50 protein-coding genes (2 of these 50 cut by a window edge) are annotated in these 57,671 nt (G+C 67.8%); 25 read left to right on the top strand and 25 right to left on the bottom strand.

Annotation, left to right across the window (positions count from 1 at the left end):
- The 3 genes from AB4089_RS04680 to AB4089_RS04670 form a co-directional block, all read left to right on the top strand.
- Window positions 1–680, top strand: partial view of a carbohydrate ABC transporter permease gene (locus AB4089_RS04680; RefSeq protein WP_441408132.1) — the 3' portion only. Its footprint begins 220 nt before the window's first position; the window shows 680 of its 900 coding nt (coding positions 221–900); its start codon lies beyond the left edge, outside the window; the stop codon is at window positions 678–680.
- Between the two features lie 10 nt (window positions 681–690).
- Window positions 691–945: a hypothetical protein gene (locus AB4089_RS04675; protein WP_243181375.1), complete on the top strand. Its 255-nt coding sequence runs from the start codon at window positions 691–693 to the stop codon at window positions 943–945.
- Window positions 946–1,048: 103 nt separating this feature from the next.
- On the top strand, window positions 1,049–2,116 hold the full coding sequence (locus tag AB4089_RS04670; RefSeq protein WP_441408131.1) for a LacI family DNA-binding transcriptional regulator: 1,068 nt from the start codon (window positions 1,049–1,051) through the stop codon (window positions 2,114–2,116).
- Between the two features lie 64 nt (window positions 2,117–2,180).
- On the opposite strand, the gene AB4089_RS04665 is transcribed toward AB4089_RS04670, so the two are convergent.
- Both AB4089_RS04665 and AB4089_RS04660 read right to left on the bottom strand, forming a co-directional pair.
- Window positions 2,181–3,095: a hypothetical protein gene (locus AB4089_RS04665; RefSeq protein WP_441408130.1), complete on the bottom strand. Its 915-nt coding sequence runs from the start codon at window positions 3,093–3,095 to the stop codon at window positions 2,181–2,183.
- Window positions 3,096–3,126: 31 nt separating this feature from the next.
- Window positions 3,127–3,933 carry an exodeoxyribonuclease III gene (locus tag AB4089_RS04660; protein WP_441408129.1) on the bottom strand — a complete coding sequence of 269 codons (807 nt, stop codon included), beginning with the start codon at window positions 3,931–3,933 and terminating at the stop codon, window positions 3,127–3,129.
- A gap of 131 nt (window positions 3,934–4,064) precedes the next feature.
- Between AB4089_RS04660 and AB4089_RS04655 the strand changes: the two genes are divergently transcribed.
- The 5 genes from AB4089_RS04655 (at window position 4,065) to AB4089_RS04635 (ending at window position 9,125) form a co-directional block, all read left to right on the top strand.
- On the top strand, window positions 4,065–5,564 hold the full coding sequence (locus tag AB4089_RS04655) for a CoA-acylating methylmalonate-semialdehyde dehydrogenase (protein WP_441408128.1): 1,500 nt from the start codon (window positions 4,065–4,067) through the stop codon (window positions 5,562–5,564).
- Complete coding sequence (locus tag AB4089_RS04650; protein ID WP_441408127.1) at window positions 5,564–6,688, top strand: enoyl-CoA hydratase/isomerase family protein; 1,125 nt, start codon at window positions 5,564–5,566, stop codon at window positions 6,686–6,688. The genes AB4089_RS04655 and AB4089_RS04650 overlap by 1 nt, the downstream gene beginning before the upstream one ends.
- Window positions 6,681–7,655 (top strand): 3-hydroxyisobutyrate dehydrogenase, encoded by a 975-nt coding sequence (mmsB, locus tag AB4089_RS04645; RefSeq protein ID WP_441408126.1) that lies wholly within the window; start codon window positions 6,681–6,683, stop codon window positions 7,653–7,655. Before AB4089_RS04650 ends, mmsB begins: the two co-directional genes overlap by 8 nt.
- 87 nt (window positions 7,656–7,742) lie before the next feature.
- Entirely contained in the window at window positions 7,743–8,522 is a 780-nt protein-coding gene (locus AB4089_RS04640) for an enoyl-CoA hydratase (protein ID WP_441408125.1), read from the top strand.
- A 54-nt stretch (window positions 8,523–8,576) separates the two neighbouring features.
- Entirely contained in the window at window positions 8,577–9,125 is a 549-nt protein-coding gene (locus tag AB4089_RS04635; protein WP_441408124.1) for a hypothetical protein, read from the top strand.
- A gap of 82 nt (window positions 9,126–9,207) precedes the next feature.
- Here the strand turns inward: AB4089_RS04635 and AB4089_RS04630 are convergent, their stop codons facing one another.
- Window positions 9,208–12,387, bottom strand: coding sequence for a bifunctional cytochrome P450/NADPH--P450 reductase (locus tag AB4089_RS04630; protein ID WP_441408123.1), 3,180 nt, complete (start codon window positions 12,385–12,387; stop codon window positions 9,208–9,210).
- 257 nt (window positions 12,388–12,644) lie between these two features.
- On the opposite strand from AB4089_RS04630, the gene AB4089_RS04625 reads away from it, so the two are divergent.
- Both AB4089_RS04625 and AB4089_RS04620 read left to right on the top strand, forming a co-directional pair.
- Window positions 12,645–14,039, top strand: a complete 1,395-nt coding sequence (locus AB4089_RS04625; protein WP_441408122.1) for a glycosyltransferase family 2 protein — start codon at window positions 12,645–12,647, stop codon at window positions 14,037–14,039.
- A complete protein-coding gene (locus tag AB4089_RS04620) occupies window positions 14,036–14,260 on the top strand; it encodes a hypothetical protein (protein WP_441408121.1) in 225 nt (74 codons plus the stop codon). Before AB4089_RS04625 ends, AB4089_RS04620 begins: the two co-directional genes overlap by 4 nt.
- Before the next feature lie 186 nt (window positions 14,261–14,446).
- On the opposite strand, the gene AB4089_RS04615 is transcribed toward AB4089_RS04620, so the two are convergent.
- From AB4089_RS04615 to AB4089_RS04605, 3 genes are all read right to left on the bottom strand, one after another.
- Window positions 14,447–14,827: a nuclear transport factor 2 family protein gene (locus AB4089_RS04615; RefSeq protein WP_441408120.1), complete on the bottom strand. Its 381-nt coding sequence runs from the start codon at window positions 14,825–14,827 to the stop codon at window positions 14,447–14,449.
- Between the two features lie 285 nt (window positions 14,828–15,112).
- Entirely contained in the window at window positions 15,113–15,619 is a 507-nt protein-coding gene (locus AB4089_RS04610; protein WP_441408363.1) for a MarR family winged helix-turn-helix transcriptional regulator, read from the bottom strand.
- 2 nt (window positions 15,620–15,621) lie between these two features.
- Window positions 15,622–17,370, bottom strand: a complete 1,749-nt coding sequence (locus AB4089_RS04605) for an AMP-binding protein (protein WP_441408119.1) — start codon at window positions 17,368–17,370, stop codon at window positions 15,622–15,624.
- Between the two features lie 317 nt (window positions 17,371–17,687).
- Here AB4089_RS04605 and AB4089_RS04600 point away from each other — a divergent pair, with 317 nt between their 5' ends.
- Complete coding sequence (locus AB4089_RS04600; RefSeq protein ID WP_441408362.1) at window positions 17,688–18,821, top strand: acyl-CoA dehydrogenase family protein; 1,134 nt, start codon at window positions 17,688–17,690, stop codon at window positions 18,819–18,821.
- On the opposite strand, the gene AB4089_RS04595 is transcribed toward AB4089_RS04600, so the two are convergent.
- From AB4089_RS04595 to AB4089_RS04565, 7 genes are all read right to left on the bottom strand, one after another.
- Window positions 18,818–20,644, bottom strand: a complete 1,827-nt coding sequence (locus AB4089_RS04595) for a sensor domain-containing diguanylate cyclase (protein ID WP_441408118.1) — start codon at window positions 20,642–20,644, stop codon at window positions 18,818–18,820. The genes AB4089_RS04600 and AB4089_RS04595 overlap by 4 nt on opposite strands.
- 65 nt (window positions 20,645–20,709) lie before the next feature.
- Entirely contained in the window at window positions 20,710–21,384 is a 675-nt protein-coding gene (locus AB4089_RS04590) for a response regulator (RefSeq protein WP_441408117.1), read from the bottom strand.
- Window positions 21,381–24,116, bottom strand: a complete 2,736-nt coding sequence (locus AB4089_RS04585) for a DUF4118 domain-containing protein (RefSeq protein ID WP_441408116.1) — start codon at window positions 24,114–24,116, stop codon at window positions 21,381–21,383. Before AB4089_RS04585 ends, AB4089_RS04590 begins: the two co-directional genes overlap by 4 nt.
- A 12-nt stretch (window positions 24,117–24,128) precedes the next feature.
- Window positions 24,129–24,749: a potassium-transporting ATPase subunit C gene (locus AB4089_RS04580; RefSeq protein WP_441408115.1), complete on the bottom strand. Its 621-nt coding sequence runs from the start codon at window positions 24,747–24,749 to the stop codon at window positions 24,129–24,131.
- Between the two features lie 9 nt (window positions 24,750–24,758).
- Window positions 24,759–26,879: a potassium-transporting ATPase subunit KdpB gene (gene kdpB / locus AB4089_RS04575; protein ID WP_441408114.1), complete on the bottom strand. Its 2,121-nt coding sequence runs from the start codon at window positions 26,877–26,879 to the stop codon at window positions 24,759–24,761.
- Window positions 26,876–28,543, bottom strand: a complete 1,668-nt coding sequence (gene kdpA, locus AB4089_RS04570; RefSeq protein ID WP_441408113.1) for a potassium-transporting ATPase subunit KdpA — start codon at window positions 28,541–28,543, stop codon at window positions 26,876–26,878. The genes kdpB and kdpA overlap by 4 nt, the downstream gene beginning before the upstream one ends.
- Before the next feature lie 7 nt (window positions 28,544–28,550).
- Entirely contained in the window at window positions 28,551–28,649 is a 99-nt protein-coding gene (locus AB4089_RS04565; RefSeq protein WP_441408112.1) for a potassium-transporting ATPase subunit F, read from the bottom strand.
- 419 nt (window positions 28,650–29,068) lie between these two features.
- On the opposite strand from AB4089_RS04565, the gene AB4089_RS04560 reads away from it, so the two are divergent.
- Window positions 29,069–31,045 (top strand): amino acid transporter, encoded by a 1,977-nt coding sequence (locus tag AB4089_RS04560; protein WP_441408111.1) that lies wholly within the window; start codon window positions 29,069–29,071, stop codon window positions 31,043–31,045.
- Between the two features lie 159 nt (window positions 31,046–31,204).
- Here AB4089_RS04560 and AB4089_RS04555 read toward each other — a convergent pair whose 3' ends face one another.
- From AB4089_RS04555 to AB4089_RS04525, 7 genes are all read right to left on the bottom strand, one after another.
- The gene (locus tag AB4089_RS04555) at window positions 31,205–31,408 is read right to left on the bottom strand and encodes a cold-shock protein (RefSeq protein ID WP_009357211.1); all 204 of its coding nucleotides are present in this window, start codon (window positions 31,406–31,408) and stop codon (window positions 31,205–31,207) included.
- 147 nt (window positions 31,409–31,555) lie between these two features.
- Window positions 31,556–32,509, bottom strand: a complete 954-nt coding sequence (locus AB4089_RS04550; protein ID WP_441408110.1) for an alpha/beta fold hydrolase — start codon at window positions 32,507–32,509, stop codon at window positions 31,556–31,558.
- A 26-nt stretch (window positions 32,510–32,535) separates the two neighbouring features.
- Complete coding sequence (locus AB4089_RS04545; protein ID WP_441408109.1) at window positions 32,536–35,313, bottom strand: PEP/pyruvate-binding domain-containing protein; 2,778 nt, start codon at window positions 35,311–35,313, stop codon at window positions 32,536–32,538.
- 176 nt (window positions 35,314–35,489) lie between these two features.
- Window positions 35,490–35,846, bottom strand: a complete 357-nt coding sequence (locus tag AB4089_RS04540) for a hypothetical protein (protein WP_441408108.1) — start codon at window positions 35,844–35,846, stop codon at window positions 35,490–35,492.
- Window positions 35,847–35,963: 117 nt separating this feature from the next.
- Complete coding sequence (locus tag AB4089_RS04535; protein ID WP_441408107.1) at window positions 35,964–37,019, bottom strand: zinc-dependent alcohol dehydrogenase family protein; 1,056 nt, start codon at window positions 37,017–37,019, stop codon at window positions 35,964–35,966.
- A gap of 102 nt (window positions 37,020–37,121) precedes the next feature.
- Window positions 37,122–37,748, bottom strand: a complete 627-nt coding sequence (locus AB4089_RS04530) for a response regulator (RefSeq protein ID WP_441408106.1) — start codon at window positions 37,746–37,748, stop codon at window positions 37,122–37,124.
- A complete protein-coding gene (locus AB4089_RS04525) occupies window positions 37,745–38,950 on the bottom strand; it encodes a sensor histidine kinase (RefSeq protein ID WP_441408105.1) in 1,206 nt (401 codons plus the stop codon). The genes AB4089_RS04530 and AB4089_RS04525 overlap by 4 nt, the downstream gene beginning before the upstream one ends.
- Window positions 38,951–39,163: 213 nt before the next feature.
- On the opposite strand from AB4089_RS04525, the gene AB4089_RS04520 reads away from it, so the two are divergent.
- Both AB4089_RS04520 and AB4089_RS04515 read left to right on the top strand, forming a co-directional pair.
- Window positions 39,164–39,766: a GlcG/HbpS family heme-binding protein gene (locus tag AB4089_RS04520; protein ID WP_441408104.1), complete on the top strand. Its 603-nt coding sequence runs from the start codon at window positions 39,164–39,166 to the stop codon at window positions 39,764–39,766.
- A gap of 11 nt (window positions 39,767–39,777) precedes the next feature.
- Entirely contained in the window at window positions 39,778–40,521 is a 744-nt protein-coding gene (locus tag AB4089_RS04515) for an ankyrin repeat domain-containing protein (protein ID WP_441408103.1), read from the top strand.
- Between the two features lie 112 nt (window positions 40,522–40,633).
- Here AB4089_RS04515 and AB4089_RS04510 read toward each other — a convergent pair whose 3' ends face one another.
- Genes AB4089_RS04510 through AB4089_RS04500 form a run of 3 tightly spaced genes read right to left on the bottom strand, consistent with a single transcriptional unit; the run spans window position 40,634 to window position 43,330 of the window.
- Window positions 40,634–41,839 (bottom strand): acetyl-CoA acetyltransferase, encoded by a 1,206-nt coding sequence (locus tag AB4089_RS04510; protein ID WP_441408102.1) that lies wholly within the window; start codon window positions 41,837–41,839, stop codon window positions 40,634–40,636.
- Window positions 41,836–42,537, bottom strand: a complete 702-nt coding sequence (locus AB4089_RS04505; protein ID WP_441408101.1) for a CoA transferase subunit B — start codon at window positions 42,535–42,537, stop codon at window positions 41,836–41,838. The genes AB4089_RS04510 and AB4089_RS04505 overlap by 4 nt, the downstream gene beginning before the upstream one ends.
- Window positions 42,538–42,583: 46 nt before the next feature.
- Window positions 42,584–43,330, bottom strand: a complete 747-nt coding sequence (locus tag AB4089_RS04500; protein WP_441408100.1) for a CoA transferase subunit A — start codon at window positions 43,328–43,330, stop codon at window positions 42,584–42,586.
- 224 nt (window positions 43,331–43,554) lie between these two features.
- Here AB4089_RS04500 and AB4089_RS04495 point away from each other — a divergent pair, with 224 nt between their 5' ends.
- The gene (locus AB4089_RS04495) at window positions 43,555–44,325 is read left to right on the top strand and encodes an IclR family transcriptional regulator (protein ID WP_441408099.1); all 771 of its coding nucleotides are present in this window, start codon (window positions 43,555–43,557) and stop codon (window positions 44,323–44,325) included.
- Window positions 44,326–44,451: 126 nt separating this feature from the next.
- Here the strand turns inward: AB4089_RS04495 and nadE are convergent, their stop codons facing one another.
- Complete coding sequence (gene nadE / locus AB4089_RS04490; RefSeq protein WP_441408098.1) at window positions 44,452–45,273, bottom strand: ammonia-dependent NAD(+) synthetase; 822 nt, start codon at window positions 45,271–45,273, stop codon at window positions 44,452–44,454.
- A gap of 195 nt (window positions 45,274–45,468) precedes the next feature.
- Window positions 45,469–46,497 carry a LacI family DNA-binding transcriptional regulator gene (locus tag AB4089_RS04485; protein ID WP_441408097.1) on the bottom strand — a complete coding sequence of 343 codons (1,029 nt, stop codon included), beginning with the start codon at window positions 46,495–46,497 and terminating at the stop codon, window positions 45,469–45,471.
- A 244-nt stretch (window positions 46,498–46,741) separates the two neighbouring features.
- On the opposite strand from AB4089_RS04485, the gene AB4089_RS04480 reads away from it, so the two are divergent.
- The 10 genes from AB4089_RS04480 to uxaC form a co-directional block, all read left to right on the top strand.
- A complete protein-coding gene (locus AB4089_RS04480; RefSeq protein WP_441408096.1) occupies window positions 46,742–47,587 on the top strand; it encodes a sugar phosphate isomerase/epimerase family protein in 846 nt (281 codons plus the stop codon).
- Complete coding sequence (locus tag AB4089_RS04475) at window positions 47,584–48,594, top strand: Gfo/Idh/MocA family protein (RefSeq protein ID WP_441408095.1); 1,011 nt, start codon at window positions 47,584–47,586, stop codon at window positions 48,592–48,594. Before AB4089_RS04480 ends, AB4089_RS04475 begins: the two co-directional genes overlap by 4 nt.
- A gap of 205 nt (window positions 48,595–48,799) precedes the next feature.
- Window positions 48,800–50,326 carry an ABC transporter substrate-binding protein gene (locus AB4089_RS04470; RefSeq protein ID WP_441408094.1) on the top strand — a complete coding sequence of 509 codons (1,527 nt, stop codon included), beginning with the start codon at window positions 48,800–48,802 and terminating at the stop codon, window positions 50,324–50,326.
- Between the two features lie 107 nt (window positions 50,327–50,433).
- Window positions 50,434–51,375, top strand: coding sequence for an ABC transporter permease (locus tag AB4089_RS04465; protein WP_441408093.1), 942 nt, complete (start codon window positions 50,434–50,436; stop codon window positions 51,373–51,375).
- Window positions 51,372–53,252: a dipeptide/oligopeptide/nickel ABC transporter permease/ATP-binding protein gene (locus AB4089_RS04460; protein WP_441408092.1), complete on the top strand. Its 1,881-nt coding sequence runs from the start codon at window positions 51,372–51,374 to the stop codon at window positions 53,250–53,252. The genes AB4089_RS04465 and AB4089_RS04460 overlap by 4 nt, the downstream gene beginning before the upstream one ends.
- Entirely contained in the window at window positions 53,249–54,124 is an 876-nt protein-coding gene (locus tag AB4089_RS04455; protein WP_441408091.1) for an ATP-binding cassette domain-containing protein, read from the top strand. Before AB4089_RS04460 ends, AB4089_RS04455 begins: the two co-directional genes overlap by 4 nt.
- A gap of 77 nt (window positions 54,125–54,201) precedes the next feature.
- Window positions 54,202–55,062 (top strand): sugar phosphate isomerase/epimerase family protein, encoded by an 861-nt coding sequence (locus AB4089_RS04450; RefSeq protein ID WP_441408090.1) that lies wholly within the window; start codon window positions 54,202–54,204, stop codon window positions 55,060–55,062.
- Window positions 55,063–55,093: 31 nt separating this feature from the next.
- Window positions 55,094–56,260 (top strand): Gfo/Idh/MocA family protein, encoded by a 1,167-nt coding sequence (locus tag AB4089_RS04445; RefSeq protein WP_441408089.1) that lies wholly within the window; start codon window positions 55,094–55,096, stop codon window positions 56,258–56,260.
- Between the two features lie 99 nt (window positions 56,261–56,359).
- Window positions 56,360–57,436: a LacI family DNA-binding transcriptional regulator gene (locus AB4089_RS04440; RefSeq protein ID WP_441408088.1), complete on the top strand. Its 1,077-nt coding sequence runs from the start codon at window positions 56,360–56,362 to the stop codon at window positions 57,434–57,436.
- Window positions 57,437–57,521: 85 nt separating this feature from the next.
- Window positions 57,522–57,671: the start of a glucuronate isomerase gene (gene uxaC / locus AB4089_RS04435; RefSeq protein WP_441408087.1), read on the top strand. The gene runs 1,257 nt beyond the window's last position; the window shows 150 of its 1,407 coding nt (coding positions 1–150); its start codon is at window positions 57,522–57,524; its stop codon lies beyond the right edge, outside the window.

The following is a 57,671-nucleotide window of genomic DNA, read 5'->3' as shown; positions in this document are numbered from 1 at the left end:
TGGACAACTTCAAGACGGCGTTCGACACCTCCTTCGGCAACCACTTCGGCCAGGCACTGCTCAACAGCCTCTTCATCGGTACCGTCGTCACCATCGTTTCGCTGGTGATCGGCGTGTTTGCCGCCTACGCCCTGGCCCGCCTGAACTTCAAGTTCAAGTACCTCGTGCTGGGCTTCATCCTGGGAGCGTCCATGTTCCCCGGCGTCGCCCTCATCACACCGCTGTTCCAGCTGTTCACGAACATCGGCTGGATGGGCACCTACCAGGCCCTGATCATCCCGAACATCTCGTTCGTGCTGCCGCTGACCGTCTACACCATGACCTCCTTCTTCCGGGAGATGCCCTGGGAGCTGGAAGAATCGGCGCGGGTCGACGGATGCACGCAGGGTCAGGCCTTCCGCAAGGTCATCATGCCGCTGGCCGCCCCGGCCATCTTCACGACGGCCATCCTGGCATTCATCTCCTCGTGGAATGAGTTCCTGATCGCCAGCCAGCTCTCCAGCGACGCAACGCAGCCGGTCACCGTGGCCATTGCCAGCTTCGCCGGTGCGCAGCCCAACCAGATCCCGTACACCGCCATCATGGCGGCGGGCACCATCGTGACCATTCCCTTGGTCATCCTGGTGCTCGTCTTCCAGCGTAAGATCGTCGCCGGTCTCACCGCCGGTGCGGTTAAATGACAGAGGCGACATGACGGACGAGCAGAACCAGGGCCACGTCCCGGCGACGCGCCGGAAGGTGCGTTCGGGCGAGGACTTCGACATCATCATCGGGTTCCTCGGCTTCTGGGCCGTCGTGCTGCTGGTGGTCACCGTCTGGATGGAGGTGACCGCCCAGCCGGCCCTCTTCTGGGCCCTGGGTCTGCTCGCCATGCTGCTGGCCCTCTACGGGATGATCCGGCTGCGCCGGCGCTTGCCGCGCCGGACGGCCAGCCGGCGCGGCTAGGCAGCCAAGAGCAGGGACTATCTAACTGCCGCGGGGCGGCAGGGCGCAGCACGTCTGCGGGCAGCCGCCAGGCTCCCGCGGACCGTCAATAAGGGGATAAAAGGTGGCACGGACAGAAAGGGCGCAGCGCGGCGGCCATTCCGGCGTCAGCATTGAGGATGTTGCCGCCGCTGCCGGCGTATCCACGGCCACCGTCTCCCGGGCCGTCCGCGGGCTGCCCCGCGTATCCCCGGCGACCCGGGAGAAGATCCTCGCCATTGCCGAGTCCCTGGGCTACGTCGCCTCGTCCTCGGCGTCCGGGCTGGCGACGGGGCGGACCAAAACGATCGGTGTGCTCGCCCCGTTCGTCAGCCGCTGGTTCTTCTCCAAGGCCATCGAGGGCGCAGACCGGGAACTGCACTCCCGCCAGTACAACCTCTCCCTCTTCAACCTCGGGGGCCACGGCAGCCACCGTGAGCGGCTGTTCAGCAAGACCATGGTCTACAAGCAGATCGACGCCCTGCTGGTCCTCTGTATGGCGCTTACCCATGAGGAAATCGATCATCTGCAGAAGATCGACATTCCGCTGGTGGTGGTCGGAGGCCACGTCGAGGAGTGCCCCTATATCGGCATTGACGACTACGCCGCGGCCGCCACCGCGGTCCGGCACCTGATCGGGCTGGGCCACACCGACATCGCGCTCCTGCACGGCGACGACGAAACCGACCTCAACTTCGACGTCCCCAGGGTACGGATCCAGGCCTTCCACGACATCATGCGCGAGGCCCGGCTGCCCATCCGGCCCGAATGGGATGTGTGGGGGGACTTCACCGTCCGCAGCGGCCAGGAGGCGTTCCGGCGCCTCTGGACCGCCGCCGGGTCCAAGCCCACGGCAATCTTCTGCGCCTCGGACGAGATGGCCATGGGCGTCATTTTCGAGGCCAACAAAGCCGGTGTGCGGGTGCCGCAGGATCTGTCGGTCATCGGGATCGATGACCACGACTTCGCCGAGGCCATGGGGCTGACCACAGTGGGGCAGCGTCCGGACCTGCAGGCTGAACTGGGCACCAAGATGCTGCTGGACGAGCTCGACGGCATTCCCGGGGCCGTGCAGTCCGCGGTGGCGCCGCACCAGCTAATCGTGCGGACCACGACGGCGCCGCCGCTGCGCCGGTCGGCCGGCGTGGCCTAGGGATCTGGCCCAAAGCACTGACCCAGGAAGCGGGCCCGGGAAGCGCGGCCCACGAAGCGCGGGTCTAGGAAGCGCGGGCCAGCTGCCGGATCGGCACCCAGCGCGAGGCCAGCCGGCGGTAGGCCGCGGCGGCGCCGGTCATGTCGCCCTCGGCCAGGCATTCGATGCCGAGCCGGACGTCCAGCGGCGAATCGTCCGGATAGACCTTGTCCGCCACCCCGCCATAGTCCAGTTCCACCGCCGAATCCGGGTGGAAAAGCTCAAGCCATTCCGTGAGCTGGGTGAGGTCCTCGAGCATGTCCAGATCCGGCGCCGCCAGGGCCAGGTGCGCCACCGCGTAGCTCACACGCTCCAGCGCCTTGCCGATGCCCGCGCGGATGCGGACGGTCACAATGTGGCCCTCGGATTCGACGACGTCGGTGGGATCCGATTCCTGGAAGAGGCAGAACCAGCTGAAGGGAATGCCCCACGTGGACGCCCGGGTGTGGACCCGGCTCAGGCCATCGTGGGCCCGGACCTCGTCGATGCGTTCCTGGTGTTTGTCCCGCTGTTCTTCCGGGATCAGGAGCTGCGCCAGGGGACCGTGGATGCCTTCCATCAGGGCATTGGCGGCCAGTCCGGCGCGCAGGACCAGTTGGCTGGGGCAGTACAGCAGCTTGTCGGCCTGTCGCGGGGCAGCCCCCGGGCCGGGCTCGGCACCGTCGCGCGCTGCGCCGGAGGACGCCTGCCGCGCCGGGGCCGGGACGATGCGCACGAGGTCGGTCCGCCCGGTGGGAAAAGGGTCCCCGTCGGAACGGGTGATGCGGCCCAGGGAGGCCAGGAGCTCGGCATTCTCCACGGCGGCGCGGGAGGCCTGGCCGGCGCCCGCGGCCCGCAGGGTGACCTGCTGCTGCTCGGGGAACGCCTCGAGGGGCTCGTAGATCCGGAGCGCGGAAGAGAACGGCAGACCGACCTGTCCGCGGTAGATGTTCCCGGTCATTGGATCACGACGCTTCCCTGGGCGGCAGCCACTAGTCCGCCAGTTCCGCAATCACCGGAGCATGGTCTGAGGCGCCTTTGCCCTTGCGCTCCTCGCGGTCGATCATCGCACCGGTGACCCGTGCCGCCAGGGCCGGGGAGCCGAGGATGAAGTCGATCCGCATGCCCTCCTTCTTCGGGAAGCGGAGCTGCGTGTAATCCCAGTAGGTGTAGACGCCAGGTCCCGGGGTGTGCGGGCGGACGACGTCCTGGAAGCCGGCCTCCTCAAAGGCGTGGAAGGCGGCGCGTTCGGGCTCGCTGACGTGGGTCATGGCGTTGGCGCGGAAGAAGTCGATGTCCCAGACGTCCTCGTCCTGCGGGGCGATATTGAAATCTCCCATCAGCGCGATCTGCGCCTGGGGATCTTCCTTCACCCAGGTCCCGGCGTGGGTTTTCAGGATGTCCAGCCAGTTGAGCTTGTAGGGCATGTGCTCGTCGTCGAGGGAGCGGCCGTTGGGGACGTAGAGGCTCCAGACCCGGACGCCGCCGCACGTGGCGCCGATCGCGCGGGCCTCCTGCACGGCGTCCTTGCCGTTCTTGCCGAACACGGGCTGGTCCAGGAAGGTGCGTTCGACGTCGTCGAGCCCCACCCGGGAGGCGATCGCGACGCCGTTCCACTGGCTCAGGCCAAAGTGCGCCACCTCGTAACCCATGCTCTCGAAAAGCTCCCACGGGAAGTTCTCGTCCTTGCACTTGGTTTCCTGGATAGCCAGGACGTCACAGTCCGTGCGCTGAAGCCAGGCCTCCACACGGTCGGCGCGGGCACGGAGGGAGTTCACATTCCAGGTAGCAATCTTCACAGTCCCTAACTTACCGAACTTGGCCCCCGGGCGAAGCAGCCGGCCGATTCTCTCCTCTGGAAATTAGTAGGAAGTCCGAGTATATTCGGCTTCAGAGATGATCTGGGTCACATGCAAAGGAGCAGTTGGTCATGGTTCGAGAGCTATCCCATTACATTGGCGGGCAGCGGGTGGAAGGCACCTCCGGCCGGTTCAGTGATGTGTACGATCCCTGTACGGGCGAGGTCCAGGCACGGTTGCCGCTGGCAAGCGCCGAGGAAGTGCGCAACGTGATTGCCAACGCGGAGAAGGGGCAGGTGGAATGGGCTGCGATGAATCCGCAGCGCCGCGGCCGGATCCTGCTCAAGTTCGTGGACCTGGTCAACGAGCACATGGATGAACTCGCCACCCTGCTCTCCTCCGAGCACGGCAAGACCTTCCTCGATGCCAAGGGCGACATCCAGCGCGGCATCGAAGTCGTCGAATTCTCCGCCGGCGCCCCGCACCTGCTCAAGGGCGAGTTCACCGACAGCGCCGGAACGGGCATCGATGTCCATTCGATGCGCCAGCCGCTGGGCGTCGTTGCCGGCATCACGCCGTTCAACTTCCCGGCCATGATCCCGCTTTGGAAGTCCGGACCGGCGCTCGCCGCAGGCAATTCCTTCATCCTCAAGCCCTCCGAACGGGACCCGTCTGTTCCGCTGCGCCTGGCCGAGCTCTTCACCGAGGCAGGCCTTCCCGACGGCGTCTTCAACGTGGTCAACGGGGACAAGGAAGCCGTGGATGCACTCCTGGAGGACCCGCGGGTCCAGGCCATCGGTTTCGTCGGCTCCACGCCCATTGCGCAGTACATCTACGCGACCGCCGCAGCCAACGGCAAACGCGCCCAGTGCTTCGGCGGCGCCAAAAACCACATGGTGATCATGCCGGACGCGGACCTGGACATGGCCGCGGACGCCTTGATCGGCGCCGGCTTCGGCTCGGCCGGAGAACGTTGCATGGCCATTTCGGTTGCAGTGCCCGTCGGCCGGAAAACCGCCGACGTGCTGGTGGAGAAGCTGCAGGAACGGATCGCGGACCTCAAGGTCGGCCACAGCCTGGCCAAGGACTCGGACTTCGGCCCGGTGGTGGCGGCTTCCGCGAAGGAACGGATCGAAGGCTACATCGCCTCCGGCGTCGAGGACGGCGCCAGCCTCGTGACCGATGGCCGCGGGCTGAAAGTCGAAGGCTACGACGGCGGCTTCTGGATCGGCCCCACGCTCTTCGACAACGTCACCAAGGACATGAAGATCTACAAGGAAGAAATCTTCGGCCCGGTCCTCAGCGTGCTCCGCGCCGAAGACTACGACGAAGCACTCCGGCTCTGCAGCGAACACGAGTTCGGCAACGGCGTGGCCATCTTCACCCGCGACGGCGACGCCGCCCGCGACTTCGCCAGCCGGGTCCAGGTGGGCATGGTGGGCATCAACGTGCCCATTCCGGTGCCGATCGCCTACTACACCTTCGGCGGCTGGAAGGCGTCGGGCTTCGGGGACCTCAACCAGCACGGCGCGGACGCCTTCCGGTTCTACACGAAGACCAAGACCGTCACCACCCGCTGGCCCTCGGGCGTGCGCAGCGGCGCCAGCTTCGTCATGCCGGAAGGCAGCTGATGGGGGCGGAAGTTGCGCGGGGAGTGGCCAGTGGAGCAGCGGCCGCCGAACGCGTGCCCGGAGAAGCAGAGGAAGTCCTGTTTGAGCGGCGCGGCAGCCTCGGCGTCGTGACCCTGAACCGGCCCGCGGCCGTCAACGCCCTGACGGCGGGGATGGCTGCCGCCATGCTGGAGCAGCTCGCGCTTTGGGCCGACGACGACGCCATCGCCGCGGTGCTGGTCCGCGGCGCCGGCGATCGGGGCCTCTGCGCCGGCGGCGACATCGTCGCCATCTACCGGGACATGCTCGACGGCGGGGATGCCACCGCGGACTTCTGGGCGGTCGAGTACCGGCTGAACCTGCTGATCTCTGAATACCCCAAGCCGTACGTGGCGTTCATGGACGGGCTGGTGCTGGGCGGCGGCGTGGGGATCTCGGCGCACGGCTCGGTGCGGATCGTCACCGAACGTACCCGCATGGGCATGCCCGAAACGACCATCGGCTTCGTGCCCGACGTCGGCGGCACCCTGCTGCTCGCCGGCTCGCCCGGAGAGACCGGCACGCATGCGGCCCTGACCGGCGCCCACTTGAGCGGCGCGGACGCGCTGTTCCTGGGCCTTGCCGACACCTTCGTGCCCTCCGAGCGGTTGCAGGAACTGGCGGCAGCGCTCGAAAACGAAGATGCGGTGGCCGCCGTCGCCCGCTTCGCCGAGCCGGCTCCTGCGTCAGTGCTCGCCGCACAGCGGGAATGGATCGACCCCTGCTACTCCAGCGACGATGCTGAGGAGATTCTGGGTCGGCTGCGCGCGGTAGGCGGAGAAGCCGCCGGGGCGGCCGACACGATCGAGGCGAAGTCGCCGACGGCGGTGAAGGTGGCGCTGGAGTCCCTGCGCCGCGTCCGCGGGCTGAGCCTGGCGCAGGCTCTCGAGCAGGAGTACCGCGTGGGCCTGCACTTCCTCGCCGGACCGGACTTCCGCGAGGGGATCCGCGCCCAGGTGGTGGACAAGGACCGTAACCCGCACTGGAAGCCCGCCGTCCTCGCGGAGGTCACCCCCGGCGACGTCGCTGCCTACTTCGCCCCGCTGGACGGGCGCGAACTGAAGCTTTCTCCGAAGGAGAAGAACAGGGAGAAGAACAATGTCTGACGCAGGAGCCCCTGGTACGGGGACCATCGCCTTCCTGGGCCTGGGGCACATGGGCGGGCCCATGGCCGTGAACCTGGTCAAGGCCGGCTACCGGGTGACCGGCTTCGACGTGGTTCCGGCGGCCCTGGATGCCGCCCGAGAGCATGGCATTCCCACCGTCGGGACCGCAGCTGAGGCCACCGCGGGCGCAGCCGTCGTGCTGACGATGTTGCCCAGTGGCAAGCACCTCCTGGACGCCTACCGCGGCACCGGCGGCGGGCCCGGCCTGCTTGAGGCCGCCGCCCCGGGCACCATGTTCCTGGACTGCTCCACCATCAACGTGGACGATGCCCGCGAGGCCGCGGAACTCGCCGTCGCGGCCGGGCACCGGGCAGTGGACGCGCCCGTCTCCGGAGGCGTTGTGGGGGCCGAGGCCGGCACACTGACGTTCATGGTCGGCGCCCTGCCCGAGGACTTCGAGGCCGTCAAACCGATGCTGGAAGTCATGGGCAAACGGGTGGTCCACTGCGGCGCGCACGGAGCGGGCCAGGCGGCCAAGATCTGCAACAACATGATCCTGGGCGTCTCGATGATCGCCGTCAGCGAGGCCTTTGTGCTGGGCGAAAAGCTCGGGCTGACCCACCAGGCGCTGTTCGACGTCGCTTCCGCCGCCTCCGGGCAGTGCTGGGCGCTGACCACCAATTGCCCGGTGCCGGGGCCGGTCCCGGCCAGCCCCGCCAACCGGGACTACCAGCCCGGCTTCGCCGGGGCGCTGATGGCCAAGGACCTGAACCTGGCCCTCAACGCGCTCCAGAGCACCGGCGTCGCGGCCCGGCTCGGCCCGCTCGCCGCCGAAATCTACGATACGTTTGCCGCGGAAGGCGGCGCCGGCCGGGACTTCTCCGGCATCATCACCGACATCCGTGAAAAGTCGGAAGCAGGCAAGTCCGAAGCAGGCGAACCGGGGTCCGGCACCGCCGGGCAGTAGCTCCCGGCGTCGCGGGCGGAAGCCCGCCACCGAGAACAGGGCCCGGCGCCGGGCCCGCAACCAGCACCACCGAAGGGGACCACTTTCATGACGGAACAGTACGCGAACATCCTGGTGGAGCGCCGCGGCCGGGTGGGCCTGGTGACACTCAACCGCCCCGAAGCCCTCAATGCCCTGAACCAGGCCACCATGGACGAGCTGGTGCGGGCCGTCACCGCGATGGATGCGGACCCGGGAGTCGGTGCCGTGGTGGTGACCGGTTCGGCGAAGGCGTTCGCCGCCGGCGCGGACATCAAGGAAATGCAGTCCAAGGGCTACATGGACATGTACGCGGCGGACTGGTTCCGCGGCTGGGAGGACTTTACCCGGCTCCGCATCCCGGTGGTGGCAGCCGTGTCCGGCTTTGCCCTGGGCGGCGGCTGCGAGCTGGCGATGATGTGCGACTTCATCATCGCGGGCGACAACGCCAAGTTCGGCCAGCCCGAAATCAACCTCGGCGTGCTCCCGGGCATGGGCGGCTCGCAGCGGCTGACCCGGGCGGTGGGCAAGTCCAAAGCCATGGACATGATCCTGACCGGACGCTTCATGGACGCCGAGGAAGCCGAACGCGCGGGCCTGGTCTCCCGCGTGGTCCCGGCCGCCGACGTCGTCGAGGAAGCGCTGAAGGCCGCCGAAGTGATCGCCTCCAAGTCCAAGCCCGTGGCGATGGTGGCCAAGGAAGCGGTGAACGCGGCCTTTGAGACCGGGCTGGCCCAGGGCGTGCTGTTTGAACGGCGGGTGTTCCACTCGCTGTTCGCCACCGAAGACCAGAAGGAAGGCATGGCCGCCTTCACCGAGAAGCGCCAGCCAGAGTTCAACCACCGCTAGCCCCACGGGCCCTTCGCTCCGGGGGGCCGCCGCGGGGCCGGCAGGAAGGCAGCCATGAACACCGGATTCCTGGGCGTCGCTGCGTCCCCGGCGGAGGTTAGCGCCTTAGTCCCGGGCGACGCGCTGGTCCCCGCCCCGGACGTGGTGATGGACCGCGGCTTCGACCTGCCCGGCCCGCCCGGCGCCGTCTGGCCCTGGATCATCCAGCTGGGCAAGGAGCGCTCCGGCTGGTACCTGCCCCGGTGGGTCGAAGCCCTGATCCCGGCCAGGCGCCGGGCCCTGCGGACCATTGACCCGGCACTCCAGGACCTCAGCGCGGGTGACGTCATTGCGGACTGGGGCGGGCCCGGAGCCACCTTCGAGATCGTGGCGGTCGACCCGCCGCGGGCACTGGTGCACCGCTCGCAGCGCGGCGCGATGGCCGTCAGCTGGGCGATCATGCTGCGGCCGGCGCCGGACGGGGTGACCGGAACCCGTGTTCACCTCCGGCTCCGGCTTGCCGGCGTCAAGCGCCGGCGCCTCGTGGAGCTCGGCGGCGGCCTGTTCGACCTCCTCACCATCGCCGGGCTCGCGGCCGGGCTGCGGGAGCGGCTGAGCCGCTAACCGGATACAACCGCTAGCCGGATACAACCGCTAGCCGGATACAACCGTGGGCGGGGCGGCGGCCCACAGGCCAAGGCGGCTGTCACGTGAAGATGTCTGCAACGTACCTGCCGTGCGTGCGTTCCACTTCGTCCATCCACGCCTCGGCGTCGGTCTTTGAGGCACCGGTCGCTTCCTGATAGATCAGGATGCACGTGTCCCGGACCTGCGGCGCCATGTGCTTGCCGTCGCCGCAGACGTAGACCGTGGCGCCCTGCCTGACCAGTTCGACGACGTCGGCGCGGTCCGCCCACAGCCGGTCCTGGACGTACTTCAGGCCGTCTTCGGGCGCTGTGGAGAAGACCGGCCGCAGATCGAGGCTGGCCTGCTCGGCCCACGACGCCAGTTCCCCGCGGTACAGGAAGTCGGTGTCCGGGGCCCGGCAGCCGAAAAACAGCAGGGCGGGCGCCGGCGTCGTGTCCTCCGCCTCGGCCCGCAGCGCCCGGTCCTGGACGAAGCCGCGGAACGGTGCCAGGCCGGTCCCCGCACAGACCATGATGAGCGGGACCTCCAGGGACGATGGCGGGTGGAAGGCCGCGTTCGAGGGACGGACCGTCACCGCGACCCGTGACCCCGGCCTGGCCTGGGCCAGATAGGTGGAGGAGGCTCCTTCGAAGACGCCGCGGCCAGACCAGGCCGGAGCCTGGATGACGGCAAAGGTCAAGGTGGCGTGGTCGGGGCTCCACAGCGGGGACGAGGAAATGGAGTAGCGCCGCGGGGTCAGCTGGGTCAGCAGTTGCAGGAACGAGGTAAACGACAGCTGGCAGGACGGATACGTTTCCAGCAGCTCCAGGAGTGAGACTCGTTTGTCGAGGATCTCCGCCGCGTACCGCCCGCGGTCCTGGGCCAGGACCTCAAGTTCGGCGCGGTGTGCCGGATCCGCCGCGACATCCGCCAGGTCCTCAAGCTGGATCCGGGTGGCAGGAATCGCGAGCTCGACGTAGCTGCTGAGCAGTTCGCCCACGGCCACGGGTGCACCGGTGGGCAGGAACGTGTCTCCCCGCTCCATGCTCAATTGGACGTGCGAGTCGTAGTCAAGGTTGAACCGGGCCAGGGCGCGCTGCACGAGGTCGCTGGGATTCAGCGGCAGCACGGCCAGGTAATCCCCGGTCCGGTAGCTCATCCCCTCGGGCAGGGCGATCTCGACATGCCGCTTGGACCGGGCGCCGGGTTTGGCCAGATCGACCAGTTCCCGGTTCGCCACGACGGTGCCCAGGGCCAGCCCGTTCTGGCGCAGCAGCGGGTCCCTGACGTTGCCGACGAACTGCAGTTCAAGCTGGGGCTGCGCGGTGGGGTTACTGGTCCTCTGCCCGAGGGCGGCGTCCACGGCCGGCCAGAATCCGGCATACCACTCTTCAAAATCGCCGAAGAAGTCCCCGCGGGCGTTGGCTTCGCCCCGGGCATAGATCCGCGCGGCGCCGGCCGCCTCGAGCCGGGCGTCGAGGGCTTTGGGCACCTCCTGGTACGTTCGCGCCCAGTCCTTGTTGCCGTTGCCGAAGACCGCATACCGCGCACCGGCGAGGCTGCCCGGCTGCAGGCCCTCGGTCCAAGCCACGAATTTCCGGGCGTTGTCCGGCGGCTGCCCCTCGTAGGAGGACGTCACGATGGCGACGAGCCCCTCTGACGGCAGCCCGCCGGCCGCCTCGTCGAGCGGACCGATGGTGGGGCTGTAGCCGCGCCGTCCGGCGTCGTTGGCGATGCGCTGGGCGAAGTCCTTGGACGTGCCTGCATTGGAACCGTAGAGCACGCGGATGGGAACGCCGTTGGGCGCTGCGTCCGCCGCTGCCGTTTCCGCCTGCGCGGCTTGTTCGACGGCGGCCTGCGGTCCGGCCGCGATGGTGATGTCCCGCCGGCGCACGTGGATGAACAGTCCTTCAGGCTTCATGGTCAGTGTGTGCTTGATGTGCAGTTCATAGCCCGGGTCCGCGGACGTGACCTCGAAGCGCTGCAGGAGTTTGGCCAGGAACAGCATGGCCTCCTGCAGCGCAAATCCCCGGCCGATGCAGGAGCGCTGCCCGTTGCCGAAGGGTTTCCAGGCGTTGGCGGGGATTTCCGCGGCCCGTTCCGGGGAGAACCGGTCCGGGTCGAACATCTCGGCGTCCTCTCCCCACGCCGCCTTGTCCCGGTGCAGCCGCGGAATCAGGACCAGGATGGGCTGGCCGGCCGGGAGGTCGTAGCGGCCGCCAAGCGTGGTGTCCTGGAACGGCGCGAGGTTGAACGCCGGGGCGGTGGGCCACAGCCGCAGCGTCTCCTTGAGGATCTGGTCCAGGTACCCAAGCCGGGGCAGGTGCTCGAACCGGGCGCTCTCGGTGCCGAGGACCTCGTCCACCTGGGCGCGTGCCTTGGCCAGGACGGCGGGATGGCGGAGCATTTCGTAGAGGGCAAAGGAGAGAAGGCCGCTGGTGGTCTCATGCCCGGCCACGAGGAACGTGACCATCTGGTAGCGGATGTTTTCCTCGTCCAGCCGCTCGCCGGTCACCGGATCCGCGGCGTTGAGCATGGTGTCCAGGATGTCTTCGCTGCCCGCCGGGCTGGGGTTGCGCCGGCGTTCGCTGATCATCTGGTCGGCGACCTCGAACATGAGCGCATGGTCTTCTTCGAGCTGGTGGCGCCTGCGCAGCATGATCTTGTTCTGGACCGGGAGCCTGCGCGCCCGGCTTCCGGATTCGACCAGGGACCGGACCATGGCCCCGACGAAGGGATGCAGCTCTTCGCGGTAGAGGCTGTTGAAGCGGTAGCTGAACGAACACAGGGCAATGGTGTCCAGGGTCAGCCGGGTGGTGTTGTCCGGGACGTCGATCCGGGCCGTGGGGCCGAGCCGCTCCCACTTCAGGAGCAGCTGCTCGGCGATGTCGTCCATGCCGCTGAACATCCGCTTCAGCGCCGCGGGCCCGAACGCCGGCATCAGGATCCGGTGCGCCTTTTGCCAGTTCGGTTCTTCTGTCCTGGCGGTAAACAGGCCGTCGCCGATGAAATCCCGCACTTCCCGAAGGGAGACGCCCAGCACCTTGCCGAAACGGGACTCGTCGCACACTTCGTTGACGAGCTCCTGGGAAGAGATGGCGATGACGCTGCGGTTGAAGAACTGGATGCGGACTATGGGACCGTACCGCTCGGCCACCTCGACTATTCCCAGGATCCCCTTGCTGGAGTCGATGTCCGGCAAGTTGCCGACCACCGGCTTCGGGGGAGGCTGCGGTATGGGGACGCTGGGCGAAGTCATGGCCCCTCCTAGGCTATTGCCAATCGACGCTCTGTGAGCACTAATTGCTGCCTGGCCGGACGGCACTGTCCGGCTCCGAACCACGATACTCCCGTCGGATTCAGGGCAACATAGGCTCCCGCCGCACTGTGATCCTGGCGGCAGCCGCAAGGTTGTGACGGATGATTTCCCTGTGACAGGTGATGCTCATGATTCCCTGCTAGCATCCGGTCGATGGGAGAGGACAACTTCACCGGACAGTAGGACTGGTCATCGCAGTGATCGCCGGCACGGCCGCGGCGCTCCTGTGGGCCGCCGTCGCCGCGGGCGGCCACGCCCAAGTGGAGGGGCCGCCGCACGACGTCGTCCTCGGTGTGTGGAGCGTGCTCTACAGCACGAACGCTCCCGAGGCCCGGATCCTTGGCGCGGCGGTTGCGCTGGCTGTGCTCCTGGCCGCCGGCGTCGCGCTGCTGGAGCGCCGGATCAGCACCCGGTCACGGAGGTCGGCGAATGTGCGGATCGCCCCGCTGGCCCCAAAGATCGTAATGGAGGCCACGCGCGGACTCTATGCCGGGCCGGTCACCGTCACGGTGCTCATCCCGGCCCACAACGAGGAAGTCTCGCTGCCTTCCACGATCGCCTCGCTGCGGGCGCAGTCCCACAGCCCCGAGCGGATCATCGTCGTGGCGGACAATTGCACCGACAGCACCGTGCAGATTGCCCGCGACGCCGGCGTCGAGCTCTATGAATCGGTCGGCAACACGAAGAAGAAGGCAGGCGCGCTCAACCAGGTGCTCACCCGGATTCTCCCCTCGCTCGGCGCCAATGACGTGGTGATGGTCATGGACGCCGACACCGCGCTCGACGACGGCTTCCTCGACGCCGCCGTGAGGCGCTTCGTGGACGACCGGGCCCTGATGGCGGTGGGCGGCCTGTTCTACGGCGAGGAGGGCCACGGTGTCCTCGGCCAGTTCCAGCGCAACGAATACCTCCGCTATGGCCGGGAGATCAAGCGCCGGCGGGGGAGGGTGTTCGTGCTGACCGGCACGGCGTCGCTCTTCCGGCCGGTGGCCCTCCGCACCATCGCGGAGCAGCGCGGCGAGTCGATTCCCGGGACGAAGGGCGACGTCTATGACACGGCGGCGCTGACCGAGGACAACGAGCTGACCATCGCGCTCAAGTCCCTCGGCGCCCTGATGATCTCCCCGACGGCGTGCACCGTGGTTACCGAACTCATGCCCACGTGGTCCACGCTGTGGTCCCAGCGGCTGCGGTGGCAGCGGGGGGCGCTGGAGAACATCGGCGCCTACGGCGTCACGGCCCAGACCACGCGCTATTGGGTGCAGCAGCTGGGAATCGGCTACGGCGTGATCGCCCTCAGCGCCTACCTGCTGCTGATCTTCCTCATGGTCTTCTCCCTGGACGTGTGGATCTGGTTCCCGTTTTGGCTGGGCGTTGGCGGGGTGTTCATGATCGAACGCGTTGCCACGGTCTGGAAGGGCGGCTGGCGGGCCCGGATCCTGGCCCTGACCCTCTTCCCCGAACTTTTCTTCGACATGTTCCTGAACATGGTCTACGTCAAGGGCATCATCGACATTTCACTGGGCCGGACCGCGAACTGGAAACACGTCACCCACACCCCTGCCGCCGAGACTGTCAAGGAGTCAGCATGAGCCTCACCGGCGTGCCCGTCCCCGCGGGCCTTCTCTTCCCGCAGACTCTCCTGAACACGGAATGGTTCGCCATCCTGGCGACCTTCGTCGCGATCAATACCGTCATGTACGCGGCCCTGGCCGCGGCCAAGGTGCTGCCGAAGATCCACCGCCCCAGCTGGCTGCGCTCCCGGCATGAGCGCGGCGAAACCCGCAGCATCCACCCCGACGCCCCGCGCTAACACACCGGCAACCCGGTGGTCCCCAGCCGGGCGGCTGTCGCAGTACGGGCCATTCGTTGGCCTCGACGAGGGCCAGCACGGGACGTTGTCCGGCCGGCCTGATACCTGCATGCGGCCTTGACGTTCCGCGGTGCCATGGCGGTCAGACGGCGGACAGACTCTGGGCACCGGACACGGATTTTCTGTCTAGGTTTTTTCAACCCATTGGGCACGCCACTCTGGTGCGTCGAATGCCTCGCTCCAGTAGGCCGTCTCCTTGGCTATTTTGCCCTCGCGAAATTCAAAGATGAACACCGTTTCGTACTGTGGGCCGCCGTAGTCCAACAACGCCTCGGCGACTACCAGCTCCCCGCCGCTGGTCAGCCGGCGCGGGGTGATGGTTGGCAGCTGTGGGAAGGCGTTGTAGATTCCCCTCCGATTCTCGGCGCCGCGCACGAGTTCTCCGGATTGTGGCCAGTGCATGACCGCGTCGTCATGAAACAACTCGTCCATGACCGCAACCTGACGGTCATTGATACATCTGATCAGCCGGTTGACTACCTTCTCGTTTGCATTCGTTTCATCCACAGTCTTGACCTGATTTCTGGGGGAGCATCAGTTTCTGCATTGGGCTCGTGTCATGGAGGGGCGGATGTGGCCCCTGTATGAATCCTGTCGTCTTCATGGTCGGAGGATCAGCCGATGGCGGCCAGTGCCCAAAGTCCCCCCGTCCCCGGACCTGCCGTGTCCAGGGGGCACTTCGGCGCCGGTGCCGTAGCTCCAGCCAGAGTCGAGGGCGGTAAATGCGAGCCCGTCGAGCTGCCCGGGCTCGAGCGCCCTCCGGACCTGAGGGCCGATTGTCTGGGGGCGGCCTCAGCCGCTGAAATCCCCGGCGTTCTGGCGGAACGTGCCCAGGATCCGGATCAGCTGGTCCACGTCCTGGTCGCAGAAGCCGGACTGGCCGAAGACCTCGGAGTTGAGTACCGCCGTCGCCCGCTTGGCCAGGGCGCGCCCGTCCGGCGTGAGCTCGATCAGGGTGGTTCGGCCGTCCGTGGGATGCGGCGAGCGGACCACCAGCCCGGCGTCCTGGAGCCGGTCTACGGCATTGGTGACCGAGGTGGGGTGGACCTGGAGCAGTGCGCTCGCCTTGTTCATGGGCAGCGCCCCGCTGCGGGCGAAGCTGAGCAATGCCAGCAGCTCGTACCGGGCAAAGGTCAGCCCAAAGGGCTTGAGGACGGCCTCGATCCGGCCCAGCAGTATCTGCTGGGTCCGCATGATGGCGGTGATGGCGGCCATCGGGGCGGCGACGTCGGACCAGCCGTGGCGCTCCCAGTTCAGCCGGGCGTCGGCGATCGGATCTCTTGGCAGCGGTGTTCCCATGCTCAACCCTGCGCCTTGAGCCCGGGGAAATCGGAGTCGGAGTACTCGACGCCGAAGCCCTCGGGAACGGGGCCGCCGCCGTGCCGCAGTTCCTCGCTGTGCCGCAGCTCCACGCGCCGGATCTTGCCGGAGATCGTCTTGGGAAGCTCGGCAAACTCCAGCCGGCGGATGCGCTTGAACGGTGCCAGGTGCTCCCGGCAGTACCGCAGGATGTCCTCGGCCAGCTCCGGGCCGGGCTGGTGCCCGGCCGCCAGGACCACAAAGGCCTTCGGCACTGACAGCTTCAGCGGGTCGGGGGAGGGGACGACGGCGGCCTCCGCCACCGCCGGGTGTTCAATCAGCACGCTCTCCAGTTCGAAGGGGGAGAGGCGGTAGTCGGAGGATTTGAAGACGTCGTCGCCGCGGCCCACATACGTGATGATGCCGCGCTCGTCCCGGCTCGCCATGTCCCCCGTGTGGTAATAGCCGTCGCGGAAAGCCTCCGCCGTCTTGTCCGGGTCGCCGTAGTACGCCTTCATGAGCCCTACGGGGCGGGGGTCCAGGCGCAGGCAGAGCTCGCCGTCGTCGGCCTCCTCGCCGGTGGCGGGATCCACGAGCACCACGTCGTAGCCGGGCAGCGGCTTGCCCATGGCGCCGATCTTGATCGGCTGGCCGGGGGTGTTGGCGATCTGCACGGTTGATTCGGTCTGGCCGAAGCCGTCGCGGATGGTCTGGCCCCAGGCGCGGTGGACCTGGTCGATCACCTCGGCGTTGAGCGGTTCGCCGGCGGACACCACCTTGGTGGGCGGGTTCAACAGCTGCGTGAGATCGGCCTGGATGAGCATCCGCCAGACCGTGGGCGGGGCGCAGAAGCTGGTCACGGATTCGCGGTCCATCTGTTCCATGAGCGCCCGTGCGTCGAAGCGTTCGTAGTTGTAGATGAACACGCAGGCCTCGGCGATCCAGGGCGTGAACACGTTGGACCAGGCGTGCTTGGCCCAGCCCGGCGAGGCCACGTTCAGGTGCACGTCGCCCGGTTCCATCCCGATCCAGAACATGGTGGAGAGGTGTCCCACCGGGTAGGAGGTGTGCGTGTGTTCCACGAGTTTGGCCTTGGACGTGGTGCCGGAGGTGAAGTAGAGCAGGAGGGTCTCATCGGCCAGGGTGGGGGCGTCCGGGGTGAAGTCCACGCCGGCGGCGGCAGCGTCCGCATACTGCAGCGCGTCCGGGGTCGCTGCGGGATTCCCGGCCGGATTAGCCGCGCCCGTGCCGATTTCAATCAGCCTGTAGTCACCCTCGACGTCGGCGAACTTTGCGATGTTGGCACTTCCGACGGCGGCCCAGGCCGCGCCGCCGCGTTCTACCCGGTCCTGAAGGTCGGCGGGGCCCATCAGGGTGGTGGTGGGGATCATGACGATGCCCAGCTTGATGCCGGCCAGCATGAGTTCCCAGAGCTCCACCTGGTTGCCGAGCATGATGATCATTCGGTCCCCGCGCCGCACGCCCTGGCTGCGCAGCCAGGTGGCCACCTGGGAGGAGCGCCGGGAGAGGTCCGCGAAGCTGCGCCGGGTGGCGGATCCGTCCTGCTCGACGATCACCAGCGCCGGCTTCTCCGCCTTGGCCGGGTCTGCCGCGAGCTGGTCGAACCAGTCCAGGGCAAAGTTGAATTCCTCGAAGCGCGGCCACTGGAACTCGCTGCGGGCGGCCTCGTAATCCCCGCGGAGGGCCAGCAGCCGGTCCCGCGCGGCCCGGAATTCTTCAGTCACGGTCATGGTGCACCTTTCGAAGTCCTCTGGCGCAGCCCTTCCGGAAAATCCGGCGCCGGCGCCGTTGCCTGGGATCCCGCCGGCCCGGCGGGCGCCTGCCTAGTGATCCCCGTCACTGTGCAATATACTAGGACATCCAAGGGTTTGGAAGAGCGGCGCTGCTCTGCGGACGGCGCATGAGGAAGGGATACGTGCCCGTGCAGCCACAAGGACGTGCCGGCGGAGCGCCAGTGCTAGCGGAATCAAACGCAGCCGCAGCAGACACCGCATCAGCCGCAACACCTGCGGACCCGGCGCCGCCGCCGTTTCCGGACGCCGACCTCATGTACATCGTGGACCTGCTGCCGCCGGAGGAACAGCTCCGCTACCAGGAGGTCCGGGAGTTCCTGCAGTCCCGGGTCCGGGCCGCTTCGATCGACTACTGGAACCGCGAGGAATTTCCCTTCGGCCTGCTCGCGGAACTCGGCAAGTACGGCCTGGGCGGGTTGCAGACGGACGGCACGTCCAAGCTCTTCAAGGGGCTCATGTACGTCGAGGTGGCCCGGGCCGACGTCTCCCTCTCGGCGCTCGTGGGCATCCACAACGAGCTGATTGTCGGCATGATCGACGAGCTGGGCTCCGAGGAGCAGAAGGCACGCTGGCTCCCCGGCCTCACCGCGTTCACCCAGCTCGGAGCATTCGCCTTAACTGAGCCGGACCATGGCTCGGACATCGCAGGCGGCCTGGAAACCACCGCCCGGCTGGAGGACGGCGAATGGGTCATCAACGGTGCAAAGCGGTGGATCGGTGCCGGCACCATCGCGGACTTTGCCCTCGTGTGGGCCCGGGACGTCGCCGACCAGCACATCAAGGGCTTCATCGTCGAGACCGACCGTCCCGGCTACACGGCAACGAAGATCGCCAATAAGATCGGCCTGCGCATCATGCAGAACGCCGACATTGTCCTCGACGAGGTCCGCATCCCGGCGGCCAACCTGCTGCCCGGCGCCACCGACTTCTCCAAGGCCAACGAGCTCCTGCGCGACTCGCGGGCCTGGGTGGGCTGGCAGGGCGCAGGCATCCAGCTGGCCGCGTTCGACGTCGCGCGCGCCTATTCGCTGCAGCGCCGCCAGTTCGGCAAGGAACTGGCACGCTTCCAGCTCATCCAGCAGCAGCTCGCCGAGATCCTGGGCAACGCGACCGCGTCCCTGGCCCTGATGGCCCAGCTTGCGAGAATCCAGGAGGACGGCAAGCTCGAGATGGTCCAGGCGGCCATGGCCAAATCCACTACCACACGGCTGGCGCGCGCCTCGGTGGCGATGGGCCGGTCCCTCATGGGCGGCAACGGCATCAGCAGCGACTACGAGATGGGCAAGCTCTTCGGCGACGCCGAAATCCTCTACACCTACGAGGGCAGCTACGAAATCAATTCACTGATCGTGGCCCGGGCCGTGACGGGAAAGTCCGCCTTCGTCTAGGCTCCCCGCGTGGTCTGGGCTTCCCGCGAGTCAGTGGCGCCGGGCGCCTGTTCCCGGGCGGCGGCGGTGGGGTGGCCGTACCGGGACGTGCGGTTGCGGCCGCCGTTTTTGGCCTCGTACAGGGCCCGGTCCGCACAGTCCAGGAGGGAGCCGGCCTCGGCGTCGCGCTGCTCGCAGACCCCGGCGGAGATCGTCAGGTAACCGACCTCGCCGAACGGCTCGGACGCGATGGCCTTCCGGGCGCGTTCGGCGGCGAGCAGGGCCTCGGCGCCGTCGGTCTCCGGGAGCAGCCACACGAACTCCTCGCCGCCAAACCGGGCCACGATCTCCTTCGTGCGGGCGACCGTCCGGAGCCGCGCGGCGACCTCCGCCAGGACGACGTCGCCCATCAGATGGCCGTGGGTGTCGTTGATCCGCTTGAAGTGGTCGATATCCAGGACGATCGCGCTCAGGTAAGTCCCGCGGCTACCGGCCAGCGCAATCTGTTCGGCGAGGTGCCGTTCCAGGGACCGCCGGTTGGGCAGGCCGCTCAGGGCATCGGTTGTGGCCTGCTGCTCCAGGTCCGTCCGGGCCTCTGTGTTGCCGATGGCGATTTCGACGAGCTCCGCGAACTGGGCCAGCCGCTCCATCATGGCTTCCGTGACACCGGTGCGCGACTTCGAGGTAAGGCTTACCGCGCCCCACAGGCCGCCGCGGACGCGGATCGGCGCCGCCGCGGCGGACTGGAAGCCGCCGGCGCGCATCTGCTCCGCTGCCGGTCCGCCCTCCGGCCGATAGACGACGAGGGCGGGTTTGCCGGTCACGGCCACCCGGACGGTTGCGGATTCGTCTGTCGGGGCGAAGATCTGCCGCCGGCTCAGCGTCGGCGGGAGTGTCGGGGCCATCGCGACGATTTCGGCCGAGGACGCGCCGGTGAAACGGACGACGGCGGCGGAATCGACGTTGAACAGGTCCCGGACGATCGCGGCGACCCGCTCCGAGATGGCCTCGGGGGCTGCGTTGCGGGCGACTTCGGTCGCCAATTCGTGCAGGGCCTGCCACACCTGCTGTTGCTGCAGGCGCTCGGTGACATCGACCGCCACCACCATGCCGGCCGCGGCGCCGTCGTCGTCGGAGTAGACCGGGCCGGCCTTCAGCCGGTAGGTGCGGTGGCCGATCTGCCGGCTCCAGGAGACCTCGCGGCCGGCGAGGGCCGCACGGTAGCGGGGCTCGAGCTCGCTGGCGAGGTCGCCCTTAAGGACGTCCTGGATGCGCTGGCCTTCGAGCTCTTCCCTGCGGTAGCCGAAGGTCTCCAGCTCCTGGCCTTCGGCGATCAGGTAGCGCAGCTCGGCGTCGAAGAGGAGTACGAAGACGCCGGGAACGCTGCGCGCCAGGGCCCGGTACCGGTCCATGTCCCGTTGCCGGCGCCGGTCGGCCAGCACCCGTTCGGTGATGTCGGTGATCACGACGAAGTAGCCCTGTACCGCGCCATCGCGGGCATCGGGGGTGTACGTGACGTGGGTGTGGCGCGACTCGCCTTCAGAATCCACGAGGGTCCGGTCAAACTGCTGGGCCTCTCCGGCGAGCACCCGCTCGATGAGCGGCCGGGTCGTTTCGAAGGCCACGTCCCCGATCACGTCCCGGACATGCAAGCCATTGAGCTGCTGGGGTTCGAACCCGAACCACTCGCAGTAGGCGTCGTTGGCCAGGCGGTTGCGCAGTTCGTTGTCCCAGTAGCCCACGAGGGCCGGTATCCCGTTGAGGACGGCCCGCAGCTGCGCAGGGATCTCAGGCAGTGGCGACGGATCGGCATCGTCCCTGCTGAGCGGGCTGCAATTAGTCATTGCCCCAGTATCCATTGCTGGTCACGGCATCGGAAAACCAACAGGCGAAGCTGCCGGAAAAACTGTCAGGGCATGAACCGATAGCCGATTCCGGCCTCGGTGAGCAGGTGGCGGGGGTTGGCGGTGTCCGGTTCCAGCTTGCGCCTCAGCTGGGCCATGTAGACCCGCAGGTAGTTGGTCTCCTTCGCGTAAGCCGGCCCCCAGACTTCGGAGAGCAACCGCTGCTGCGTGATGAGCTTTTCCGGATTCCGGACCAGCACGTCCAGCATTTTCCACTCCGTGGGGGTCAGCCGGACGTCGTGTCCGTCCCGGACCACCCGGCGCTTGCCCAGATCCACCGTGAAGTTCTCCGTGCTGACCACGGCCTCGTGTTCCGGTTCCGTGGTGCGGCGCAGCAGGGCGCGGAGCCGGGCCAGGAGTTCATCCAGGCCAAAGGGTTTGGTGATGTAGTCGTCTGCGCCGGCGTCGAGGGCCTGGACTTTGTCCTCGGAGCCGTGGCGGGCGGACAGCACCAGGACGGGGACGCTGCTGAATGCGCGCAGCTCCCGGATAACCGCCGTGCCGTCCAGATCCGGCAGGCCCAGGTCCAGGATTACCACCGACGGCGGCTCCTGCCTGGCCTTGAGCAGCGCGGACCGGCCGTCCGCCGCCGCGGAAACGTCGTAGCCGTGGCCCTGCAGGGTGATGCGCAGTGCCCGCAACAGATGCGGATCGTCGTCGACCACCAGGACGGCGGTCATGGCGCGTCCCGCCCGGCAGCCGACGGCGACGGCGCCGGGGACGATGCTGGGGACGGCGGCAGCGGGCGTCCATGGTGGCGGCCGGTCAGCGCCGATTGCGGTTCCAGCGGGGCCTGGCCCGTTTGGGCGTCGAAGGGTTCGCCGCTGGAGAGCGGGAGGGTGATGACCATGGTCAGGCCGCCGCCCGGCGTCGGCTCAGCCGTCAGGCGTCCGCCCATCGCCTCGGTGAAACCCTTCGCCACCGCAAGGCCGAGCCCGACGCCGGCGGCCTGGGCGGCGTCGTCGAGGCGCTGGAACGGGCGGAACATGTCCAGCACCCGCTCCGCGGGGACGCCACGGCCGTGGTCGATGATGCGCAGCTCGCCGGCCGGACGCCCGGCGAGCGTCGCCTGGCTCAGCCCGCCGGCGGTTCCCGCCACCACGATGTCGGAGTCAGGTGCGTACTTGACCGCGTTTTCGACAATGTTCGCGACGACCCGCTCCAGCATGCCCTGGTCGGCGTCGATCTCGGGCATGTTTGCGGGAAGCTCCACGCGCACCCGGCCCGGCGGGACGCCGTGCAGGGCGCCCGGGATGACCTCGTACCAGCGGAGGGGACGGAGCTGGGGGCTGGCCGAGTCCGAGGTGATGCGGGACATGTCCAGCAGGTTGCCGACCAGCAGGTCGAGCCGGTCGGAGCATTCCTCGATCGTGGCCAGCAGCTCCTGCTCCTCCTGCGGGGAATAGCGGGCCCCGGGCTGCCGGAGGCCGCCGACGGCGAGCTTGATCCCGGCCAGCGGGGTCCGGAGATCGTGGGAGACCGCGCGGAGGATGGAGGTGCGCATGGTGTTGCTCTCGGCCAGGCGCATCATTTCGCGCCGGCTGGCCACGAGCTGCTGGCGTTCCAGCTGTGCGGCCACGTGCACGCCGAACGCGGCCAGGAGCCGCCGGTCGCTGGCCGGCAGGATCCGGCCGTAGAGGACCAGCCGGGTGGTGGAGTCGATGTCCTCGATGTTCTCGCCGTCGGGACCTTGGCCATCTAGACCTTGCCCATCTTGACCTTGACCATCTTGGCGTTGGCCGTCGGGGCGTTGGCCGTCGGCCGGGACCTCGCCCGCGGAGGCCAGGAGCCGCCAGTCTCCCTCGCCGTCGGCCGCCTGGCCGAACAGGGCCGTCCCGCGGACCTGGAAAACCGTCCTGGCCTGCTCGAGCAACGCCTGGACAGTATCGTCCGAGCCGGCCGCCCCGCGGGTGAGGTCACTGAGGGTGGTGGCCTCGGCCCTGGCCCGGGCGGCCTCCTTCGAACGGCGGGCGGACAGGTCCACCACCACGGCCACGGCCGCCGACACTCCGAGGAAGACGAACAGTGCCAGGAAGTTCTGAGCGTCGCTGATGGTCAGGTTGCCCAGCGGGGGAGTGGAGAAGTAGTTCACCAGCAGGCTGCTCCACAGTGCGGCCAGGACTGCGGGCCACAGGCCGCCCACCAGGGCGACCGCCACGGAGCCGCTGAGCTGGACCAGCATGGCGGTGGCCAGGCTGTGGTCCGGATTCACGACGGAGAGCAGCAGTTGCAGGACCGCAGGCACGAGCACAGCCAGGATGAAGCCCACGGCAACCCGGGCCCGGCCCAGGTCGCGGGGGCGTGGCACGCCCGTGCCCTGGCCGCCAAGCGGATGCGAGACCATGTGGACATCGATGTCCCCGGAGCCGCGCACCACCCGGGTGCCAACACCGCCGCCCAGGAGGCCGCCCAGCAGGCTGATGACGTTCTTGTGACGGGAGATGCCGACCACGATTTGGGTGGCGTTGACGCTGCGGGCGAAGTCCAGCAGCGCGGTGGCCGGGTCCTCTCCGGCCACGACGTGGTAGCTGCCGCCCAGGTCCTGGACCAGCCGCCGTTGCCGTTCCAGCGCCTGTGGCGACTCCGAGGCGACACCATCGGCGGCGCGCACATGCACTGCCAGGAGGTCCCCGCCGCTGACGCGGGTCAGGATGCGCGCCCCGCGCCGGATGAGCGCTTCGCCCTCAGGCCCGCCGGTCAGGCCCACGACGATGCGCTCGCGGGCGGGCCAGCTGTCCTGGATCCCGTGCTCGGCCCGGTACTTCGCTAGGCCCTCGTCCACCCGGTCCGCCAGCCACAGCAAGGCGAGTTCGCGCAGCGCGCTGAGGTTGCCGAGCCGGAAATAGTTGGAGAGGGCCGCGTCGATCTTGTCGGCGGCGTAGATTTTTCCGTCGCTGAGCCGTTGGCGCAACAGTTCGGGCGGGATATCGACCAGATCGATCTGGTCGGCGCGCCGCACGACCTCGTCCGGGACCGTCTCTGCCTGCCGGACATCGGTGATGGCGCTGACGACGTCGCCGAGGGACGCCAGATGCTGGATATTGACAGTGGAGAGGACATTGATCCCGGCGGTGAGGAGTTCGTCCACGTCCTGCCAGCGCTTCTGGTTGCGGCTGCCCGGGACGTTCGAGTGGGCGTATTCGTCCACCACCGCAGTTTCGGGGGCGCGGGCCAGGACTGCGTCCACGTCCATTTCCTCGAAGTCCGCGCCCCGGTAGCTCAGCGCCCGGGGCGCAATGACCTCCAGGCCCGCCATGAGGGCCCTTGTGTCGGCACGGCCGTGGTCCAGCGCGAAGGCGACGGCAACGTCCTCGCCCCGCTCACCGAGGCGGTGGGCTTCCTCCAGCATCTCGTAGGTTTTGCCCACTCCGGGCGCGGCCCCCAGGAAGATCCGCAGCGTTCCACGTGCCATGTCGTCATTCTGTCACTTGGAGGCGGACACGGGCGACGCGGCCGCAACTGCCAGGTTCAGTGCGGTCACGTTCACGGCGGGCTGCCCCAGGAATGCCGCGGGGCCGGTACTGGTTTGCCGCGCCACGAGCTCTGCCACGGCCTCGGTGCTGAGGCCGTGCGCGGCGGCAACACGCCGGATCTGTAGGCGGGCGTAGGCCGGGGAGATGTCCGGGTCCAGTCCGGAACCGCTGGCGGTCACGGCGTCGGCCGGGACCTCTGCTTCGGGGACGGATTCCGCCTGCGCGACGGCTGCGCGGTTGGCCGCGATCGCCTCCGCCAGTTTGGAGTCGTTGGGGCCAAGGTTGCTGGCCGAGGACGACGCAGGGTCCCACTTTACGGCGGAGGGCCGGGCATGGAACCAGCGCGGGTCCTGGGCGCCGGCGTCGTTGGCCGGCGCCTGGACGATCAGGGAGGACGCGGCGGGGTGTCCGGCCGGGTCCTTGATGATGGAGCCGTTGGCCTGCGCCGGGGCGATCAGCTGGCCCGCGCCGAAGACGGCCAGGGGATAGCAGAGGCCAAGGACCACGGTGGCGAGCGCGAGGAACCGCAGCGCAGTCCCGGCCTGCCGGAGATAGCCGGTGAGTGTATTCATGGGGAGTTCCTAGCCGATTCCGGGGATGAGGGCGATGACGAGGTCAATGATCTTGATGCCGATGAACGGCGCCACAAGGCCGCCGAGGCCGTAGATCAGCAGGTTCCGGCCGAGGGCCTTGTTGGCCGAAACCGGGCGGTATTTCACGCCGCGGAGCGCCAGGGGCACCAGCGCGATGATGATGAGGGCGTTGAAGACCACGGCGGAGAGGATCGCCGAGGACGGCGAGGCCAGGCCCATGATGTTCAGTAGCCCCAGCCCGGGGAATACCCCGGTGAACAGGGCCGGGACAATTGCGAAGTACTTCGCGACGTCGTTCGCCACCGAAAATGTGGTGAGGGCACCGCGGGTGATGAGCAGCTGCTTGCCGATCCCGACGACGTCGATCAGTTTGGTCGGATCGGAGTCGAGGTCCACCATGTTGGCTGCTTCCTTGGCCGCGGGGGTGCCCGAGTTCATCGCGACGCCGACGTCCGCCGCCGCGAGGGCCGGGGCGTCGTTGGTGCCGTCACCAGTCATGGCGACCAGGCGGCCCTGGGACTGTTCCCGGTTGATGACCGCGAGCTTGTCTTCCGGCGTCGCCTCGGCCAGGAAATCGTCCACCCCGGCCTCGGCGGCGATGGTGGCGGCCGTAATGGCGTTGTCTCCGGTAATCATGACGGTCCGGATCCCCATCTTCCGCAGCTCGGCGAAACGTGCGTGCATGCCTGGCTTGACGACGTCGGCCAGGTGGATCGCGCCAAGGACTTCCGCGCCGTCGGAGCCGGCCTGGGCCACGAGCAGCGGGGTGCCGCCCTGCGCCGCGATGGCGTCGACGTGCCGGAGCATGTCGGCCGGCGTGGATCCGCCGTGGTCTGCCACAAAGGCCGACACTGCCGACGCAGCGCCTTTGCGGATCTGCCGGCCATCGGTGTCCAGACCGCTCATGCGGGTGCTCGCGCTGAACTCGACCACTTCGAAGTCTCCTGCGCGCGCCTGCAGTTGCGCGAGGCTGGGTCCGGCCAGCCCGCGGCTGGCGGCGAGGTCGGTGATCGAGCGGCCCTCCGGTGTTTCATCGGCCAGGCTGGACAGCCAGGCCGCCTCGGCAAGGGCGGCGGGTTCCGTGCCGTCCGCCGGGAGGAAGTCAACGGCCCGGCGGTTGCCGAAGGTGATGGTCCCGGTCTTGTCGAGCAGGAGGGTGGTGATGTCGCCGGCGGTTTCCACCGCCCGGCCGGAGGTTGCCAGCACGTTGTGCTGCACCAGCCGGTCCATGCCGGCGATGCCGATGGCCGGGACCAGGGCCCCGATGGTGGTCGGGATCAGGCAGACGAGGAGAGCCACCAGCACGATCGGCGACGGCGTGGCCCCGGCGAGGGACGCGAATGGCGCGAGCGACATGGTCACGGCCAGGAAGACGATGGTGAGCGAGACCAGCAACACGTGCAGGGCGATCTCATTCGGGGTCTTCTGGCGTACCGCGCCTTCCACGAGCTTGATCATCCGGTCCACGAATGTCTCGCCGGGGGCGGCGGTGATCCGGATGAGGATCCGGTCCGAGAGGACCCTGGTTCCGCCGGTCACGGACGACCTGTCGCCGCCGGATTCGCGGATCACGGGCGCGGATTCGCCCGTGATCGTGGATTCGTCCACACTGGCGACGCCGTCGATGATTTCACCGTCGGAGGGGATGACGTCGCCCGCCTCGCAGACCACCACGTCACCGACCCGCAGCTCCGTGCCCGGGACATCCTTGAAGGACCCGGCTGCCTGCCGGAGCCGCGCCATGACGCCTTCCCGGCTGGCGCGCAGGCTGTCGGCCTGTGCCTTGCCGCGGCCTTCGGCGATGGCCTCGGAGAGCGTGCCGAACAGCACCGTGAGCCACAGCCAGACGGTGACGGCGACGCTGAACACGGAGGGACGGAACACGCAGATGATGGTGCAGAGCAGCGCCCCGGCCTCGACGACGAACATGACCGGGGAGTGGACCATCTGCCGCGGGGCAAGCTTCTTCAGGGCCAGCGGCAGGGCCGTGGCCACGCTGGCCGCGGTCAGTTTCGCCGGGGCCTTGGTGTGGTGCTTGTGCTCGCCCGGGGTGCCGAGCGGGTTGCCGTCAACCATCGTGGCGGCGGTTTTCGAGGGGGCCGGGGTCATTGGAGGAGTCCTTCTGCGAGGGGGCCAAGTGCCAGCGCCGGGAAGTAGCTCAGTGCTGTCAGGATGACGGTGACGCCGAGCAGCAGGGCGGCGAACAGCGGTCCGTGGGTTGGCACGGTGCCGGAGGAAACGGGGACTTTGCCCTGCCGGGCCAGCGAGCCGGCAAGGGCCAGGACCAGCGCGATCGGCAGGAAGCGGCCCAGCAGCATAGCCACGCCCAGCAGGGATGAAAGGTATGGGCCGGAGCTGGTAATCCCGCCGAACGCGGAGCCGTTGTTGTTGGCCCCGGATGTGAAGGCGTACAGCACTTCGCTGAACTGATGCGGTCCGGAGGCCGGGGCATTGGCCATGACGTCAGGCAGCAGCACCGTGACTCCGGCGAGGGCGAGCACCAGCAGCGGGGTGACCAGGATGTACATGGCGGCAAGCGTCATTTCCGTGGGCCCGATCTTCTTGCCCAGGTATTCGGGGGTCCGCCCCACCATCAGGCCCGCTATGAACACCGAAATGATCGCGAGGACCAGGATGCCGTACAACCCCGAGCCGGTCCCGCCGGGGGCAACTTCGCCAAGCATCATGTTCACCATGGCCATACCGCCGGCCAGCGGGGGCAACGAATCGTGGGCGACGTTGACGGCGCCGGTGGAGGTCAGGGTGGTCGACGCTGCGAAGATCGCGCTCGGAGCGCCGCCGAAACGCTGTTCGAAGCCTTCGCCCAGCCCGCCCGCGGCAGCGGTGGCGGCACCCTGTGCCCCGGCGACCGCCCAGCCGGTCATCGCCGTCGACACGAGCCACAGCGTGCCCATGACGGCGACCACCGTGAAGCCTTGGCGGCGGTCGCCGACCATGCGGCCGAACGTGTACGGCAGCGCCGACGGGATGAGCATGAGCAGGAACACCTGGAACAGGCTGATGACGGCGTTGGGGTTTTCGAAGGGGTGGGCGGAGTTGGCGTTGAAGTAGCCGCCGCCGTTGGTTCCCAGGATCTTGATGGCTTCCTGGGAGGCCACGGGGCCGCCGGGAATGAGCTGGGAAACACCGGTGGCCTGGTTGGTGACCTCGGTTGGCCAGAAGTTCTGGACCACGCCGCCGAGGACCATCAGGATGGCCGCCACGAATGCCAGGGGCAGCAGGACCCGGAAAGTGGTCCGGGCGAGGTCCACCCAGAAGTTCCCCAGGCGGTCGGTGCGGGTCCTGGCGATGCCGCGGATGAGGGCGACCGCGACGACCATGCCGACGGCGGCGGAGAGGAAGTTCTGCACGGCCAGCAGCGCCATCTGCACGAAAATGCCGACGGTCGTTTCGGGGACGTACGCCTGCCAGTTGGTGTTGGTGACAAAGGAGATGGCGGTGTTCATGGCCACCCACGGGTCGACGCCGGGCAGGGCCCCGGCCCCGGGCAGGACGGCCTGGGCGCGCTGGAGCCCGAAGATGGCCAGGATCGACACGGCCGAAAAGACCAGGACGCTGCGCAGGTACACGGACCATGTCTGTTCGGTGCCTGCGTCGACACCGGACAGGCGGTAAAGGATCCGCTCCGCCCGGGTGGACGTGGTGGATTCATAGACGCGGGCAAGGTAGAGGCCCAGCGGTTTGTGGGCGGCGGCCAGGGCAAGGACCAGGGCCCCGAGCTGGAGGAGGAAGGAGGCGGTGTTGAACGTCATGCCCGGCTCACCACTTCCCGGGTTGGATCAGGGCTGCCACCAGGTAGCCGAGCAGGCCCAGCCCGGCGAGCAGCAGTGCCAGCCACATGAGTGCGTCGGCGTTCACTGCCGTCCCTCCCGACGTTCGCCGGTCCCGCCGACCATTCGGGGGAGCAGTTGCCCTATCCACATCACGAACCCCATGGAAGCCATGAAGATCCCGATCACAGCCATGTCGGCCATTGCGCGTTCCTTTCCTCGGTACCCCGCTGCGGGGGACAGCACCAGTCAAACCCCGCCAAAGGCGCGAAGCGCCGGTTTTAACGCTTCCTTGATGGTTATGGCCCGGATCTTGACGCGGCCTTAGCGCTGCCCCGCCGCGGGCCGGGGCATACCCGAACCCCGGCCCGGACGGGCCCCGCGCAGCCGCGTTAAGCAGCCGCGTTAAGGAAGCATCAGGATTGCCCGCCGGAGGGCTGCAGAGGTTGCGGGCGCTGGTACTGTCCCGGATGGAAGCGGTGCTGTGCGCCGCGTGGAAAGGACATCATGACCACCCTCAGCCGGCCCCCGGCAGACCCGTCGGCGCCGAGGCCCGGCGCAGGAGAGCACTTCAGGAACTGGCTGCTTTTCGGCCTCCAGGATGCCAAGGGAATCCATCAGGGTCCCGGGGCCGTGAGTGACAGCCACCTTAAAAAGCACACGTGGTGGCAGGTCATGTGCCTCACCGGCGTGGACTACTTCTCCACCCTGGGCTACCAGCCCGCCATCGCCGCGCTCGCGGCCGGTGTGATTTCGCCGCTGGCCACCCTGGTGCTGGTCGCCGTGACCCTGCTGGGCGCACTTCCGGTGTACCGCCGGGTGGCCGGGGAAAGTCCGCGCGGTGAAGGCTCGATCGCCATGCTGGAGCGGCTGTTGCCGCGCTGGGGCGGGAAACTGCTGGTCCTGGTGCTCCTCGGGTTCGCCGCCACGGACTTCATGATCACCATGACGCTCTCCGCCGCCGACGCGACGGCGCACGCGATTGAGAACCCGTTCGCCCCCGCCTGGATGCAGGGCCAAAACGTCGCGGTGACGCTGTTCCTGCTGGCGCTGCTGGCAGCGGTGTTCCTGCGCGGCTTCAAGGAAGCGATCGGCGTCGCCGTCGTCCTAGTCGGCATCTACCTGGGCCTGAATGTCGTTGTCGTGATCACGACCCTCTTCGAAACGTTCACCCATCCCGTTGCCGTGGATGACTGGTGGGTGGCTCTGACCACCCAGCACGGCAGCCCGCTGATGGTCGTGGGGATCGCGCTGCTGGTGTTCCCGAAACTGGCCCTGGGCCTCTCGGGGTTCGAGACCGGCGTCGCCGTCATGCCGCAAATCCGCGGCCGCGCCACGGACACCGAGGAGAACCCCGCGGGCCGGATCCAGGGCGCCCGCCGCCTGCTGACCACGGCCGCCGTCATCATGAGCGCATTCCTTGTCACCACGAGCTTCACCACGGTGGTGCTCATCCCGGCGCAGGACTTCCAGCCGGGCGGCCCGGCGAACGGGCGTGCCTTGGCATACCTCGCCCACGAATACCTCGGCAACGGCTTCGGCACCGTCTATGACCTGAGCACCATTGCGATCCTGTGGTTCGCCGGCGCTTCCGCCATGGCCGGGCTCCTGAACCTCGTGCCGCGCTACCTGCCCAGGTACGGCATGGCCCCTTCATGGGCCCGCGCCGTGCGGCCGCTGGTCCTGGTCTTCACGCTCGTGGGGTTCATGATCACCTGGCTGTTCGACGCCGACGTCGACGCCCAGGGCGGCGCCTATGCCACCGGCGTCCTGGTCCTGATGACCTCGGCGGCGGTCGCGGTGACCTTGTCCGCGCGGAGCCGGCGGCAGCGCAAGCGCAGCATCGGGTTCGGCGTCATCGCCGTCGTGTTCATCTACACCACGGTGGCCAACATCTTCGAGCGGCCCGAAGGCATCCGGATCGCAGCGTTCTTCATCCTCGGGATCATCGTGATCTCGCTGCTTTCGCGCCTCCGGCGCTCCTTCGAGCTCCACGCCACGCACGTGCGGATGGATACGCCGGCCCTGGAATTCCTGGCCGCCAACGAGACCGGACCCATCGCGATCATCGCCCACGAGCCGCTGCGGCTCACCGCCGAGGCGTACAGGGACAAGCTCACCTCCGCCATCGAGGTCAGCCATCTCCCGGTGGATTTCCAGGCGCTGTTCCTCGAAGTCGTGGTGGATGACTCCTCGGACTTCGAGACCGCACTCGAGGTCCGCGGGGTGGTCCGGCACGGGTACCAGATCCTGGAGGTCCACGGGCCCGTGGTGCCGAACACGATCGCCTCCGTGCTGCTGCACATCCGCGACGTCACCGGCCTGATGCCGCACATCTACTTCCGCTGGACCGAGGGAAACCCGTTCACCAACCTCCTGCGGTTCCTGGCCTTCGGCGAGGGCGAGATCGCCCCGGTGACCCGGGAAGTCCTGCGCGAGGCCGAACCGGACGTCACACGCCGCCCCTGGGTCCACGTCGGCTGACCCCGCCGCAGGCACCGGGACACAGAGCCCGGGAACACCAGCGCCCGGGAACGCACAGGCGAGGGAACACAAACGCCCCTCCGGAGGAGTCCTCCGGAGGGGCGTTGTGGTCTTCGGGGAAAGTGTCCCGGCCGGGCGGCCGGGGCAAATCCTGAGTACTTAGAGCGGGCGGATGTTCTCAGCCTGCGGGCCCTTCGGGCCCTGCGTGACGTCGAATTCAACCTTCTGGTTCTCGTCCAGCGAGCGGTAGCCGCTGGTGGCGATTGCCGAGTAGTGGGCGAAAACGTCGGCCGACCCGTCATCCGGGGCAATGAAGCCAAAACCCTTTTCGGCGTTGAACCATTTAACTGTGCCTGTAGCCATGCCTTTATCCTTCTGAAATGCTGCTGATCTCCGGCGGCCATAAGGCCAACGGCTGCGGAGACATTCGTCCGCTGTCCCCAACGTACGGTGCGACGGGCCGCGGTGCAAGGGTCTAATGCGGGTCTTCGTCTCGGTAGTTTGCATTAGTCATGCCGAAGCCGAGGCTTCGAACAGCGCAATCAGGTCCCGGCTGATCTGGTACGGCGAAGTCTCGCTGGGGCTGTGGCCGCCGCGGTAGACCGCTATCCGTGCCCCGATCGACTGCGCGAAGTGGCGGTGCAGTGGCAGGGGCCAGAGGTCATGTTCGCCGACGGCGACGAACTTCGGCACCGTCGCCGCGGACAGGACCCGGCGCAGATCCGGGGTGTTCTTCATGAGGCCGATGATGTCCACCACCGAGGAGCGGCGCGTGAACGCGAACCGGCTTCTCACAAACCGCAGCCGCTGGGGCGCCACCCTGGCCACATTGCTCCGGATGCCCCAAATCATCAGGGCGGTGCCGACCTTGCTGTTGACCAAGCCGCTGAACCAGCCGATGAACCGCAGCCCGCGGAAACACTGCCCGGGCTCCGGCGGGCAACTGATCAGGGTCAGGCTCAGGAACTTCTCCGGCCGTTGCCTGAAGGCCAGTTGGGCGACGGTTGCGGCGAAGGAGTAGCCCACGACGTGCGCCGAGCCTTCCGCGGCGTCCAGCATGGCCAGAAGGTCGTCGCGGAAGAGCTCGTAGTCGTAGCGGCACCGCGGTGGAACGAGGTTTTCGGGCCCGGCCCGGGCGGATTCATACTGCCCGGCGCTGTCGCAGCTGAGCGCAAAATAGCCGGCGGCGGCGAGTTCGGGCAGCATCAGGACGAAGTCTTCCTTGGAACCGGTTGCGCCCGGGATGAGCACGACGCGCGGATTCCCGGGATCTCCGGTGGCAATGGTCGCCAGGGTGCCGCTGGGCGCCTCGAACTCCCCTCGCACCACGCCGTCGGGGAGGAGGGACCAGTCGAAGTCGGGCAATGCGGCGTCCCGGCGGGCGGCATCATCCACCAGCCCCGAACCGAAACGCTCTGGCTCTGGGCGGGGCGTGCCGTGTGCGTTGCTGCCAGCAGACACCATGAACCTAACATAGCCCCTTCGTCGGGTCAGCCGGCCAGGCTGCCGGCGGTTGCCGCGGGGAGCGGGGCGTCCACATGCCGCACCGTTCCGGCGGATCCGTCCACGGTCACCCTCTGGCCGGTCCGCAGCCGGGTGGTCGCGTCCGGCACCCCCACGACGGCCGGGATGCCGTATTCGCGGGCCACCACGGCGCCGTGCGAGATCACCCCGCCCATTTCCATCACCAGGGCGCCGGCGGTCATGAACAGCGGTGTCCAGCCCGGGTCGGTGGAGGGTGCCACAAGGATTTCCCCGGGCTCGAGGCGGGCTCCCACCGGATCCAGGATGACCCGGACCGTTCCGGTGGCGGTGCCTGCCGACGCCGGTGTCCCGGTGAGGGCGCCGGAAGCGGGGGACTTGGCCATGACGGCGGCCTCCACGTCGGTTCCGTCGGAGAGCAGGAGCCGGGGAATCCGGCGTCGGCGCAGTTCGACGTCGTAGAGCCGGCGGCGGTCCGTGACGATGCCCTGGAGATTGGCGCCCCGCAAACCCACGCGGACCTCGTCGGCTTCCAGGAAATACACATCGTCCGCGGCGGCGATCGCACCGGAGCGGGCCAGTTCGGTGCCGATCGCGTTGAACTGGCGGTGCATCTCCGCCAGCGCGAGGACGATGTAGAACTTGGGCAGTTCGCGCAGCCCGGACAACTGCCGGGTCCTGTGCAGGCAGAATTCCACCAACCGGGCGCGGAAATGGCTCCGGGCCCGGGTCCTTTCCACAAGGGTGCGGATCCTGGCCTCGGCATGTTCCTCGGCGCGGGCGAACTGCCGGTCGGGTGCCTGCTCGGGGTCCTCCACGTGCAGGTAGTTCGAGAGCATGCCGAGGATATGGTCCGGTTTCTCCGACCACCGCGGCATGCCGAGGTCGATCTCCGCCACGGCGCGGTGGCCGTAGCGCTCCAGGAACCCGTGCAGCCCAGTCTGTGCCACCCCGGGCAGCGTGCCGGCCGCGTACATGGCGGCGAGCTCTTTCGGGCCGTGGGCCAGGAACGCCTCACGGGACGCATCATTCGAGCGGATCGTGACGGCCAGCTGCCAGAGTTCAAGATCCATCTCGGTGGTGACGTTGTTGGGCAGCCCCCGCAGCACAGCCTCGAGTTCCCTCGGTTCGGCGATGCCGCGCAGCAGCCGGCGGGCTCCGGCCAGCAGGAGGTAGCCCACGGACGGGCCGGGCAGCGTCGCCGTGATCAGCCCGTCCACGGTTTGGTCCAGGATGCGCTGGGTGTGGTCGAGCCGGCCGAAGGCGGTGGCCGGCTCGGGCAGGGCAAGCTCGGCTGCGAGGTGCTTTCCGTAATCGAAGGCGTGGCGCAGTTCGGCGGCCGGCCGCACGGCGGCCCTCACCATGGATGGAACCAGCCGGACCGTCAGGCCCAGGCCCCCCAGAGCGCTGGGTCCGCGCGCTGCGGGGCTGCTTGTTCCCGGCTTTCGGAGTGTCCGGCTTGCGGCTGCGCCGGGACGTGCCCGCCTCGGCCGCCGCTCGCGCACGCCGAACCGCGGATCCTCCAGGAGCGCCGGGAAAACCGCGCCCGACCTCCCGTCAGCGAGCGGGAGTATCCGCAGCAGGTAGCGGCGGCCGTACTTGCTGCGCACCATGGCCGTCACGTCCACGTACATGCGCAGTCCCGGGTTGACGTACTGCCATGGCCCGTTGCGGTTCCGCATGGAGCCCAGCGCGGAGAGCCCCATGGGGGTCAGCGGCCGGGTCAGACCCTGGAGCAGGCTGCCGCACAGGTACACGCGGGGTTCGACGGCGGCCCCTGACTCGGCGCCGAGGGGTTCCGCGGCCGCCGGGTCCGGCAGCGGATACAGCGTGGTGATGGGCCGCGACTGTGTCACCCAGATTTTGCCCGCGCCGTCAATCACCCATTCCACATCCTGGGGTGCGCCGAACAGCCGCTGGATGGTCTCGCCGAGCGCCGTGAGTTCGCGGATCCGGGCGTCGTCCAGGCTCGGACGCCGCCTTCCTGCGGTCCCATGCGGTGAGCGGAGCAGGACGCGTCCGGTGGCCGTGTCCGTTACGAAATGGTCCGGGTTCACGCTGCCGGAGACCACCGCCAGGCCCGGACCGGCGCTCGCATCGATGACCGTTTCGGTCCGCGTTCCCGTCACGGGGTTGGCCGTGAACAGCACGCCGGCGCTGGTGGCGCCGATGTAGTCCTGGACGACGACGGCGAGCCCGGCGTCGCGGTGGCTGATCCCGTTCGCGGAGCGGTAAGCCACGGCCCGTTCGGTCCAGAGTGAGGCCCAGCAGCGCCGGGCCGACTCGACCACGGCGTCGGCCCCGGAGATGTTGAGGAAGGAATCCTGTTGCCCGGCGAAGCTGGCGAAAGGCAGGTCCTCGGCAGTGGCGGAGGACCTGACCGCCACGGTGGCCCTGCGGCCCAGTCCGGCATACGCGGCGCGGAGGGCGGCGTCGACATCGGCGGGAATCGGCGCGGTCACGATCATTTCCCGAGCCTGCCTGGCGAGTTCGCCCAGATCGGTTCCGGGGTCCAAGCCCGTGTGGCCGGGGCTGCCATTTTCTGGTGATTGCGGTGCTTCCTGCTGTGCGGCGTCCAGGCGGGCGGCCAGTGCGTCCAGTTCTGCCGGGGCGGCCTTCCGGTAGGCGGCCGTGGTGAGGCAGAAGCCGCGCGGCACCGGGAATGCGGCCGCCGTGAGCCTGCCGAGGTTCAGGGCCTTGCCGCCCACGAGCGGCAGGGGAGCGGATCCCAGTTCGCTAAGATCCACGACGAGGCTTTCCGGTGCCCTGCCCTCTGCAGAACCCATATCCCTGCTCCCACGTCCCGTCCGCATGCCTAGGCCGCGTATTTCAAGCCATGTCAATTAGCCAAGTTAGCCAAGATTCCAGGCCACGGCCGGTCCGGTCCCCGGTCGCGTGTCCGGTGCGGCGCCTGTTCGGCCTCCGGGCCGGCGCGGCCACCTGTACCGGCGATACTGCAGGCCTACTGGCCGGCGTCGTCCCCGCCGGTGTCCTCCCACATGACATCGAGGTTGCGGAAGACCGGCGGCCCGTCGCACAGGGCGGCCATCTTCGCGGCGAACTCGGAGGTCTCGGGCCGGTTGGAGTTCTCCATGGCCGACTCGTAGGACTCGAATTCAACGATCGTGAGGTAGGTGCCGGGGCGGTCGCGGTCCGCGGTAGCAAAGATGCGGCCGAACGTGGGGGCCGTGCTTCCCTCCGTCCTGGAGGGCCGGCCGAGTTCTTCAATCTCCTCGATGCGGGAGGTCTGAAATTCGATGATCTGCACAAACCTGGCCATGACGGCTCCTCGACGGCGGCGGATGCTGATGCGCTTCACGCTAGACCCTCGTCCTTGACCGTGCAAGGGCGGGCGCAAGGGCAGGTGGAAGAGGCACCTGTAAGGCAGGGACAAGCGGCGGCGCAGCAACCGGCGCCGCCGCCGTCGAGGGTCCTGCTACGGGGTCAGCAGTACCTTGATGGCGCGCCTCTCGTCCATGGCGCGGTAGGCCTCGGGCGCCTCTTCAAGGGGCATGACCGAGTCGAATACCCGGCCCGGGTTGATGGTGCCGTCCAGCACGTCCGCCAGCAGTTCCGGGATGTAGGTCCGGGCCGGGGCCATGCCGCCGCCGATCGAGATGTTCGTGTCGAACAGGAAGCGCAGCGGGGCCTCGGCGCCGCCGGTGGGGACGCCCACAAAGCCCAGGGCGCCGCCGGGACGGACGCTGTGCAGGGCCTGCTCCATGGATTCCTTGGTCCCCACGCACTCCAGCACCGAGTCGGCCAGGACGCCGCCGAGCAGTTCGCGGACCTTGGCGACGCCTTCGTCCCCGCGTTCGGCGACGATGTCCGTTGCCCCGAATTCGCGGGCGATCGCCTGGCGGTCGGCGTGCCGCGACATGGCGATGATCCGCTCCGCGCCGAGGCGCTTGGCGGCGAGCACGCCGCAGAGCCCGACGGCGCCGTCGCCCACCACGACGACCGTGCGGCCCGGGCCGGCCTTGGCGGCGAGGGCCGCGTGGTGGCCGGTGGCCATGACGTCAGAGAGCGTGAGCAGGCTGGCGCGGAGGGCATCGTCCGGATCGGTGACGCCCGGGACCTTGACCAGCGTGGACTCGGCGAGCGGCACGCGGACGGCCTGGCCCTGGGCGCCGTCGATCGCCAGGCCGGTGTCATCCGTGCCGCCCCAGCCGGCCAAGTGGTCGCAGGCGACCGTGACGCCGTCCAGGCACTGGGGGCACGCGCCGCAGCTGACCACGAAGGGAGCGATCACGAGGTCGCCCACGGCAAGGTCTGTGATGTCCTCGCCGATGCTTTCAACCGTCCCGATGAACTCGTGCCCGATCGCCGACGGCTTGTGGGTCGGCTTGACCCCGCGGTACGGCCACAGATCCGAGCCGCAGACGCAGGCGGCGGTGACCTTAACGACGACGTCGGTGGGCAGCTGGATGGTGGGGTAGTCGCGGTCTTCGACTCGGATGTCGCCGGGACCGTGGATGATGGTGGCGCGCATGGGTGCTCCTCGCATTGTGGTGGATGGGCTGGGAACGAGTTTAGTCCTCCCTGCCCGGCTGGCCATGTCGAGCCCTGCCTGCGTCCCCGGCGGAGGACGGCGCTAGCGCATGCCCTCGCGGCGGATCGCGGTGGCGATCGCCGCGGCCCGGGTTTCCACTCCGAGCTTGGCGTAAATGTGCGCCAGGTGCGTCTTCACGGTGGCCTCGGAGATAAACAGCCGCTGGCCGAGCTCACGGTTGCTGAGGCCTTCGATCAGCAGGCTCAGCAGCTCCGCTTCGCGCGGCGTCAGGATCTCGTCCGGGTTCCGCAACTGCTGGAAGAGCCTCGATGCCACCGGGGCGCTCATCACACTTTTGCCCTGGACCGCCCCGCGGATCGCGGCGAAGATCTCCTCCGGCGCGGCATCCTTGAGCAGGTAGCCCATGGCGCCGGCGTCGACGGCTCGGACAATGTCAGCGTCCGAATCGTACGTGGTGAACACCAGCACGGCCTGCGTGCTGGTGCGGCGGCGCAGCTGCTTGATGGCCTCGATGCCGTCCATGCCCGGCCCCATGGCGAGGTCCATCACCACCACGGCCGGTCTGAGCTGTTCCACCTGGACCAGCGCCTCCTCGCCGGAAGCTGCCTCGGCCACCACCTGGATATCGGGCTGCGTTCCCAGCAGTGCCCTGAGCCCGCTGCGGACTACCAGATGGTCGTCCACCAACAGCACGGTAATCGGACTCACTGTTCCTCCGCTGCAGGCAGTTGCGCGGCCACGATTGTCCCAACGCCTGGGGTGCTTTCCACCGAGAATACGCCGCCCAGTTGCTCCACCCGCTGGCGCATGGCCCGGAGCCCGTAGCCTCCGGCGTCCGACGGCGGTGCCAGCGACTGCGGGTCGAAGCCGGCGCCGTCGTCGTAAACATCCAGGGTGACGGCGCCGGGCAGGAAGCCCAGCGTCACTGTGGCGTTGGCCGCCGCCGCGTGGAGCTTGGTGTTGGCCGCGGCGCTCTGGACCACGCGGAGCAGCGCGTGCCGGACGTCCGCGGGAACAGGGCGCGGCTCGCCCGTGACCAGCAGGCGCGCGCCCGGGACGTACTGGGACGCCGCCTGAAGCAGGGCATCGGGCAGCGGCGCCGTGTCCAGCCCGGGGGAGGCGAGCTCGTGGACCAGGCTGCGGGTGTCCGCCAGGTTCCGGCGTAGCATTCCGCTGGCATTCAGGACGTCCGAGCGTGCCGCAGGGCTGGGCCATGACCTGGTCGCGGCTTCCAAAAGCAGCAGGCTGCTTGCCAGGCCCTGCGTCACGGTGTCGTGGATTTCCCGGGAGACCCGCTCGCGCTCCTCGATGGTGCCGGCCCGGCGCTCGCTGGCGGCCAGCCGGACCTGGGCCAGCGACACCTCGGCGTGCAGCCGGCGCTGCTCGGCGGTGTCCTGCTCGATCCGGTCGTAGATCAGCGTCAGCATGACGCCGACGGCCAGCGGTCCCAGGAGCATGGCAATATCGCTGCCGCCGCTGAGCCGGAACAGCCCGACTGCGGTGGCCGCCGCCGTCGCGCCGCCCGCCAGATAGGCCACGGGGCCGCTGAAGGCGGTCCGGCACAGGAAGAACAGCGCGAACGAGCACCATGCGAAGCTAGGCGCCGCGATCACCAGCACCGCCCACAGCGCCACCAGGACGAACATCCACACCGCCCACGGCCGGCGCCGCTGCGAGAGTACGGCGATCACGGCGTACAGCGAACACACCGCCGCGGCGAGGGCCAGCACCCACAGATTGTCCGCGGGGCTGTGCCGCATCACGTAACGGACCGCCGAGGCCACCAGCAGGACGGCAAAGCCAAGATGGACGACGGCGTCAATCCGGCCCAGCGGCCCGCTTCCGGCAGCGGTGTTGTGCGGGACTGGCGCGGGGCCCGGTGCGGGGAGGGCTGGCGGAGAGGAAGTCATGGGGTCCGGTTCGGGTGGGGGAGTGCTACCCACCATGCTAGGCGGGCCTGCCGTTCCTGGTCTCTCATCCATTCGGCTGATACGCCCAGCCCGATGGGGGAGGCCGCCACAGACTAACGCCCGATGCTCTGCCAAGGTTCCGGGCGGAAGGATGGATTTCAGGCCCGGGGCACGAACCCGGGCAGTCCCAGAACCTGATTCCAAGGAGTACCCGTGAAGTTGTCCAGGAAAGTCACCGCATCCGCTGCTGTGGGAGCGCTGCTCCTGACGGGCGGGCTGACGGCCGCGGCCAACGCCGGCACCTCAGCCGTTGCTCCTGCGGAGGCGGCCGCGCCCGTCGCCGCTGGTCCCGCCGCAGCTCCCGCCGTCGACATCCAGCCGGTTCCCGAAACCGTGGTTGCCCAGAACCGGATCAGCGTCGGCGCCTCCGCGGACGCGGTCAAGGCCGCGCTGGCCAAGTGCCAGGCGGACAAGCTGCCGTTCGTCACGGTGGCTGTGGTGGACAGGTTCGGGACCGTGCAGGCCTTGCTCCGCGGCGAGAACGCTGCCCTGCACACCATTGAAGCGGCGCAGCAGAAGGCCTACACGGCTGCAGCGTTCGGCACGCCCACCAGCGAACTTGCCAAGCGCATTAACGGCAACGGACCCAGCATCGCGGACCTCCCCGGCACACTCTTCCTGGCCGGCGGAGTCCCGCTCAAGGTCAACGGGGTCTCCGTGGCCGGGATCGGCGTGGGTGGCGCCCCGGACGGCATGCTGGACGAAGCGTGCGCAACGGCCGGTGCCCAGACGATCGCCGCCAGGACCTCGAAGTAGGCTCCGGGTTCATGAAGCGGTTCCGGACATGGCGGCGGGTGCGGCAGGCATCCGTGGCATTCATCGCACCGGCAGTCCTGGCCGCCTGCCTGGCATCCTGCCGGCCAGGCGGAGATCCCGGCCCGCTGGAGCCACCGCCGTCGTCAAGCTCCTCAACAGTGGCGGCCACCGCCTCGGCGCCTGCTGCGCCGTCGGCAAGTCCACCAACGGTGGCGGCGTCGGCCACCAGTCCCGCTTTGTCCGCTGAGGCGCAAGCTGACCTCGACCAGCGGCTGATCCGGGCCACAAAAGCCAACGATGTCAGCGCTGTGGCGGAGCTCATCCGGGCCGGGGGCAACGTCAACGCCAAGGACGCCCTCCAGGACTCGGCGTTCCTCTACGCGGGAGCGGAGGGGTTCAACGAGGTGCTCCGGCTGGCCTTGGCCGCCGGCGCGGACGTGCGGAGCACCAACCGCTACGGGGGAACGGCGCTGATTCCGGCGAGTGAACACGGCTACGTGGAGACCGTACGGATCCTGATAGCTGCGGGCGTGCCCGTGGACCACGTCAACAACTTGGGCTGGACCGCCATGCAGGAAGCCATCCTGCTCAACAACGGCGGGCCAGCCCAGCAGGAGGTGGTGCGCCAGCTCCTGGACGCCGGCGCGGACCCCGGCGTCCGCGACCCCCAGGGCCGCACAGCCCTGGAGAACGCGGAACGGCTGGGGTTCGGGGCCATCGCGAAGCTGATCCGGGAGCGGGACCAGCCGCGGTGACGGTGCCGAACTTCCGCACCTTTGCGACCCGGGGCCGCCCGGCGACGCGGAACGCGCCGGTGGAGTGCGTCAAAGGTGGGGAGATTCGGCGGCGCCTTGGTGTCCGCGCCGGTTAGACGGCTTCGAGCACGCTGACGTAGTTCGCGATGCCCACGCCGCCCATGTTCTGCACCGCGGCCCGGCGCGGGTTGGCCAGCTGCATGGCTCCGGCGGTGCCGGTGAGCTGCATGGCGGCGATGACGTGCTGGGAGACGCCGGTGGCGCCGACGGGGTGGCCCTTGGCCTTGAGCCCGCCGGAGACGTTGACCGGCAGCTTGCCGTCCTTGAAGACCCAGCCCTCCTCCAGAGCCCGGGCACCCTGGCCGCGTTCGGTCAGTCCCATGGCCTCATACATCAGCAGTTCGGCGATGGTGAAGCAGTCGTGGACTTCCGCGAAGTCGAGGTCCTCCAGCCCGACGCCGGCCATCCCCAGGGCCCGCTGCCAGGAGGCGCGGGTGGCGGCGAATTCGGTGGGGTCCCGGCGCTCGGCCGGGAAGAAGTCGTTCGCCTGGCCGAAGCCGGCGAGCCGCACCGGGGCGGTAGTGCCGCCGGTGGGGGCAACGCTGAGGACGACGGCGGCGGCGCCGTCGGACACGGGGGAGCAGTCGGTGCGGCGCAGCGGATCGGCCACCATCGGGTTCTTGTCCGAGACGGTGCGGCAGAATTCCTCACCGAGGTCCTTGCGGAGCTGGGCGTAGGGGTTGTCGACGCCGTTGCGGTGGTTCTTCGCCGCGATGGTGCCCAGGACGTCGCCGAGGGAGCCGTCGCCGGGACTGCCAGCGCCGTAGCGTTTCCCGTAGTGCTTGGCGACCTCGGCGAAGAGTCCGGTGAACCCCGTGGTGGAGGCCTTGCCGGCCATGTCGTAGTCCGCGCCGAGCAGCGCCGCGCCCACAACGTCGGCCCCGGCCTGGGTCATCTTTTCGGCACCGATCACCAGGACGGTCCGGGCGGTGCCGGCCAGCAGGGACTTGGTGCCCTGCTGGAACGCGGCCGAGCCGGAGGCGCAGGCGTTCTCGACCCGGGTGGACGGGACGTTGGCCAGCTGCTCCGAGACCTGGAGCGCGAGGGAGGAGGGGAAGGCCAGCGGCATCATGCCGGAGTTGAACTGGCCCAGGTAGATCTCGTCGATCTGGCCCGGCTCGATCCCGGCGTTGCCGATCGCCTCCGTGGCGACCTGCACGATCAGGGATTCCAGGGTCTCATCCGTGAGTTTGCCGAAGCGGCTGTGTCCCCAGCCGGTGAGCAGGACGTCCTTGCCGAACTGTTCCTTCAGGCTCATGCCGTGGCTCCTTCGAATGCTGTTGTCTCTTCGGTTACTTCAAGTGCTTCGAGGGCGACGTCGAAGTCCGCCTCGGTCTTTTCCCGGATCTCTTCGACGGTGACGCCGGGCGCCAGCCGGGTCAGCGTGAGCTGCCGGCCGCCGTCAGGGATCCTATCGAGGTCGAAGACCGCGAGGTCGCTGATGATGCGGTCCACGCAGCTCAGGCCGGTGAGCGGCAGCGTGCATTCGGTGACGATCTTGGCGGTGCCGTCCTTGGCGTTGTGCTCGGTGAGCACCACGACGCGCGGGGTGCCGGCCACCAGGTCCATGGCGCCGCCCATGCCCTTGACCATCTTGCCGGGGATGGTCCAGTTGGCGAGGTCGCCGTCCCCGGAGACCTGCATGGCGCCCAGGATCGCGACCTTCACGTGGCCGCCGCGGATCATGCCGAAGGAGGTTGCGGAGTCGAAGATGCTGCCGCCGGGCAGGACCGTGACGGTCTGTTTGCCGGCGTTGATGAGGTCCGCGTCTTCCTCGCCCTCGAAGGGGAACGGGCCCATGCCGAGCAGCCCGTTTTCGCTCTGCAGGACAACGCGGACGCCGTCGGGCAGGTTGTTGGCCACCAGCGTGGGGATGCCGATGCCAAGGTTGACGTAGTCGCCGTCGTTCAGTTCTTCGGCCGCGATTGCGGCCATTTCATCTCGGGTCCAAGCCATGGTGGTTCTCCTAAAACGTGGGGGTGGGGGCGGCGCTCAGGCCCGGTTAGACGGCGACGGCGGATGCGGCGTGCGCCGCTTCTGCTGCCGCTTCGGGGCGGGCGCGGACGGTCCGCTGCTCGATGTCCTTGGCGCGGGCGCTGGCCTGGACGAGGCGCTGGACGAACACGCCGGGGGTGATGATGTGGTTCGGGTCCAGCTGGCCGGGCTCGAGAATCACCTCGGCCTCGGCGACCGTCACCGCGCCGGCCGTCGCCACCACCGGGTTGAAGTTCTGCGCGGTGTAGCGGTAGATCAGGTTGCCGTCGGTGTCGGCCGTGTGTGCGTGGACCAGCGCGACGTCGGCCTTGATGGCGCGTTCCAGGACGAACGTCTCGCCGTCGAACTCCGCGAGCGGCTTGCCTTCGGCGACGAGGGTGCCCACGCCGGTCTTGGTGTAGAAGGCCGGGATGCCGGCGCCGCCGGCGCGCAGCCGCTCGGCGAGGGTGCCCTGCGGGGTGAACTCCACCTCCAGCTGGCCGGCGAGGTACTGCTCGGCGAAGAGCTTGTTTTCCCCGACATAGGACGCGATCACCTTGCGGACCTGGCCGCCTTCGATCAGTATGCCGAGGCCTTTGCCGTCCACGCCCATGTTGTTGGAGACGACCGTCAGGTCCTTCACCCCGGAGTCCCGCACCGCCTCGATCAGGTCAGCGGGGATCCCGCTGAGGCCGAAACCGCCGACGGCGAGCGTCATGCCGTCCCGCAGGACGTCCTGCAGCGCGGCCGCTGCCCCGGATTTCACCTTTGACATTGCATCTCCTCATTGAGCTCTTCTTGATTCCACTTGGCCCCACGTTGCAATCCACTTTGTGGACTCCATGTCTGATGAAGGAGCCTATGGTGTGTCGCGGACCACTGTCAATGCGAAAAATTCCCGCAAAATGGCGGAGTTTTACAGTGTGGACGCTATACTTGCGAGTATCCACTATGTGGATACTCACACGATGAGTTCCCCGAAATGACGTGAGGCCAGAAATGAATGCGACACCGATCCAGGGCGCCCAGGTGGTCAGCCGGGCAGCAAGCCTGCTGCGCCTGGTCGGCCGGAAACCCGAGGGCTGCCCGCTGGTGGAGCTCGTGCGCGAATCTGGACTGACCCGCCCCACGGTGCACCGCCTGCTGAGCTCCCTGGCGGCCGAGGGCCTGCTGGACCAGGATCCGGGCAGCGGCAACTGGGTCCTGGGCCCGGAGATCCTGCTGCTGGGGTCCGTGGCCTCGGCGCGCTTCCCCCTGGAAGAGATCGCAAGGCCGAGCCTTCGCCGCCTCGCCGAGGAGACCGGCGAGAGCGCGTTCTTCTCCATCCGCCGCGGCAACGAGACGGTGTGCCTGCTCCGGGAGGAAGGCAGCTTCCCGGTCCGATCCTTCGTACTGCACGAGGGCGTCCGGTTTCCGCTGGGCGTCGCCTCCGCCGGCACCGCCATCATGGCGTTCCTGCCGGCCGAAGAGCAGGAAGAACTGCTCGGGAACTGGGCAGCCCACGCCGGCAGCTTTGCGGCCGCGCACACCGAAGCGCTCGTCAGGGAGAACCTGGAAGCGACGCGGCAGGCCGGATATTCGGTCAACCCCGGACTGGTCCTGGAAGGCAGCTGGGGGATGGGCGCGGCGGTGTTCAACCAGCGCGGGCTTCCGGCCTGGGCGCTCTCGCTGACCGGGATCGAGCCGCGCTTCCGGGAAGACCGGCGCCCGCATCTGGGGCGGCTGCTCATGGACGAGGCCCACCGCATCTCGACGCTGCTGCAGGGCTAGCGGTCAGCGGGAGCCCGACGTCGCGGGTCACAAGCTGCTGCCGTCCCGGGGCACATTGGCGCGGACACGCTGGTGTATCGCGCCCAGCCGGGTTATCTGCGGCTCAAAGTGCCCCTGGAACGCCGGCTATTTCCACCAGGAGTCGAAAATCGTCACCGGGACCGTGCGCTTGTGGCGGGTCCGCAGGTACATCGCCTCGATCCGTTCGGCAGCGGCGTCGGGTACGTCGCGGCCCTCGAGGTAGTCATCGATCGTGTCGTAGCCCAGGCCGAGCTCGTCCTCGTCGGTGCGGCCGGGCTTGCCGTCCAGCAGGTCCGCGGTGGGGATCTTTTCCCAGATCCGGGCCGGAGCGCCGAGTTCGGCGAGCAGCGCACGGTTCTGGCGCTTGTTCAGGCCGAACAGCGGCAGGATGTCTGCGCCGCCGTCGCCGAACTTGGTGAAGAAGCCGGTCACGGATTCGGCGCCGTGGTCCGTGCCGATCACCAGATAGTTGTGCTCGCCGGCCAGGGCATACTGGGCGATCATCCGGGTCCGGGCCTTGGTGTTGCCCTTGTGGAAATCGGAGATCTCCGCGCCCACCGTCTTCTGGAACTCGTCCTCGAAGCCGTCCACGGCCGCCGAGATGTTGAACGTCCATTCGGTCTTGGCGCGCACGAAGTCCAGGGCAGCCTGGGCGTCGTCCTCGTCGTGCTGGACACCGTAGGGGAGCCGTACCGCCACGAAGTTGGCCTCGACGCCCTCGGCCTCCAGCTCCTCGACTGCCAGCTGGGCCAGCCGTCCGGCCAGGGAAGAGTCCAGGCCACCTGAGATGCCCAGGACGAAGCCCTTGGTGTGGGTGGCCTTCAGGTATTCCTTGAGGAACGTCACGCGTTTGCGCACCTCCCCGGCGGGGTCAATCCGGGGCTGCACGCCCATTTCCTCGATGATCTTCGCCTGGAGTTCACGCATGCCTCACAGCCTAGCCAGCGCTGTCAACAACCCTCAACTGTTGCGGCCGGCTCGGCGCGGGCTGTGGATCCGGGCGGCCGCTACGTTTACGGACACGCGCTGCCCGGATCCCCTGCGCAGCGGTCCGAAGCCGGCGCGCCTGTCCGGAACCGCCCAGAAAACGGGGCCCCGCCGGGCCCGCCCATTCGAATCGGCCTAGGGCTCGTCCTGCCGCGCCGGTCCGGTGGAACCGCGGACCGTCAGGTGGGTGGGCATGAGGGACCGGTTCCGGATGCCGCCGCCGGCGAGCGGGTTCAGCTGGGCCAGCAGCATGGAGACCGCCACCCGGCCGGCCTGTTCGATCGGGGAGGCCATGGTGGACAGCGGCGGATTGCAGAAGTCCGCGCCAAAGATGTCGTCGCAGCCCACAATGCTCATGTCCTCGGGTACACGGATGCCGCGCTCGCGCAGGCGCTGGAGCATGCCGATGGCGATGAGGTCGTTGAACGCGATGCAGGCCGTGACGCCACTGTGCACCGCGGCGTCCGCTGCCGCCGCGCCGGACTGTGTCTTGGGGGCGAACGGGCCGAGCCGGCGGACCTGCACACCGCGCTCCTCGGCCGCCTCGGACAGTGCAGTCCACCGCCGTTCGCTGGACTGCGATGTCAGCGGGCCCGCCACATAGGCCACGTGGGTGTGTCCCAGCGAGATCAGGTGGTCCAGGGCCTGGCCGGTGGCGGACGGAGTGTCGATCAGGACCGCGGGAACGCCGGGAACGTCACGGTTGATGGCGACCATGGGCATCTTGGCGGCCGCGTCCAGCAGGGCGTCGTCGGTGAGCCGGGATGCGGCGACGATGATGCCGTCGGCGCTCTTGCGCAGCTGCTCCAGGGTGCTGGCCTCGACCTCGTCGGATTCCTCGGTGTCCACCAGCAGCTGGGTGTACCCGGCCGCCTTGAGCTGGAGCTGGGTGCCGCGGATGAGGTCGAAGTAGAACGGGTTGGTGATGTCCGGGACCAGGACCCCCACCGCGCCGGTGCGGCCGGAACTGAGCGCCTTCGCCTGGCTGTTGGGCGTGTAGTGCAGCTGGGCCGCGGCCGCCTCGATCCGCTGCCGCGTCCTGATGTTGACGCGGTCCGGGGTGGAAAGCGCCCGGGAAACGGTGGAGGCCGCCACACCGCAGAGCGCGGCGATGTCATGGATGGTGGCCGGGCGGTCCACTGCTGCTGGTTGCGTCGTAGCCACGGCGCTCCTCTCTGAACGTGGTGGCCGGGCCGTGATGGCCGGGTCGGATGGGCGCTCCTGTGACTGCCACCACAGAACCGCTGAGCCAAGAATGCCACAGATTGTCAAAGTTTGGCAATCGGTTGTCAATCAATGGCGGGCCTAGCTAGACTGGGCTTTACACCGTTTGTGAACTGCGTCACCGCGCTGGAGCCGGCTGGAGCCGGAAGCTGCCCGCGGCGGCCGCGAAACCCAGGAGATCCGCGTGAGCAAAACCCCAACAGTCTGGCCACTCTCAGGCTTCGGCGACGAAATAGATCCGGATCCGGCAGTTCAGGCCGCCGTGCTGCTGGCACTGGGAGCCAGCCACATCGAGGTGCGAAGCGCCTGGGGCACCAACGTCTCCGAACTGGAGCCCGAACAGGTTGCCCGGCTCAAGGAAATCCTCGATGAGAAGGGCCTGAAGGTCTCGGCCGTGGCCAGCCCCATCGGCAAGGTGGACATCAGCCTGCCGGTGGAGCACGAACTCGAACGGCTCCGCCAGATCATTTCCGTGGCCAGGGGGCTGGACGCCAAGTACGTCCGCATCTTCTCCTTCTTCCGGGCGGAACACCGCAGCGCCGAAGACATCCGCGGGGACGTCTTGGTCCGCATGGCCGCCCTTGCGGCGCTCGCCGAGGAATCCGGCGTCGTGCTGCTGCATGAAAATGAAAAGGGCATCTACGGCGATACCCCGCAGCGCGTGCTGGACATCATGGAGTCGGTGAACTCACCCGCACTGCGTATCGCATGGGACAACGCCAACTTCGTCCAGGTGGGCGTCAAGCCCTTCACCGAGGGCTACGCCATGCTCCGGACCTACCTCGAGTACTTCCAGGTCAAGGACGCACTCTCCACCACCGGTGAAGTGGTGCCCTCCGGCCAGGGCGACGGCGAGCTCGACGCCACCATCGCCGCCCTCGCGGCGGACGGGTACTCCGGCTTCGCCTCGCTGGAACCGCACTTGGCCAGCGCGCACGAGCTGGGCGGCTTCTCGGGCCCGGTGGCGTTCGGCGTCGCGGCCCGCGCCTTCGCGGCGCTCGCGGCGAAAAATGGGGTTGAACTCTCTTGAGTACGACGGCGGCGGTCATCGGCTGCGGTGATGTTTCCGCCGTGCACTTCGAGGCGGTGGCAAAGCTCGACGGCGCCACGCTGGTTGCGGTCTGCGACTCGGATCCGCAGCGGCTGGCCGCCGCGGAGGCCGCGTACGGAGTCCCCGGCTTCGCCGACCACCTGAGCCTGATCGAGGCGGTCCGGCCGGACGTGGTGCACATCTGCACCCCGCATGACCAGCACGCCTCGGTGGCCGCGGACTGCCTGGAACGCGGCGTCAACGTCATTGTGGAGAAGCCGCTGGCCCATACCCTGGCGGAGGGCAGGCGGCTGGTTGAGGCGGCCTCGGCAGGCCGGGCGAAAATTGCGGTGTGCTTCCAGAACCGCTACAACGCGACGGCGCAGGCCATGCACGCCCTGCTGTCCTCGGGCGAGCTGGGGGCCGTGGTGGGGGCGTCCGCAACCGTGATGTGGCAGCGCTCCGCCGAGTACTACCAAACCCGGCCGTGGCGGGGGACCTGGGCCGGCGGTGGCGGCGGGCTGATGATGAACCAGGCCATCCACACTGTGGACCTGCTGCAATGGCTGGTGGGCGACGTGGTCAGCGTGACGGGCAATACGTCCACGCGGTTCCTGGGCGGCACCATCGAGGTCGAAGACACCGCTGAATTCGTTGCGGAGCATGCCAACGGTGCCCGCAGCGCGTTCTATGCCACCCTGGCCAATGCCTTCAACGCGCCGGTGACGCTCGATGTGGTGACCGAGAATGCCGTGCTGAGCCTGCGGGGAGACCTCACGGTGACGCATGCGGACGGGCGGGTGGACCTCATCCCGGAGCGCCAGAGCGAATCCGGCGGCCGGTCCTATTGGGGTGTCTCGCACGAGCTGCTGATCAACGACTTCTATGGCCGGCTGGACGAGGCGGAGCCCTTCTGGATCAGCCCGGCAGAGGCCGAGAAGTCGCTGCGGATCATCAAGGATGTCTACCGGCAGAGCTACCCGGAGTCCGTGGAGCAGGTTTCCTGAACCTCGATTTGCAATCGGTTGCTGCTCTCTGGGCCCGAATTGTCCTCTCCCTGTAGCTCTCTTCAAAAGTAATGTTGCAACTCTTTTGACAATCGGTTGCCAAGATCGGCAACAATGCGTACTGTGAATCTCACAAGGCCGGTGTGGTCCACGCCACACCGGCCTGTTCCGTAAGCCTCACGTCCCAGATTCAAAGGAGCCAACAATGAAGTTAGGTCCCAAGGCGGCAGCGACCGCCCTCATTCTCAGCGCGGCAATGGCGCTGACCGCATGCGGCGGCGCCGCAAACTCCGGCTCAGCCGCCAGCGGTCCGGCCACGTCCCTGACACTGGGTGCCGTTCAGGAGATCCGCTCGTGGGACCCGGCGCAGGCGCACGTGGGTCACTTCCTGCAGCCGTACCAGGCAGCATACGATTCGTTGCTGCTGCGGGAACCGGACGGCAAGCTCAGCCCCATGCTGGCCACCGCGTGGAAGTACAACGACACCAACACCAAGCTCACCCTTGATCTCCGGGCTGATGTGACCTTCAGCGATGGTGCCAAGTTCGACGCCGACGCGGCCAAGGCCAACCTGGATCACTTCAAGAAGGCCAACGGCCCGCAGATGGCCCAGCTCACAGCGGTTTCAGGGGTCAAGGTGGTGGACGCTGACACCATCGAACTCGACCTGACGGCGCCCGATCCCTCGCTGGAGTTCTACCTCAGCCAGGCCGCCGGCCTCATGGGCAGCCCCAAGGCGCTTGGCACTGATGGTATCAAGACCGAGCCCGTGGGCAGTGGCCCGTACGTCATGGACAAAGCTGCCACGGTCAAGGACTCGCAGTCGGTGTTCACAGCCCGCAAGGACTATTGGAACAAGGACATTCAGAAGTTCCAGAAAATTACCTTCAAGACCCTCGTGGACCTGACCGCCCGGACCAATGCCCTCGTTTCGGGACAGGTCGATGCCACGCTGCTGGATCCCAAGACCGGCAAGCAGGCAGAGGGCGCAAAGATGATCCTGGCCGCGAACGAAGTGGACTGGCAGGGCCTGACCTTGTTCGACCGCGACGGCACTAAGAATCCCGGCCTGAAGGACGTCCGGGTCCGCCAGGCCATCAACTACGCATTTGACCGCAAGACCATCCTGGACCAGGTCCTCCTGGGTCAAGGCACCCCCACCTCCCAGCCGTTCGGCAAGGCCAGCGGCGCCTGGGTTGAAGAGCTCGAGAACAAGTACCCGTACGATCCGGCGAAGGCCAAGGCCCTGTTGAAAGAAGCAGGCTATGAGAGCGGACTGGTACTCCAGGTCCCGAGCGTCCCCGGGTTTGAAACGCAACTGGCCGTGATCAAGCAGCAGCTGTCCGACGTCGGTATCACCCTCGAAGTAGGCGCGGCGATCACCAACACGTACACCACCGATATCGCGGCGCAGAAGTTCACCACCATGTACTTCTCGCTCTTCCAGGGAGAACCGTGGGTGGCCATCAACCAGATCGTCTCCACGAAGGCACTGTACAACCCCTTCAAGAACACCGCCCCGGAGCTGCAGGCCAAGATCGATGCCGTCCAGAACGGCGGCAAGGACGCGGCCAAGCTGGCCCAGGAAGTCAACAAGTACGTTGTGGACCAGGCATGGTTCGCACCCCTGTTCCGTGTGAACCAGATGTATTACCACAACTCCAAGATCACCGTCACGCCGCAGAACCAGCAGGCTGTCCCGTCGATCTACAACTACTCGCCGGCCAAATAGCAGCGGGTTAGCAGCCACAAAGCCGGCGCAGGTCCGGCAGCCCACGAGCACAATCGGCGGGCTGCCGGGCCCGGCAGTCAGACCATGCCAGTCAATGGAGCCCAGCAATGATCACATTCATCCTCAAACGCCTCGGCAGCGGACTTGTAACCCTGTTCGCCGTCTCGGTCCTTACCTTTTCCTTGCTTTACGTATCGAGCGGCAGCATTGCAAGGAACATCCTGGGAGACCAGGCAACGCCGGAGCAGCTCGCCGTCAAGGAAGCCGAGCTGGGGCTCGACCAGCCCATCATCACGCGGTACTTCAGCTGGCTCACGGGGGCCCTGAGCGGGGACCTGGGCACGTCGTGGTTCACCTCCGAGCCCGTGGCTAATGCGCTCGCTACCCGGATCCCCGTCACTATGACCATGGTCTTCTCGGCCATGATCCTCATCGCCATTGTCGCGACGCTCATCGGGGTGGCCGCGGCGGTCAAACGCGGCTGGGTGGACCGCGTGGTCCAAATCGGTGCGATCGTCGGCGACTCCATCCCCGGGTTTGTCATCGGCATCATCCTGGTGACCATCCTGGCCATCCAGATGGGCCTGTTCCCCGCCACCAGCACCATTTCGCCCGGCGTCGGAGCGGATGCCTGGGTGCTTTCCCTGACCCTTCCGGTCATAGCACTGCTGATCAACGGAGTCACCGGCGGCGCGCAGCAGATCCGCAGTGCCGTCATCAAGCAACTCGAACGAGACTATGTCCGCACCCTGCGCAGCCGCGGCATCGGCGAGCGCGAGGTTCTCTTCAAGCACGTCCTGCGCAGCGCCGCTCCGGCGGGCCTGACCGTGCTCAGCCTCCAGCTGATCGGCATGCTCGGCGGAGTGGTCATTATCGAGCAGATCTTTGCCCTCCCCGGCATGGGGCCGCTCGCCGTAGCCGCCACCGGCCAGAGCGACCAGCCAGTTGTCATGGGCGTTGTTATGTACACCGTCGCCGTTGTAATCGTGGTCAACCTCATCGTTGACCTGCTCAACGGCTGGCTTAACCCGAAGGTGCGTGCATCGTGACCGAGTCCGTCGAAACCTCAGCCCTGACGCCCGCCGCCGGCGGCGCCGTTCCAGGAGCATCGGGCCAGACCGGCACCGTAGTCCGGGCAACAGTCCTCAAGCGCCTGCTCAAGAATCCTCTCGGCATCGTCGCCATCGTTGTCCTTCTGGGCATGGCCATCATGGCCGTATTCGCCGACGTCCTGGCGCCGTTCGACGAGAACTTCGCCAACATTTCCAAGACGCTGGCAGCTCCGGACGCGGTCAACATTCTGGGCACTGACAGCTCCGGTCGCGACGTCTGGAGCAGGCTGCTCTTTGGCGCGCAGCTGACCCTTACGTCAGCGCTGCTTTGCGCCGCCGTCGCCATCGCGATCGGCCTGCCCGCCGGCTTGATCGCAGGCTACTACGCCGGCAAGTTCGAAGCCGTGTCCAACTGGATTGTCAGCATCCTGATGAGCCTCCCTGGCCTGATTGTGCTGCTGACCATCCGGGCGGCCTTCGGCCCGTCAGTCTGGATTGCCATGATCGCGTTCGGCGTCCTCATCAGCCCCTCCTACTTCCGCCTGACGCGCTCAGCCGTTCAATCCGTCCGCAACGAGCTCTACGTGGATGCGGCCCGTGTATCCGGACTCTCGGACTTGAGGATCATTACCCGCCACATCTTCTCCGTGGTCCGGGCCCCAATCATCATCCAGACTGCGGCGATCGCCGGTGTTGCTATCGCCATCCAGTCCGGGCTCGAATTCCTGGGACTGGGGGATCCGGCAAAGGCAACCTGGGGCGTGATGCTCAGCGAAGGATTCAAGAACGTCTACCTGAACCCGACCCTGCTCTTCTGGCCGGCGCTGGCCATGGCGCTGACCATCGGCGCGCTGGTCCTGCTGGGCAACGCCATTCGTGACGCCCTCGAGGACGGCGAAAAGATCAAACACCGCCGGAAGAAAACGGCCCCAACGGCGGCCCGGAAGGCGGGCCCGACGCCGGCACCCGCCGCCGCGCGCCCGTCGCGGACGTCGGTGGCCGCCGTCGACGCCGGTACCGAGCACCACCTGGTCAAGGTGACCAATCTTGGCGTCGGCTATCCGCAGGCGGATGGTTCCATCAAGAAGGTGGTGGACGACGTCTCCTTCCACGTGGACCGCGGCGAGATCCTGGGGATCGTGGGCGAATCCGGCTCGGGCAAGTCCCAGACCGCCTTCTCCATCCTTGGGCTGCTCCCGGACAATGCCCGCATTGTGGCCGGCTCCATCCAGTTCGACGGCAACTACACCGTGGTCCCTGGCGACGAACGGGTCAGCCAGGAACGCCTGTCCAAACTGCGCGGCAAGCGGATTTCCTACATTCCGCAGGAGCCCATGAGCAACCTGGATCCCGCCTTCACCATCGGCTACCAGCTGGTGACGCCCATGGTGCGCGTCCTCGGGATCTCCAAGGCCGAGGCGAGGAAGCGGGCACTGAAACTGCTCACGGACGTCGGCATCGCCAACCCGGAACGGACCTTCGCCGCATACCCGCACGAAGTCTCCGGAGGCATGGCCCAGCGTGTGCTGATCGCCGGAGCCATCAGCTGCGAGCCGGACCTGGTGATCGCCGATGAGCCCACCACGGCCTTGGATGTCACGGTGCAGGCCGACGTGCTGGACCTGCTGCGCGAGCTCCAGCAGCGCCTGAACATCGGCGTGATCCTGGTGACCCACAACTTTGGCGTGGTCGCTGACCTCTGCGACCGTGTGGCGGTCATGCAGAACGGCCGGCTCGTGGAGGAAGGATCCGTGCGCGACATCCTCCGCAATCCGCAGGAACCCTACACACAAACGCTCCTGGCATCGATGCTTGAAGGCAAGGAACCCATGTCCATGCTCGTTTCAACCCGGCAGAAGGAATCAGTCGCATGAGCACCACGGAAAGCGCGCCGCTGCTCGCGGTGGACCAGCTGGTGGTGGAGTACCCCAGCAAGCACTTCCGGGCCAAGCCCTTCCGCGCCCTGACGGACATCAACATCACCATCGGCCGGGGCGAAACCCTGGGCCTGGTGGGGGAGTCCGGTTCCGGCAAGACCACCCTGGGCCGGGCCATTCTTGGACTGGCACCGGTGACCGGCGGGAAGATCAGTTTCGACGGCAAGGACATCAGCCACGCCACCCGCAAGGACCGGCGGGTCCTCAGCCGGGATCTGCAGGTGGTGTTCCAGGACCCGTACACCTCGCTGAACCCCGCCCTGGAGATCGGCGACATCCTCGCCGAACCCCTCGGCGTGCAGGGCATGGAGGCCGCGGCAGCCAAAAAGCGCGTGAAGGAACTGCTGGACCAGGTGGGCCTGCCCTCGGATGCCATCAACCGGCTGCCGCGCGAATTCAGCGGCGGGCAGCGCCAGCGGGTGGCGATCGCCCGCGCCCTGGCGCTCTCGCCCAAGCTGATCGTCTGCGATGAGCCGGTCAGCGCACTGGACCTCTCCACCCAGGCCCGCGTGCTGGACCTGTTCCTGCAGATCCAGAAGGACACCGGAGTGTCCTACCTCTTCGTCTCGCACGACCTCGACGTCGTCCGGCACATCAGCCACCGCGTCGCCGTGATGTACCACGGCGAGATCGTCGAACAGGGACCGGCCGGCGTCGTCACCACGGACCCGGACCACCCCTACACCCAGCGGCTCCTGCTGGCGTCCCCAGTACCCGATCCGGACCGGCAGGAAGAACGCCGGGCGGATCGCCACCGTCTGCTGGAAATCCAGCGGCAACAGAGAGAACAGGCAGGTGCCCTCGCCTAGCGCTGCGCGCATGCACCAAGGAGAGGCACCAACTGACAAAGCGGCCCTGAGGGCCCGGAAGACCACGGAGGAATACAGTGTCCACAATTGGCGTACAAGCGATGATGCTCAAAGACAGCTTCACCGAACTCGGAGCGTTTGAAACGCTCCGCAAGGTCAGCGCAATCGGCTACAACGCCGTCGAGATCTCCCAGATCCCGATGACGCCGGAGAACATCGCTGAACTGGACCGTTCCCGCAGCGAACTGGGCATGGACATCGCCGCTTTGTCCGTGGCCACGGAGATCCCCCAGGGCCGTCCCGGGGATTCGCTGGCCGAGCACTTCGAGAAGATCGTGGAGGACGCCAAGCGCCTGGACACGAAGCTGCTGCGGATCGGCATGCTGCCATTCCCGGCAATGAAGTCGATCGGCGCAGTCATCGACTTCGCCAAGCAGGCCAACGAATACGCCGAACGCCTGCAGGAACAGGGCCTGGGCCTGTACTACCACAACCACCACATCGAGTTCGCGAAGTTCGACGGAAAGTTCATGCTGGACGTCATCGCCGAGAACTCCCCGGCCATGGGCATGGAAATCGATGTCCACTGGGTGCAGCGCGGCGGCCTGGACCCGGTACGCACGCTGGAAAAGTATGCCGGCCGCACGGCCATGGTCCACCTGAAGGACTACCGGATCGGCGAATTGCCGGAATCCTCCTTCGGGCTGCTGGATTCCGGGGACTTCATGGGCTTCATGGCCGAGTTCAAGAACGTGGTCCAGTTCGCCGAAGTGGGCGAAGGCAACCTGGACTTCCCGTCCATCATTCCCGCCGCGCAGGCCGCCGGTGCCCGCTACCTGCTGGTGGAGCAGGACGAGCTCTACGGGCGCACCGTGTGGGACGCCCTGCAGACCTCCTACGACAACCTCGTGGCCATGGGCCACTCGAACCTTTTCTAGACCACCCCCAATAACTACGGAGAATCACCACATGAGCAAGAAAGTACGCCTCGGCATCATCGGCCTGGGCCAGCAGGGCGGCCTGTACGCCAAGCTGATCACCGAAGGAAAAGTCCCGAACATGGTGATCGGCGCGATCTGCGACACCGATCCCGCCAAGAAGGAGCTGGCCGCTTCCCAGTACCCTGACGCGCCCTTCCACGAGGACTACATCGCCATGCTGGAAAGCGGCGACGTCGACGCCGTCGTGACGTGCGTGCCGCACTTCCTGCACCCGGAAATGGGCATCGAGACCCTCAAGCGCAACATCCACGCCCTCGTGGAAAAGCCGGCCGGCGTGTACACCAAGCAGGTCAAGGAGCTCAACGAGTTCGCCGCCAGCAAGCCCGAACTGTCCTTCGCCATCATGTTCAACCAGCGCAACAACCCGCTGTACCAGAAACTCAAGGAGATCGTCGACAACGGCGAGATCGGCGCCATCCGCCGCACCAACTGGATCATCACCAACTGGTGGCGCCCCCAGGGTTACTACAACTCCAGCGAATGGCGCGCAACGTGGGGCGGCGAGGGCGGCGGCGTGCTGGTCAACCAGGCGCCGCACCAGCTGGACCTCTGGCAGTGGATCTGCGGCGTGCCGAAGTCCGTCTACTCCAAAGTTGCCTACGGCTTCCGCCGCGACATCGCCGTGGAGGACGAGGTCACCGCCGTCGTGGACTACGGCAACGGCGCCACGGGCGTCTTCGTGACTGCCACGCACGACCTCGTGGGCACCGACCGCTTCGAGATCCTGGGCGACCAGGGCAAGATCGTGGTCGAGAACTCCAAGACCGCCACGGTGACCCGACTGCACAAGCCCGAGCGCGAACTCAGTGAGAGCCTGGACATGGGCGATGTCCTCAAGCTCTTCATGGGCCAGATGGACACGGCGGAGTTCTACACCACCGAAGTCCTAGAGTTCGAGTCCGCCTGGGGGGCGCAGCACGCCGGTGTCCTGGAGAACTTCGCCGCCAACATCCTGGACGGCACACCGCTGCTGGCCCCGGGATCGGACGGCATCAAGGGTGTCCGCCTGGCCAACGCCATCCACCTCTCCAGCTGGACCGGCACGGAGGTGGCGCTGGACTTCGACGAGGACGTCTTCCTCGCCGAGCTGAACAAGCGCATCGTGGACGAAGGCAAGTTCCCCGAGCGCGCCTAGGCACACCCCGCCCAACTGACTGGCAGCTGCGGCCGTTTTGAGCGCTCAAAACGGCCCCTGCTGCCAGTTAGTTGGGCTGATGCTCGTTAGGATGGGGCGGTGACTGAACCCAAGACCCCGGCCGCGGCCGCATCGGCAGCTCCGGCCAAAAAGCCCTCCCGTGCGGGAAAGTCCAGCGCCACCATCTACGACATCGCCAAGGTTGCCGGCGTCAATCCCTCCACCGTCTCCCGGGCGCTCAGCAAGCCCGGCCGGGTCAGCGCCAAGACCCAGAAACTCATCGAGGACGCCGCCGCCGAGCTGAACTACCAGGTCAACCCGTTCGCCCGCGCCCTGCCCACCGGCCGCACCAACACATTCGGCCTGATCGTCGCGGACATCACCAACCCCACCTTTTTCGACATCATCCGCGGGGCGGAAACGACCGCCACGCTGCGGGACTACACGCTGGTCCTGGCCGAGTCTGCCGAGTCCGCGGACACCGAGCTGACGGCGGCACGCCGGATGATGGCCACCGTGGACGGGCTCATCCTTGCCAGCCCCCGCATGGACGACGACCACATCCGGGCCATCGCCCGGGACAAGCCCGTGGTGGTCATCAACCGCGAGGTCGACGGCGTGCCGTGCGTGGTCCCGGACGTGAACAAGGGCATCAGCGAGGCTGTCCGCAGCCTGGCCGCCAACGGGCACCACAAGGTTGCCTTTGTTGCCGGGCCATCGCAGTCCTGGATGTCCGCGCGCCGCTGGGAAGGCGTGCAGGCCGCCTGCGAATGGTCCCGGCTCGAGGCCGTGCGGCTGGAATCCAGCAAACCCACCGTCGACGGCGGCCGCCAGGTGGCGCGCGACGTCCGCGCCAGCGGCGCCACAGCGGTGCTGACCTACAACGACCTCCTGGCCATCGGCCTCATGCAGGAACTCCAGGCCGCCGGCCTGGTAATCCCGGACCAGATCAGCATCGTGGGCTTCGATGACATCTTCGGGGCCGATTTCACCACGCCGCCGCTCACCACCGTGCGCTCGCCGCTGGGGGAGTGCGGCTCCGGCGCCGCCACCTTGCTGCTGGATCGCCTGCACGGCGAACACCCGCACGGCACGGCAGCGCCTGCGCCCACGCTGCGCGTCGAGACCGAGCTGGTGCTCCGGGGCTCGAGCGGACGGCTGCTGCCCGCGGGCTAGACCTACCGCCGCAGTCATCCGCAACTTGATGGCAATTAATGGCAACCGGTTGACAAATGCCTAAGTCAAGCCGGACCATTGATCTATGTCACAGTCGATTGCCGCCAACCCAGACCGGCTCCTGCCCGCGGATCCCGGAACGCGCAGCATTGCGCGGGACCTCCTGCAGCGCGTCCAGGACCTCCCCATCATTTCCCCGCACGGGCACGTTGACGCCGCCGTCATCGAGCACAAC

The organism is Arthrobacter sp. 2MCAF15, assembly GCF_052115605.1.
In the GTDB taxonomy this organism is placed as follows: Bacteria; Actinomycetota; Actinomycetes; order Actinomycetales; family Micrococcaceae; genus Arthrobacter.
Note: the sequence above shows the minus strand (reverse complement) of the source record. Positions and strands in the feature narration are given on the sequence as shown.

Bases quoted from the DNA above. Each gene is read 5' to 3' on its own strand.
- AB4089_RS04600 (WP_441408362.1), top strand. From the start codon at position 17,688: ATGTACATCGTGGACCTGCTGCCGCCGGAGGAACAGCTCCGCTACCAG.
- kdpA (WP_441408113.1), bottom strand. From the start codon at position 28,543: ATGACGTTCAACACCGCCTCCTTCCTCCTCCAGCTCGGGGCCCTGGTC.
- AB4089_RS04555 (WP_009357211.1), bottom strand. From the start codon at position 31,408: ATGGCTACAGGCACAGTTAAATGGTTCAACGCCGAAAAGGGTTTTGGC.
- AB4089_RS04650 (WP_441408127.1), top strand. From the start codon at position 5,564: ATGGGGGCGGAAGTTGCGCGGGGAGTGGCCAGTGGAGCAGCGGCCGCC.
- AB4089_RS04470 (WP_441408094.1), top strand. From the start codon at position 48,800: ATGAAGTTAGGTCCCAAGGCGGCAGCGACCGCCCTCATTCTCAGCGCG.
- AB4089_RS04535 (WP_441408107.1), bottom strand. From the start codon at position 37,019: ATGCGCGCCACCATCATCCACGGTCCCGGCGACATCCGAGTCGAAGAC.
- AB4089_RS04510 (WP_441408102.1), bottom strand. From the start codon at position 41,839: ATGAGCCTGAAGGAACAGTTCGGCAAGGACGTCCTGCTCACCGGCTGG.
- AB4089_RS04640 (WP_441408125.1), top strand. From the start codon at position 7,743: ATGACGGAACAGTACGCGAACATCCTGGTGGAGCGCCGCGGCCGGGTG.
- AB4089_RS04605 (WP_441408119.1), bottom strand. From the start codon at position 17,370: ATGACCGTGACTGAAGAATTCCGGGCCGCGCGGGACCGGCTGCTGGCC.
- AB4089_RS04465 (WP_441408093.1), top strand. From the start codon at position 50,434: ATGATCACATTCATCCTCAAACGCCTCGGCAGCGGACTTGTAACCCTG.
- AB4089_RS04595 (WP_441408118.1), bottom strand. From the start codon at position 20,644: ATGACTAATTGCAGCCCGCTCAGCAGGGACGATGCCGATCCGTCGCCA.
- AB4089_RS04635 (WP_441408124.1), top strand. From the start codon at position 8,577: ATGAACACCGGATTCCTGGGCGTCGCTGCGTCCCCGGCGGAGGTTAGC.
- nadE (WP_441408098.1), bottom strand. From the start codon at position 45,273: ATGCGTGAACTCCAGGCGAAGATCATCGAGGAAATGGGCGTGCAGCCC.
- AB4089_RS04500 (WP_441408100.1), bottom strand. From the start codon at position 43,330: ATGTCAAAGGTGAAATCCGGGGCAGCGGCCGCGCTGCAGGACGTCCTG.
- AB4089_RS04560 (WP_441408111.1), top strand. From the start codon at position 29,069: ATGACCACCCTCAGCCGGCCCCCGGCAGACCCGTCGGCGCCGAGGCCC.
- AB4089_RS04620 (WP_441408121.1), top strand. From the start codon at position 14,036: ATGAGCCTCACCGGCGTGCCCGTCCCCGCGGGCCTTCTCTTCCCGCAG.
- AB4089_RS04505 (WP_441408101.1), bottom strand. From the start codon at position 42,537: ATGGCTTGGACCCGAGATGAAATGGCCGCAATCGCGGCCGAAGAACTG.
- AB4089_RS04675 (WP_243181375.1), top strand. From the start codon at position 691: ATGACGGACGAGCAGAACCAGGGCCACGTCCCGGCGACGCGCCGGAAG.
- AB4089_RS04590 (WP_441408117.1), bottom strand. From the start codon at position 21,384: ATGACCGCCGTCCTGGTGGTCGACGACGATCCGCATCTGTTGCGGGCA.
- kdpB (WP_441408114.1), bottom strand. From the start codon at position 26,879: ATGACCCCGGCCCCCTCGAAAACCGCCGCCACGATGGTTGACGGCAAC.
- mmsB (WP_441408126.1), top strand. From the start codon at position 6,681: ATGTCTGACGCAGGAGCCCCTGGTACGGGGACCATCGCCTTCCTGGGC.
- AB4089_RS04610 (WP_441408363.1), bottom strand. From the start codon at position 15,619: ATGGGAACACCGCTGCCAAGAGATCCGATCGCCGACGCCCGGCTGAAC.
- AB4089_RS04445 (WP_441408089.1), top strand. From the start codon at position 55,094: ATGAGCAAGAAAGTACGCCTCGGCATCATCGGCCTGGGCCAGCAGGGC.
- AB4089_RS04655 (WP_441408128.1), top strand. From the start codon at position 4,065: ATGGTTCGAGAGCTATCCCATTACATTGGCGGGCAGCGGGTGGAAGGC.
- AB4089_RS04550 (WP_441408110.1), bottom strand. From the start codon at position 32,509: ATGGTGTCTGCTGGCAGCAACGCACACGGCACGCCCCGCCCAGAGCCA.
- AB4089_RS04545 (WP_441408109.1), bottom strand. From the start codon at position 35,313: ATGGGTTCTGCAGAGGGCAGGGCACCGGAAAGCCTCGTCGTGGATCTT.
- AB4089_RS04515 (WP_441408103.1), top strand. From the start codon at position 39,778: ATGAAGCGGTTCCGGACATGGCGGCGGGTGCGGCAGGCATCCGTGGCA.
- AB4089_RS04495 (WP_441408099.1), top strand. From the start codon at position 43,555: ATGAATGCGACACCGATCCAGGGCGCCCAGGTGGTCAGCCGGGCAGCA.
- AB4089_RS04665 (WP_441408130.1), bottom strand. From the start codon at position 3,095: ATGACCGGGAACATCTACCGCGGACAGGTCGGTCTGCCGTTCTCTTCC.
- AB4089_RS04585 (WP_441408116.1), bottom strand. From the start codon at position 24,116: ATGGCACGTGGAACGCTGCGGATCTTCCTGGGGGCCGCGCCCGGAGTG.
- AB4089_RS04580 (WP_441408115.1), bottom strand. From the start codon at position 24,749: ATGAATACACTCACCGGCTATCTCCGGCAGGCCGGGACTGCGCTGCGG.
- AB4089_RS04525 (WP_441408105.1), bottom strand. From the start codon at position 38,950: ATGACTTCCTCTCCGCCAGCCCTCCCCGCACCGGGCCCCGCGCCAGTC.
- AB4089_RS04630 (WP_441408123.1), bottom strand. From the start codon at position 12,387: ATGACTTCGCCCAGCGTCCCCATACCGCAGCCTCCCCCGAAGCCGGTG.
- AB4089_RS04455 (WP_441408091.1), top strand. From the start codon at position 53,249: ATGAGCACCACGGAAAGCGCGCCGCTGCTCGCGGTGGACCAGCTGGTG.